The organism is Blautia faecicola (genome assembly GCF_004123145.1).
Classification (GTDB): Bacteria; Bacillota; Clostridia; order Lachnospirales; family Lachnospiraceae; genus Oliverpabstia; species Oliverpabstia faecicola.
Window position 1 is genome coordinate 1 of record NZ_SDKC01000002.1, and the last position, 57671, is coordinate 57671.

Sequence of the window (57671 nt, forward strand, 5' to 3'; positions counted from 1 at the left end):
GTGGGCGGTTTGGCTATAGTAATTGCGTGGAATAAATACATTCTTTTCCGTCCATGTCTTGTAACTAGCAGGATATCTAAAAACCTTATGTGCCTTTTAGCACCTGCTGGAGATAAAAGTAGTGGACGTACCCTAAAAAAGCTAATTGATGAAACACTTGATTTCATTAATTTTTTTATTTTTCGAATTTTTTGCAAATTTCTTTCAAATTTTTTTTTTTTTTCACTTAGCTTATATATGAATCACAAAACCCCGTTTTGTATGGCATACTTATTGTGTAACAAAAGAAAACCAACTGAATTTTTAAATTGGGAGGACAATATTTTGAAGAATGTATCCAAATTAGCAATCGCAACTGTCGTTGCGGGAACAACCATGGCAGCAGGTGCCAATGTTACCGTCCATGCAGAAGAATTAGTCGTACCGGCAGCAGAAACAGATGCTGTAGCACAGGCACAAGAACCGGTGACAAAAGAAGAAGCCAAAGACCAGCTGGATTCCGCAGTTAAGACGGAACAGAACGCAGCTCAGAAAACAGATGCTGCCAAAGACCAGTATGACTCCGCAAAAGCAGACCAGGACCAGAAACAGGATGCTGTAAATAAGGCGGAACAGGATAAAAATAATGCGCAGAACAATGCCCAGAATGCTTTCGACCAGGCAAAGAACGATGCCCAGAATGCTGTAAATAAAGCAGAACAGGACAAAAACCAGGCTGCACAGGATAAAGTAAATGCCGATAATAATGTTTCTTCCGCTGAAAAGGATCTGGCTGATAAGGAAAAAGCCGAAGAAGAAGCAAAAAAAGATGCTGATAATATCACAACTGACGAGACGGATGAAAGCGTCCAGGATAAAAAAGACGAATTTGATAAAGCAGAATCTGAAAAGAACGATGCTGCTACAGAAGATAACAAGGCACAGGATAAAGTAGACAACGCTCAAAATGGTGTGACCGGTGCCCAGCAGAACAAAGCGGATGCCGATAAAGCCGAGGAAAATGCCAAAACAGATGTAGACAATGCAAAAGCCGACGCCGACAATGCCCAGAATAAAGCTGATGCGGCAAAGAAAGAATATGAAGATGCCGTCAGTGAAGCAAATAAGGATTCTGCTTACAACACCGCTAAAAAGGAAGCGGATGCAGCAGCAGAAGCTGTTAAGAACCAGCAGGTTATTGTAGATCGTGCAAATGCTGATATGCTTTCAAAAAAAGATGCCCTGGATGCTGCCCAGAAAGCATTGGCTCAGGCAAGAGTTGATAAAGCACAGGCAGATGTAGATGCACAGCAGAAGATCGTTGATGAAGCACAGGCGGCATACGATGCTGCGGACAGATCCCTGCAGGAAGCTACCCTTGCATTGAACGACAAGATCGCCGAAAGAGATACTGCAAAGGCAAAAGCGGATGCAGCATATGAAGCTTTCATGAAAGCAAAGACCGAAAAAGACTCCATTGAGTCTGCTATCAAAGATAAATCTACCGAAGAAATGGGAGCTGAAATCGAGCAGAACAAAACCCAGCAGGAGATGAACCAGGCAAAAGATGATCTGCACGCTGCAGAACAGGCACAGGAAGAGGCAAAGGCGGAAAAAGATAAAGCGGATGCCAACACACAACAGAAAAAAAATGAACTGGACGCCGCAAAAAAAGAACTGGATGATTTTAAAGCTACTGTATCTGCAGCCGGTTCCAAAGGTTTCTTTGAAAGCCTCGGATTCACAAAAGATATCTTCTCACAGGGTGAGGCAGCAGGATCTACCCAGATGGGAAATGCAAAGGATGCCACAAACCTTGATAACATGCTGAAATCCCTGGATTTCATCGACAAATGCAATGAGATCCGTAGAAACGAGGGTCTTAATGAGATGAAAGTTTCCCTGACTCTGATGGCCTACGCTCAGTATAACGCCAACGGATCTGCCTATACCTTTGATCACTTAAGATACTGGGGATGCAGTGAGAACCTGGTATGGGGAACTACAAATCCGGATGTTGCTTTTGAATCCTGGTATACAGACGAGAAAAAACTGTACGAACAGGACAAAAATAATGCCTGGCAATGTCTGCATTACTTATCCATCGTTAATCCGAACAATGTGATCACCGGTATCGGTCTTAGCAGATACAATGCTGAATGTGTCAGCCAGACTTTCCTTACCAAAGAAGAAGCTGGCGTTACCTATTATACAACAGCAGAACTTCGAGAACTGATCTTACGTTATTTAAGCGGAGGAGATTTAAAAGATGCTTACGAAAAAGCACAGGAGATCTACGAACAGGCTGCCGCTTCTTCCGATGCAGCTGGTATGGCCTACAGCAATGCTGTTTTGAATACACTGAAGCTCCAGGCCGCATATGATCAGAAAGTAAAAGCAAATGAGAATGCCGTACAGAAAGTAGAAAACCTTCGTAACGAACTGAAAGATCTTACAAAGCAGAAAAAGCAGGCTGAGGATGCCATGGAAAGCAATCAGGAGATCTTGACTCTTGAAAGAAATAATCAGAAGCTTGCAGAAGATGCCATCGAAAAACTCGAAAATACGGTTTCTTCTGCAACCGCTGCAGCTGATAGTACAAAGGCAACTCTTGATTCTCAGACAAAAACCTTGGATTCTTTGAAAGCAGAACTGAAAAAATTACAGGATGCCCAGAAGGACAACACGGCTGAAAAAGCAAGAAGAGCCGTAGGAACAAGCACTCCTGCAGATGCCGCGCAGAAACTGGAAGAAGCTATCGCTGAGGCATTAAAGGCTGGTGATGCATATGATGAAGCTGTAAAACTGCTGGCAAAAGAACAGGCTACATTGAATGCTCTGACTCAGGTAGCAGACGAAAAACAGGCCATTGTTGACCAGCTGAACGAACAGATCGCACAGCTGCGTAAGGATATGGAAGAGAAGAAATCTGATGCTGAAATGAAGAAAGCCATCCTTTCTGAAAAGGAACAGGCACTTGCCGATGCACAGGCGGAAGCTATCAAAAAAGCACAGGCACTTGCCGATGCACAGGCTGCCCTGGAATCTGCGAAAGAACAGAAGGCAAAAACTGCTGAAATTCTGAATGAAAAGACAAAAAAAGCAGACCAGGCACAAGCAGTATACGATGCTGCTAAGGCTTCTCTGGATGCTTATAATGCAGCGCAGGATGCTTTAAGGACTGCACAGGCTGATACAGTAGTGGCTAGAAACGCACTGAAAGTAGCAAGAGAACTTGCTGATGAAAAGGCGCAGGCGGTTACAGATACAAAAAAAGCACACGAAAAGGCATTAGAACGGCTGAAAAGAGCCAATACTCTTTCACTGGAGTCTGCAATGAAGGCTGAAATCACGGATGAAGAATACAAGTACCTCAATGCTTATGTGACAAAGATTGAGACTACCAAACAGGCTTATGCAAAAGCCATGGAAGAACTGGATGCTGCAAAAGCTGTTACTGCAAAAGCAAAAGCATCTTATGATAAAGAGGCTGTCAAACATGCGGAAACCATTGCTGATCTTACGATTGCAAAAGCAAACTACCAGAAATTTGTAGATGCTGAGAAGAAAGCGGAAACTGAGAAAGCAAAAGCTGATAAGACAACTGCTGTCGCCACTCCAACTGCTACTGGATCTTCCGTCAACGCAACAAGTACTGCTGCTGCTACATCGACCATTACAAACGTAGCCTCCAACGCTGTTAAGACCGGTGATCCGTCCCAGGCAGGACTTATGATGAGTCTTCTGGCAGGTTCCTTTGGTACATTAGGTGTGTTGAGAAGAAGACGTAAAAACAACCAGAAGAAATAACAGATATTATCTGTTTTTCTCATACATTCTTCAAAAGGGGGGCTTTGAAGCTCCCCTTTTTCCACAAAAATCAAAGGCTGGAAGCTGTCACCTATTGGTGTGCAGATCAGTTAGTACTTATATTTTTCACCAAACTGAGTAAGGAATCTCTTTCCTCTAAATTCAGATAAAGGTAGGAGAAGAATTATGGGAATCTTAACGTCAGTGGTGGTCGGAGAGAAATCGGTATCCCCATTGACACAAGTTCTAACACAGTCGGTTATTTTCCGGCATGTCGGACTCCGCAAAATACCGACCGTGGATTGAAACGAGACACACTGTGCCCCGCAAAGTGTTAGAGTATCCGTGATACAATGAATCACCCCCGCCCATGCGGTGCGTTACTCCTATGGACGGGGTACTCTGCTTAGTTTCATAGAGTTTGTACGAACAAAAAACCGCATTGGAGGATTAAAATGACAGAAAAAAACACTCTGAATATATGGGCCATCATGAAAAAGACCACTTATAAAAAATTAAAGGAAGGAAACAAGGTATACTGTTCGATCGAAGACACCCCTTGGGGAAAGACAGAGGCATCGGTTGCCGGTTATCAGTTCGTCAGCAAATACATGACCCGTCACGCCAGACAGTTCGCTCCCATGCCATCGACAGTTCCATTTCTTGCATGGGTAAGTTTTATGGGTGAATCCACACATCCGGATAAAGAGAGTGATTTCTTCCGGAGAGAAAATGATGATATGGTATATGTTCCATTGACAGTTCCAAGACAGAAAGTTCTTCTCAGTGACGCAACCGCATGGGTTTCCATTATGTACGGTGATTACTTTGCCATGTCCAGTGATCCGGATACAATTGATGCTGAGATCAATGGTTTCTCTAATATAGATGAAACACGTAAAAAGGAACGAATTCAGTCTTCATGGAATGCAGCCTTCCAGATAAAACCATGGGATTTTCAGATAAAACCATGGGATTTTACAGCCGGTTGTCTCTGGGAAATTTGTCCTGAAATGCTTCGAACAGAAATAAGTGCCTCATCCGAGTAAATACTGGACACTAGAGATGCTTTTTAGGTAATTGCGAAACAAGTTTGCAATCCCGGCTAAAAATGCGGTAAGAATCCTGCGATGCAGGATTCTTAAGATGAAAAGTAGGTGTTGTGATTATAATAGGTCTCCTTGTGGTTTGCACATATTTATAAAATATTTATAAAAGAAAAATTAGTTAGTTAAACTGAAATTTTTATTGGATGTGAAAAAGAATGACAAGAGAAGAAAAAATTAAAATTGCTAAATGGTATATAAGAGAATGGTGTTTTCTAGGAGAAAATCAGACTATTGCGAAAAATACCAACGATTTAGAAGTATTGGAAAACATCATAAAAACTGATAAGTCGGGTTTCGCTTGTGATAGGTGTATTCATGGTCAAACAGAATTGTGCAATAGGATATGTGGTTATAATAATCAATTTTTAAAGTTTCATTTCCAATATGTATATTGGAAAAATATCCTTGTCAAAAGAAATGAATGGGATAAAATATAAAACAAAAAAATCAGGATTTAGCGGAGGTAAAGAGTATGATTATAGACGATTTTGATTGGGATAAGTTATATGAAAAAGCAGATGTTTTTATGAGAAACAGTAATGTAAGAACTTTCAATGTGCAAAAAGGAGAAAGAACATTATATGCAAATGAACCCATTGTTACTGTAGATTTTCCGAAAAGAAATAATACAGTTGCTATCTTGAGCTTAGATAACACATATGGATGTGTAAAACGAAGAGGTTTTAAGAAAGATGGAATATTGTATTGTGTGTACGGTCTTTATATCAATAAGCTGACAAACTGAAAAATTTAACACAAACAATAGAAGTAAATAGATCACGTTTTTAGTGAGGTGGTGTTATGTTTGAAATCAGATGCAAAGTTGATGATGTTGGAAATGAGTATCTTCCCAATTTTGAGGATACAGAATTGTGGGATAGAAATATGGATTTAACCAGAACAAAACGACAAGAACAACTTGTATTGCTTTACAATGCTATTCAGAAGATGGAAAACTACTGGTATTTTAACACGCCCACGGCATTTGGAAACTCAGAGCAATCAATGAATATCGGATTTGTAAAAGGTATGATCGCTGGATTAGGTTGGAATTATTTTGAAGTAAATAATGAAATAATCGTTAAAAGTGGAAAAAGGATTGTTTTGAAAATACAGAAGCCAAAGAAGTCCAAGACATATTTCGAAACAAGCAGGGAAAATGCAGACCTTATGAGGAATTTGGGTCTGTAAGACAAACTTAGGATTTGTGAGGTGATTACATGTTTGATTTAACAAAAGAACAAGTTTTGCAGACTCTAAAGAATTATGAAAAGATAATGGATAGAGTAGCAGATATAGTTGAAGAAATCGGTTTCATTGATACAGAATTTGATACATTTGAAGAAGATAAAACCCATTTTGGAGAAGATACAGTATATGTAACAGCTTATGACAGTCATTATGATTTATATGACGCAGTAAGTGGTTCGTTTCCCTTAGATTTTTTGTTTGAGGGTAATGAACAACATAAAGACTGGTACAAAAATAAAATAGAAAAAGAAAAACAAGAACTACTGCAAGCAGAGAAACAAATGCAAAAGGAGCGAGAATTATCAGAATTACAAAGGTTAAAAGAAAAGTATGAGTAATTCGACAAACTGAAATTTGCGGAGGAAAAAATAATGCTAGTTGAATTAGAAAAAGATGATATCATAAATCTTATTAAAAATACAAGCCCGCCATATGCACTTATAAATGAATTTGAAGAAAAGAAATATGGTTCTTTATGCGGCGGTTTTGCTGAAAAGTGGAAATGGAATTGTAGCAAATTATTAGAATTAAGTGAAACAGATTTGTATGCAATTTATCAAAAACTCAAGAAACTGAATAAGGGAGGTGATCTCCTTTAAGGTGGATTGGTTAGTAGTTTCTAGACAACTCTATTTTAACATAAACCTAGAGGAGATATTTTGTTTTAACAACAAAAAAACGCTGTATTTATGCGGCGTTTGGCGTTTCGCAAACGCCTAGAGATGTTTTTATTAGAAAGGAGAAACGCATTTCCCTGTCACTCAATACTTTCCATATCTGAAGTGGGGATCTGCGTAATCAAAAGATGATACTTTTTAAGACACACAGCGAACATGAACTGAGAAGGATCAGAAAAACATTAAATGAAATAGAAAAACTGCGTCCAGCCATGCTAAAACTGACCGATAAACAGTTGCAGGATAAAACGAAAGAATTTAAAAAGCGGTTAACTAAAGAAACACTGGAAGATCTCCTTCCGGAAGCTTTTGCAGTGATCCGGGAAGCCGACCGCCGCGTACTGGGTATGGAACCTTTTCCGGTACAGCTCATGGGCGGCATCATAATGAGCCAGGGAAGAGTTGCTGAAATGTGCACTGGAGAGGGAAAAACCCTTGTATGTACGCTTCCCTGTTATCTGCATGCTCTGGAAGGAAAAGGAGTCCATGTTGTCACCGTCAATGATTATCTTTCCCAAAGGGACTGTGAACTGATGCGACCTGCCTATGAATTTATGGGACTCACCTGTGGAAGCATTGTCCAAGATACCGATCCAGCACAGAGAAAAGAAGAATATTCCAAGGATATTACCTATATAACAAATAACGAACTGGGATTTGATTACCTGCGTGATAATATGGCAAAACGCAAAACACTTCTTGTCCAAAGAGGACTTCATTTCTGTATTATTGACGAGGTGGATTCCGTTCTGATTGATGAAGCAAGAACTCCGCTGATTATTTCTGGAAATAAACAGATGTCTCCCGGAAAATACCTGGCTTTTGACAAAGCTGCGAAGCAGTTGGAAGTCGGAAAAACACAAGAAATGTCCAAGATTGACTACATTGCAGGTGAAGCTGCAAAAGAGACAGGTGACTTTATCCTGGAAGAGAAGGATAATAATTTATTTTTAACGGAGCAGGGAACGAAAAAGGCAGAAAAATTCTTTGGCATCAAGAATCTGTCCGATCCGGAAAATATCAGCATTCAGCATGGCATGGATATGGCTCTTCGCGCAAACTATCTGATGCATAAAGATAAAGATTACGTGGTACGTGATGATGAGGTATGGATTGTAGACAGTTTTACCGGACGTATCATGCCTGGAAGAAGATTCTCTGACGGACTCCATCAGGCCCTGGAAGCAAAGGAAAATGTTACCATCCATCCGGAAAACCGTACTTTAGCTACTATCAGTTTTCAGAATTTTTTTAATAAATACGAAAAAAAGTGTGGAATGACAGGTACTGCGATCACGGAAGAGCAGGAATTCCGCGATATCTACTACATGGACGTTGTAACAGTGCCTACGAACCGTCCCATATTAAGAAGGGATCTTCGGGACAGAGTATATAAGACAAAAGCTGAAAAATACGCTGCGATCATCAAGGCGGTATCCAGAGCACACCAAAAAGGACAACCTGTGCTGGTAGGCACAACAACCATAGATGTTTCTGAAACGTTATCTATGTTGCTATCCAAGCACGGACTACAGCACAATGTTCTGAATGCGAAAAACCCGGAACAGGAAGCTGCGATTGTCGCTGAAGCAGGCCATGTAGGGGCGATCACCATTGCTACCAATATGGCTGGAAGGGGAACAGATATTAAATTGGATGAAAAGGCAAGAGAGGCAGGTGGTCTCTTTGTGATCGGTACAGAACGTCACGAATCACGACGAATCGACAATCAGCTCCGTGGACGCGCCGGTAGACAGGGAGATCCTGGAAAATCCAGGTTTTTTATCTCTCTGGAAGATGATCTGATGCGTCTGTTTGGTTCGGAACGGTACATCTCTATTTTTGAAAAGGTCGGAATCAAAGACGGAATGCCTATCGAACATAAAATGCTCTCTAAGGCAGTGGAAAAAGCACAGAAAAAAGTGGAAGAAAACCATTTTGCCTCCAGAAAACAGTTGCTTGAATACGATCAAGTGAATAATGACCAGCGGGAAATCATATACAAAGAGCGGGCCATGGTGTTGAAAGGGCAGGATGTACATGAAGAGATTACCGGCATGATCCGTACCGTAATCGATAGAAAAATACAGGAGGCAAAAAAGGATGGTGCACTTTCCGTGGTTGAATTGAACCGGATACTGCTTCCGATCATTCCTGTTCCGTCCTTGTCAAAGAAAGATGTCCAGAAACGTGGATTCGAAAAAAAACTCTTCCAGGAAGCCATTGGCCTTTATGAGCAGAAGGAGAAACTGTTGGAACAAATGTATCCAGGACAGCATATCATGCGCGAAGTGGAACGCAATATTTTATTGAGGATCGTGGATGCGAACTGGATGGAACAGATCGATGCAATGGAGCAATTGCGTCAAGGAATCCACATGGTCAGCTATGGTCAAAAAGATCCCAAAGTAGAATACCGTGTTCGTGGGTTTCAGATGTTTGATCTGATGAACAAAAACATCCAGGAAGAGACAGTGAAACTTTTATATCAGGTAGATCCAGTCACCTCATAAATAACACATGTTTTAAGTTGCCAATGGGAGATGTAAAACCATGATCAGAGAAGCATTCAAGGATGAAGATCGTCGAAAAAACGAAAACCAAATAACTCTAAAGACTGCATTGACACCGGCTAATTGGAAAAAATATAAAAAAGAAGCACGGAAAGAACGTAATTATCAAGAAAGAAAAGAGCAGAAAAAGTTTCAGACCCAGAATAGGGAAAAACTTCATTTAGCAGTGGAACATGATCAATACGCACCCGATGAAACGATCCCACTCTTTATAAAAAATGCTTTTCCCCTAGATAAAGAAGTGTTCAAAATAGCTGGTTCAAGAAAAAATCCGCTGATCACATACCACTGCAAACGGTGCAATGAAGATTTTTCTGTATATTGGAATAACTATCTAAAAAGATCTGGTCACAACTGTGCCTCCCTGATATCTTCTGGAGAAGCTGTCGTCGCCAGCTACCTGAAGTCCCAAGATATTCGATTTTTAACGCAAAGACATACGCTTGAATGTATCAATCCAGATACGGGTCATGTAATGCCATATGACTTTGAAATTACAGATAAAAAGATACTCATAGAGGTGCAGGGCGAACAACACCGGACTTTTATCGAGAGATTCCATGTTGATCAGGAAGGATTTGAATATCAGCTGAAAAAGGATGTGTATAAGAAAGAATTTGCCATTCGTAATGGCTATAAGCTTGTTGAGATTTGGTACGAAGATATTGAGAATGGAAAATTCAAGGACATCATTAACGCTGCGATTGATGAGAAACCGTGTACGTCATTGATTAGATGAGCATATGCAAACGGTAATGGAGAACACGAAATCCGATTTGTCTGCATTGCAGTCAATTACCCCGACCCATAAAGGGTACGGGGTAATTGACTGACAAGTGGTCTTCTGCCTCGATATATGATAAAGGCAAATAGTTGGGGAGAAATCCTTAGTAGTAATGGACTGCCAAGGGACAAGAGTTGCAGATTTTTATAATTTACGCGTAAAAAATCACAAAATCTATTGCATTTTTTTGCACTTTTGAATATACTATATGTAACAGAGTTGCCCGAAGTCTTTTGGACATTGGGGACCAGGCTGAGACTTGTGCTCAGCTTTTTTACGTTAAGGAGAGATTTTATGGATTTGAAAAAGCCATTGACCTTCGATGAACAGTTGGATAAGTTAATTGCACACAGGATGGTTATTTCGGATAGAGAAAAAGCAAAAGATATTTTGAAGAAAGTAAATTATTACCGATTTACAGGCTATGCTTTACAATTTAGGAAAGATCCTTCCGGCAGCGATTACATAGAAGGGACTACATTTGAAACGGTGTATCATCTTTATAAAGTTGATGAAATATTACGTGACACATTCCGTCGGTATATTGAAAAAGCAGAGGTATATTATAGGACACAGATAGCTTATGGATTTTCAATTGCAAAATGTACAGATGCACCTTATGACCAGCATTACGATGAAAATAATTTTTATAATAAAAAAGGTTACAAAGAAGTGATGGAAACCTTTAGCAGGGAGCAAAATTATTATAAAGACAGTCTGATTGTAAAGCATCACAAAACAAAGTATTCCAGTAAAATGCCATTGTGGGTTATTGTAGAATTGATGTCTTTTTCTAATATGTCTAAGTTATATAGTTCTATGTATTATTCGGAAAAAGATACAATAGCCGGTATGGTTGGAGTGGGTAAGGATACATTGGAAAATCATTTACACTGCCTGTCTGTATTACGAAATAAATGTGCACATGCTGCCAGGATGTATAATACGGATTTTAATCCTCCGGCAAAGTTTACAACATCTTTTTTGAGAAAACATCCGGAGATAAAAAATAATTCATTATTTGCGTATACACTGGTTTTACTAAAAAGGCTTCCAGATGAAGAAAGTAAGAAATCTTTGATTCAGACGGTGGAAACAGTTATAAACGAGTACAGCAGTGATATTGATATGAATTTGATTGGTTTCCCGGAAAATTACATGGAAATTATGAGGAATAATTTATGAGATACTAATATACAGCCACTTTTCGTTGGTAATATTTTACTACGAAGGGTGGCTGTTTTCTGGTTCGGAGCGTGGAGATGTTTCGTGAAAAAGTATCCAAAATGCCGGATATCTTTATCCCATCAAAAGGAATAGAGATATCCGGCATTATCCGTTTTCTTAAGTTAATGGCATTGTGAGAGCGTTTCAAGTTTTGTGTAAACAGAAAAACTGATATAAGATATGTCATTAGTTATCGAGGACAGAACCTGTTTTTCAGGGTTCTGTCCTTGTTTGTATTATAATGCAGTTTTAAGGCATGTCAAGCAGGACTGGCTGTGCCAGCCCTGCCTAGCATGCATTCTGCTTATAACCTTTCCAATCTTTCTTCGAAGAAAATTTCCAGCTGAGAATGGATCTGTCCCCAATCCTGACGGTGTCCCGTCCATTTCTTGGTGATATCTATCATGGCCAGATACAGCATTTTCAAGAGACTGTCATCGGATGGAAATACCGTCTTGGATTTGGTGACTTTCCGGAGCTGGCGGTTAAATCCTTCAATCGTGTTCGTGGTATAGATCAGACGTCTGACAGCTTCCGGATACTTAAAATACGTTGAAAGATTTGCCCAGTTATCTTTCCATGACTTTGCAATCTTAGGGTATTTCCCGCTCCATTTTTCGTCAAAGCTGTCCAGTTCTGCCAATGCAACTTCTTCTGTAGGAGCTGCATATACACGCTTCAGATCTGCCATAAGTGGTTTGATCTCTTTGTAAGAAACAAATTTCGTGGTGTTCCTGATCTGATGGATGATGCACTGCTGGATCTCGGTCTGGGGAAATACTGCTTCAATTGCCTGTGGAAAACCGGTCAGTCCATCCACACACGCAATCAATATATCTTCTACGCCCCGGTTTTTCAGACCATTCAGGATGGAGAGCCAGAACTTGGCACTTTCATTTTGACCCACATACATCCCGAGGACATCCTTACGTCCTTCCATATCGATCCCAATCGCAATGTAAACAGCACGTTTTACAATCCGCCCCTCATTACGGGCATGGAAATGGATCGCATCCATAAATACAACAGCATACACACTTTCTAATGGCCTTTCCTGCCATTCTTTTACTATTGGCAGGATCTTATCAGTAATCCGGCTGACAGTACTGTCGGAGATCTCAAGATCGTATAATTCACGCATGTGGCTTTCTATATCGGCAGTAGTCATTCCTTTTGCGTACATGGAAATGATCTTTTCTTCCATGTCCTGCGTAATCGAATTCTGATACTTCTTTACAACCTGTGGTTCGAAGTCACCTTTTCGATCCCTTGGAATATCAATCTCCATATCTCCGTAACTGGTATGTAACGTTTTCTGGGAATATCCATTCCTGGAATTATCGGTTTCTTTATTTCGATAATCATACTTGGAATATCCCAGTTCTTCATCCAGTTCCTGATCAAGGGCACCTTCCAAAATGATAGACATCATATCCCGCATAATGGAATTAACATCTGTTCCATCTTTTACTTTTACATTGTTTTCTTTCAGGTAGTTTCCCATGAGTTCTCTAAGTGCTGCTTTTTGTGGTGAATCCTTTTTTCTTGCCATAAAATAAACCTCCAAACTGAGTAATTCTATCTTACATCAGTTTGGAGGTTTACACAAACTTTGGGATACTCCCGGCATTCAATATTGAGGCTTTTTAGACTTGGTAATGCCTGATAATTGGCCGCACACTCGTCCTTTAATCAAGAAAATAATGTATCATGCTTTGTCTTTACCAGCACCTTGAACACTTTCCGAGATGCATATCGATTGCATCCTGTTCAGTAACTTGTGTTGCTTTGGAAGGATCCATTCGGCCACAGTTATTCTTACTATGGTATTTGGAACCTGTTGCTGAAATCCATACCTTACTTTCAGACTCCTTTTCCGATGTTGAGGTTGTTTTTTCATCATCGGACGTCTTTGTTTCTTGTGATTGTACTTCTGTATATTGTGTACCAGACTCATTCACGAAAAAAGTTGCGTTTTCCTTTGCAACAACACTTGCATCTTCCCAGGAATCACCGGTTTGATAATCAATACCTATTCCTGGTTGGATATTATAGATATAATAACAAAATTTGATACCTGCTCCCTGGTCTTCTACAGAATAAGCTTCCATCAAAACTCCACGGGCAACTAGTTCCGTATTTGTGAATACCGGTGTTACACGATATAAAACATGATTTCCGGTAGCCTCTACGTAGTTGTCAACAGCATTCTCAAATGGAAGCATGCCAACAACATTCAGATAGCGTGTACCTGTGATCAGATTTTTGGGGTTCGCATTCTCGCCTGCCAACTGAAAGCCTATCAAATGGCATCTATTATATAGATAATTTCCATCAATGATACCGTTATATTTAACAGTATGCCAGCCAGATGGTTTTACCATTCCGATCTTTCCACGTGGCTCTGTCGGCTGCAGTTCTTTGCAGATATTCGCATATGCAACACCACATCTTCCCAATGTATCCAGCTCACTATATTCTTCAAATGCATCTGTTCTTTGCTTATCTTCATCCGAAAAATACGGTTGGTTATCATTAATGGCTATATACGCATATCCTTCGTAGTCCGGTATATTTTCCCTTGTGGTGATCACAGAAGAATCTTGCGCTTCCGTATTATTTTCAGAAGATTCCTGTAGCTGACCATCTTGCGACTCGATTTCCGATTGGTCCGGCTCATCTGTATCTTCTTCAACTTTTGGTTCTTCTGTGACCTCAGCTTCCTGACTAACTACAACAGCTTCATCCGTGCTTTGATTTGTTTCCGTTTGCAGGTTCTCATTACATCCGGTTAACGAGAACACTAAGAATAGCGACAGTAAAATACTATACCAACGGTTGTGTCTTCTTGAGTTCATTTTATAAATATCCTTTCGTTTATTTTTGCTCTTCATGGACAGACCTTGTGTGATCTTCATATTGCAGCTTCAGCTGTTCGATAATGGCAGTTAATCTGGCATTTTCTTTATCAGCCTGTCGCAACTGTATATCCATTTCTTTTTCTTTTTTATTTACAGCCTTTTCCAATGCAAGTTCTGCTGCCCCTGCATCTTTTAATGCCTGCTGCTCCAGTTTCACAATCTGATGGGAGAGGGCAGTATTCGCCACCGTCAGATCTTTTGTTTCTGCCTTAGACACGGTGAATTCAGCAGACAGCTTTTCATATGCTTTTTTCGCTTCTTTTAAAGCCTGTTCCGCTTCCCTTAAGGAATCCGTCATTTTCCGGATATCTTCTTTGTTTTTTTCAATTAGATCCCGGTGGTCTTCCTGAAGACTGGTATACTGGGCTTTAAGTTCATGATATCCTTTTAGTTCCTCTTCCATGGACGTCATTTGGCGCAGGAGGAGATTATTATTGGATTCTTTTTCTTTTGCGATAATCCGTGCATCGTCTCTTTCCCTTATAGCCTGAGCTCTTTCTTGACAGGCACGGAACAGTTCTTCTTCAGATTTTTTCCGTTCTTCCTCCATAGCATGCCTGTCGTTTTCCATTTTCTCTCTTGTTTCTTCCGTCCATGCCTTAGCGGTTTCCAAAGCTGTCTTCTTTTCATCTAGGGCACTATCTAATTGTTTCTTCAATTCTGCCAGTCGGTTGTCCTGACCTGCTACAATGCCGTTGATCTGCTTGATCAATGTTGTGATCGTAGCATCCACGGATCTTAATGTTTCTTCTAGCTCCGGATGTGTTCCCTTTATATATTCTGCCTCCGCAATGTTCAGAATCCTTAAGAGGGTATCTTCTTTTTTTTCTCCGTCTCTTGCGTAGGTAGACATCACTTTATTTGCCTTGTCTATCGTCTCCGGACTGGCAGCAACTGCGAAATTAGCCATTTCATCACCTTTCCTTTCACATTTTCTCTGTGCATCTGTACTTATTATAGCATACTAAATTAATATTAACCAATTAATATTAATCAATTAATATTATTTATTTCATACTTTTCTGCAAGGGTAGAACCAGATCCGGCAGCAGATTTTCCGTCCTTGGACATAAAAAGCACTGAATAGAACGACAGAACAGTTACTATACGATTGATTAATGGGAAAACAGGAAAATTTGTGATTATTCACGCGTGAATAGGCATCTGAAAACATGATAGAAAAGGATTGAAATAAGATATTATTTTAGCAGATCAAGCACAGCAATGGAAGGAATATTATGGATGCTTTATGGAATACACAGGACAATTTAAAACAGCTCCTGAGTAACAAATATGCATTTGCAAAGGAAGTGGATGAATTTAACTGTGATTTGGATTTGCAGACATCTGAACTGACATATAAAACGATTCAAAACCTTTATTTTTCTCCTTCTGTAAAAAGACAGGTCAGTACACTAGATGTGATTATTTCTCTAAGTTCTTGACAAGAGAGTGCAGAACAATTAAAATATAATTGTTCGTAAAGTTACTGCTTTGCGAACAAAAGGAGGGAGAAATGGAAATATGAGTACTTATATACGACCTGAGGACAAAAAGTTACCTAAATACGACGATATTTGCCAGGAACTTGAGGGATACCTAAAGTATCTCATAGTTGTTTGCGGACGTTCGCTAAAAACGGCCAATATGTATTATGTGAATCTGCGTGGATACCTCAGGTATCTCATTATGAAATCAGATAATCTTCCAGAAGAAAAATATGATGAAATTCAAATTAAAAATATTGATCCGGAATTGATCCGGAATGCTTCAAGGGAATTGATATCTGATTATATATTTTTTACCGCAGCACGCGGAAATTCCGTCAAAACTCGTAAGGACAAATTAACCGCCCTGCGGTCTTTTTACGATTTTTTAGTGACTGAAAAATCATACCCTGAAAACCCTGCTCTCTATATAAAGTTGCCAAAGCTGCCAAAACGTGAACCGAAATACTTGAATCTTGCGGATGCGCAACAACTTCTCTTTGCGTCTGCAGAGCAAGAAAATCCGGAGCGTGATTATTGTATCACTATTCTATTTCTAACAACCGGTTTACGACTTTCCGAATTGTGCAGCCTTAACATTGACTCATTTGATCGTACCTGCGACACCTTTACTATCGTCGGAAAAGGTGATAAAGAACGAACCGGTTATCTCAACACGACCAGTAAAACTGCTATTGATGAATGGTTGGATATTCGTGCCGGATATACTCTTGATCGTGATGAGAAAGCACTGTTTGTGTCGAAACGTACAAAAAAAAGGCTTACCGGCCGTGCTGTTGAGAAAATAATAGAAAAAGAGCTAGATACTGCAGGACTTGCAGGGAAAGGCTATTCTGCGCACAAATTACGACACAGTGCTGCAACTTTCATGTACAGCAATGGTGCCGGATTAATGGAATTAAAAGAAATTCTGGGACATTCACATACTACCACCACAGAAATATACACACACCTTAATCAAGAACGGCTACATGACGTTTCTAAATCCATTGATGGATTATTTTGATATTTTATCACCACTCCTGCTACTATCTCACTTCTTTTTTGTGTTTATTCTGGTGCTTTCTCCTATATGAAGTTTCAGAAGAACTCATTATACTCTCTCAAGTACTTACACTCGTAACAAAAAAATACCCACTCCAGAAATTCCTTCTGTAGTAGGTATTTTTTTCTAAAAATCAAACTGCGTCCGCATGAGCATAAGCAGCATCTTCATAAAAATCATCTTGGTTTGAAATAAACTCAAGGATATCTGAAGACAGTGCTGGTAAGTTGGATTCGCCCTTCTCTTGCACAAATGGTGTACAACTCCGCATCCTGGATGAGGTCCTAAATGCTTCTCCAGTATCCTCCATAAAAAATAATCACTCTTATTATTCATTACCATTCCTCTAATTTCTATCATAGGATGTCAAAGGACACCCTATGATGTTGGTGTTAATGGTTTTTCATTTCGATAAGGGTAAGCAGTCTCTCCTTGTCCATGCCAGTCAGGAGTGGATTGGTTCGAATATATTTATCTAATGAATCATATTCATTAACCAACTGCTCTTTTGAAAGGCCTAAGATATATTCTTTGACATCCTTTACTTCAAAAAATTCATACTTCATTTATATTCCTCCCATTTACTGTGTCTTAACCCACGGTCTACAATTGTACGGTGTCCGACATGTCAAGAAACGACCGTTTGGGGATCCATAGCAGCAGGAATGCAACTTTTTTCCCAACAGTCACCGCAGTTAAAACTCTTGTGATTTTTCATCTCCTATTTTCACTCGTTATTTGAGGATGGAGATTCGTTATTTAATCTGTTGAACCAGTCCTTAGAATTTAACAATATCGGTCCAGCTCTGATTCGTGTCATTTTCGATTCCTCCTTAAATTAACTCCTGGTTTTCAATTAGCATTTAAAGTATGCCTCACACTTAGAACATACGGAATTTTTTAAAGTTTACACTTCGAAGACATCATAAGCCTGGTAGTATTCATAGCCGCCAGTTATTTTCTTTTCTCCAGTGACTACAATTACTCTGTTGCCTGTCTGATCAGCTAATTGAATATTGCCATTATTTCAATAAATAATGTTCCACTTTTCCATTTTTACGCCATCCAATAACCATACGATTCCAGGTATACTCTTGTTTTTGGCTCTTATAACAGTATGGTAAAAAGGCGAAAAAACAAAAAGAGAAGTCCGAAGACTTCCCTTATATTCATTGAAAAAAGGACCCTTTCGGATCCTTTCTTTCAAATTACACATTCATACCCTGCAATGCATGTTCGTACAAGAAATGCTTTAACTTTTCACTGGCACCGGTATCATAATACTCTAACAACAGTGAATTAAATTGTTCCATATATTTATCTTTAATTGTCAGAATTCCTGCACCAGCAGAAACTAATATCTTATTTGCAAGTAGCAAGCTGGTGCGCTTATTTCCATCCCAAAAGAACTGTCCTCTTGTCCCCCATACAAATGCCTCTAATGCTTTATCTGTGGCTGAAACATTTGGAGCGAACAAAATGTTTTCTAAATCTTCTTTTGTCTTTTTTTTATCTGGAATCGGAGGCTCATACTCTGTTCCAGAAATTCCAACACTGCCAGTACGAAGTTTTCCCCATTCTAGTGCCTCATTTCTTGCAATATATTCATTCAGCGTGCACCAATATTCAAATGTTACTTTCTCATTAATGGTACTTAACAAGAATTTCCATGCATCACGCATATTTAAAATAGCCTGAATATCATCCAACTGTACATTCGGGACATTTACACCATGTAAAACTGTTTGAGTCTGAGGAAATGTAACAGCCCTATTTTCCATCTTCATCCCACAATATACATTTTCGTCCCATTTCTTCTTTGCCAAAAACAAACTCTGTTCAGGTGTCAAATGAAATTTATCATCGAACTTCAACATTACATCCATACCTCTTTTCGTCTTGTTTCTACATTATATCATTGTTCTATTATGTTGTCTATGATACTAAGCAGAGTATCCCGTCCATAGAAGCTACTGCATCGCATGGAGAGGTGATTCATGGCGATATACACTGCTAATGAAAAAAGGATACGATAAAACGTATCCTTTTTTTACTTTTGATTTATTAATTAAACGGATATTCGTCATACAATCCATTCAGAAATGCTTCATCGGACATACCTGAAGGATCTGTATTCGAGGCCCCCGTAGCCGGTGTGGAATGAGTTGTCTCAGCTTCTTTCTTTTTGCTTTCAGCAAATTCAAAGCGTTCTACTTCAAATTCCGTCGTGTACACGGTCTGCCCTTCACGGTTTTTATAGCTACCCGTTCTTAAACTTGATGAAATCTCAAGTTTAATCCCTTGTTTGCAATATTTTTCTATAGTTTCTGCATTGCGTCCAAAGGCCACAAATCGTGGAAAATCCGCAGTTTGTTCACCATTTTTAAAAGTTCTTTGTACTGCAAGAGTAAATCTTGCAACACATATCGGCTTCTCACTGGTTGAATAACGGATTTCTGGGTCTCGTACTAACCGTCCTGTAAAATTACAACTGTTCATATATGATTCCTCCTACTATAATAATGATCAAACTCTTTCAGCTTTTCCGAAGGTATGATTTTTTGTATCAAAGTAATAGACATCATCGGTAAGACGTTCTGCGGGGGATACCTGAGTCGCATTGACTTCTGTGACCATCATCCTTAATTCATCTGCACTGATTTTTCCATTATCCGGAAGAACCAGCATTTCATGAATTGATGAAGGGAGAATAAAGTAGTCATGTCCAAGAACTTCACCCAGGTTATCCATCATCTTCGGATAGAAGAGAGCGCCGGCACCTCCGATTCTCTGCTGATTAGTCACTACAAAAAAGGATGACATCTGAGCAGATTTTCTAATAGATTCCTGCAGCATTTCTCTTTCTTCCGACGTCATCATGAACAGATCCTTTTCGACCATTTCCTCCATCATTGCACCCAAAGAAAATACTTCCGGTGCCATAATATGTGGAGAACTTTTCATAGCATCTTCGTGAAGCTGTTCTGCTGTAATGCCGTACTGTTTGAGTAAGTCATTATTGATGAGCATGGAACCCAATCCTTTCTCATCCATGCTGACGTCTACATGATAAGTAATTGCAAGATCTTCCTTTAACTGATGTGGAACATTCACAAGCATATCTTTATTTCTCTCTGCCGATGATACACGGATAAACAGATTATCCTTTGCAATGTCATAATCCATGATGGATTTGAGATTCACCTGGATTGATGCCTCCATAATGACATCTGCAATTCTTCTGTATATGCTTTCCATAGTTGCTCCCGGCTGATTCTGATAGGCTTTGTAGAACTGATTCATATTGATAATCGGTGCGATTGTTTCGTCTTCCCTTTTCACCATAAGACCCTTATAGGTAGTATTTAATTTCCGATAATCCATAACGAATACCTCAGCATTCCTGTAAGATCCTGGCAAAAAGTGTTTGATATTGTCCTTTACCTCGTTTACAAATTCTAAAAACATTATTGATTCCTCCTTTGAATATTTACTCCATGTTTTCGATTAACATCTAAAGTATGCCTCATACTCAGAACATACAAAATTTTTTTAAACTTCAAAAACATCATAAGCCTGGTAGTATTCATAGCCACCAGTTACTTTTCTCTCGCCAGTGACAACAATTACTCTGTTGCCTGCCTGACCAGCTAATTGAATATTGTCATTATTCCAATAAACAATGTTCCTCTTTTCTTCTTTCCCATTTTTACGCCAGCCAATAGTCATACGATTCCACGTATAACCTTGTTTTTGTCCACTTGTAACAGCAAGGATTGTACCCGCCATCACATGTTGCTCTTTTTGATCATTGTGCTGATCGAAATCAAAGCTTCCATTAAAACGAATGGTGTAGGCTTTTAAGTGGAAATCACGAGTGGGTGTTTCACCGCCTTCCAGCAGCATCTCAATCATAAAATCATCTGTCGTAGATGCCAGGACAGATGTTCCTATAGTAAGTCGCATTCTCTGAATTACATCGAACTTACTCTCCAAAAAACATCTCGTCTTTTCTTCCTGCCCGCTTACCGGATAAAAAAATTTGTTTTCCAGAACGACAACATTATCCTGGATATCTGTTATCGTTCCAGAGACGACCAGTACTCCTGGTCGTCTCATAACGAACATAGATTTTTTCATTCGCTCTCCTCCTCTGGCATAAGGATCAGCTCTTCGTTGTCCTCATCATTGCCGCTCAATGTTATGAACGGTGCTCTACCCGTTGCCTTTGCGACAGGCTGGAGAAGGGATTTTGGCAAGCCCTCCAAACGATCCGCCAGTCCCATGATTAGAATCGCTACGTCGTATTCTGAGTATATAGCGGCCTGATCAATTTCAGCATTCAGCTGCTCAAGCAGCTGGGCGAATCGTGTTTTTCCTATGATTTTTCTAATTCCAAGTTTAATGAGAGAGTCCCTTAATGCTTTCTCGACCAAATGGCCATTACCAATGAGCTGACCCATTTTCCGCGCCAACTCCTCTGGCAATTTACGAAAGTTGACCATGATCTCGCGATCACAATCAGTCAGTATCTCTTCGCTTGTTATCGTTCCTATATGTTTTCGCGCGTACTCGTCTACAATCACATATCGATTACAACCTTTCAAACGATACGTTCCTCGAATAATAAAGCTGCTTTTTCCTGTGTCAGATGACATTAACACAATACCCGGTACAACCGTATCTTTTAATCCGGAAATATCAGAAAACTCCTCTCCAACTTCGGGAAATTCGATATGGATACTCGTGAAATCGTGGTCCACATACCATCTGTTGATTTCGCTCGAACCAAATTTCCCATCTTTCAAAAGAGCCTTAATGGCTCTTATGATCGTTCGCTGTGGAATCGGAATATATTTTTCCGATAGAAAAGCAAAGATCTTTCGGTCATACCTACCTTCCTCATTCAACATTTTTCGAGTGACAACCGTCACTCTTGGGTTGGTTTTTGTCAATGCCTCGCACATAGCTTGCGTGAGGAATATTGATTTTTTTGAAGATTGTTCTCCACAAATTCCAGACCTTGTCATTAAGCTACTGAGAGCTCCACCGGAGATGTAAGTGACATATCCGTTTAAATACGTCACATAACCTGCTGTGTCAAAGCTTTCTTCACATAACTGTTCATTTACATTTTGTTTGGATATGTACCCAATTGATGGTACTGGGTACATATTTGTTTCCGAAACTTTGAAGTTCAGCAAGCCCTGTTCGAAAGATAAAAGTTCTTTTTGAGTGATTAATAAAACCTTATATGCCTCCTTCATGAAGGAGGCATTAAGATAATATGCGAATCCGATGTTACCACCAGATATTCGTAAAAACTCGGTGCTGTCATCAATCTGCTTTAGAATATTTTCGAAATCTTCGAGTTCTTTTCCCTCAACAAAAAATTTGTCTGAAAGTGTTAATTTTCCCATGTATTGATTCCTCCTTTTTGTGCTCTTAATCCATCGATCACCGCTTCGAAGATACCTTCTTTTCCATCAGGGACATCATATGCATATAGTGCGTAAATGACATCCTCTACGCTGGATATCTCTTTTCCGTTTATGATCTGTTGCAAAAGCACTTGTGTTTGATCCTTTGATAGGATTTGATACTTCTGCAATTTAGATAATGATTTCATTACCTTTACTGCCAGACTTCGTCCTGTTATTTTTGCTTCCTCCTTTTGATTGACCTCCAGTTTTTCAATTAACAATTAAAGTTTGCCTCTCGGACAACTCACAAGAAAAAAAGCATAAAAAAAGAGAACGTCTTTAATTGACGTCCTCTCTCTTTTATTTGAAGGTAAATTATCTGTTTTTATCGAACGCAGTCCATGCTTCCTGGTACGTTTTGAAATAACCAACCTGGATACTTTCCGCTTCTACATAGATATCGAAATCCTTTAATAGATCATCCGGTATATCTTCGGAAATAGTCACCTTGGTGAATAAATCTGGTGTCTTAGCTTCTTCCGGAAGAACTTTTGTATAGTAGTAATATCCGTCGTCATATTTCCAATCCGTAGTGTTCCAGTCGATTGTGCTATACTTTTCAATATCACCATCGCTGAAGCGAACTTTCACTCGAACATAGGCCTCATTTCCCTTATTGGTGACAGATACCACCTTCTTTAAAGGGGTCGGTGGATCTATCTCGTTATTGGGAAATTCTTCTGTGATTTCAACTTTGTTCTTTGCAATCTGAAAACGATTCGCTTGCTGCTCTGCGTCTGTATAGTATGCAAGCACCCCCGTGATTCCAGCGACCAAAAGGAGTGCAATCGTTGTGATTACAATAATTCCACGTTTTTTCATGATTTTTCCTCCTTTTATTTTTTCACTTTAATCGAGTTGGTTTTCATCGTCTTGTCAGTGAAATACTGCCATTCGAATTTCTTATTAACGTAAGTTGCTGTATAGGTATCATTTGCAGGTGTCATGTTAAAAGTGACCTTTTCACCGGAAACTGTGCCACCTTCCGCTGTTACTTTTCCAATCTTGTAACGGGATGCCTTTTCTTCTGTTACTACATAGTCTCCCATTTTAAGATCTTTAAATTCACAGCTTACAGATACATATTCCGCTGAAGATACATCTGCTTGTGTGATCTCTACCATCTGATAATAGGTGTGCTTTGCTCCTTCATAATCCGTACCTGTACATTTAAATGTGAATACCGGATTACCATTCGCAAAATTAATATCAGCGGCTTTGATCTTCTTTGTAACGATGATTTTCTTCAGTTCTGGAAGATTTCTCACAGTATCTGCATTGACAACTGCTCCATCCTTAGAAATGGTTACTTCAAAGGAATCCAGGATGTAGCCTTTATTTTCCTCACATGGCTGCTCCTCTACAAGATAGGTATCAAACAGCAATGCTCCCTTTGACTTGGATGCTTTACCTTCTCCAAACCATACGCCATTCTTGTCAACATTCGGATTGCTGTTGTCTCTTACAGCAGTACGGATCAAACCGTCTGCATCCGAATAGATAATATGGCTTTCACCGGTTGTCTTACTTGTTAACTTGAATGGTATATTTCCCATTGGTCGATTCCGTTCGTTTATTTTTGCAAACTGAACATCTCCTCGACTCGGTACTTCTTTAGCAGCATTCTCACCAGTAGGAAGTCCTTTGATGACTGTTGATCCATTGATTACGTAAGTATTTGCGACATACAGAGTAGAACTAAGATTATATCCAACCGGAGCTTTGCTTTCCTGAATGGTCAGTGTTCCAACTGGTAAAATAACATGTCCACTACTATCTTTCAGTAATGTTCCACTTACCAAATGGGAATCATCCAGTTTGATCTGTCCTTTTTCGTCTGTCTTAAATACCCAGGTATACTTAGGAGTCTTCGCATCCTTGCTTGGATCATGGTCAGAAATAACATCGTAATACTTTACAGTATATTCAGCATTCTTTAAAGAACCAGCTCCCTGAGCAGTTGCTGTTAATGTTTCCGCATCAACTTTTTCAAGAAAAACCTTATCTTCTGTAACGAAGGTGCCAGGTTCTTCAATGGAAGTGATGTCAACACTTAATGTATTAGAGTTGAAATTAGCGGCATCTACCGTTGTGGAAATATAGTAACCATCCGGAGCTTTTGTCTCCTTAACAGTATATTTTCCAAGTGGCAGACCTGACTTGCTTCCTTTACCATTTGCATCTGTTACAATCGTACCTACACTCTTTCCGGCAGCATTATAAATGGTATATTCTGCTCCCTTCAGTGTATAGCTCTCAAACCCGGAGTATGTATCAGTTTTCGCTTTTTTCTGGAGATTGATGGTCCCGGTTTTAGGAGGTTCATTGATCGTCACAGATGAGACGGAATTTTTATGGTTTACGGTAACATCTGCGGCTTTGTTATAACCTTTGGAGGCAGTTCTTTCTTTGATCGTGTAAGAACCATAACTCAGCGTTTTTGATGTCGCATTTCCGTTTGCATCTGTTGTAAGCGTATCAACAACTGTATTTCCGCTGTAGATATCAAACACTGCTCCCTGCAGGGAATATTCGCCATTTCCGTTGGTCACAGAAGTGTTTGCGGATCTTTTATTGATCTGGATCTTTCCACCTGCCTGTTCAATAGTAAGGGTTTTGTTTTGGGTGAATGTTCCCTCTTGATCAAACCAGTTCAGCATACAAACTTTCTGATAGTTACTTGCTGGCGGATCGTAAATCGCGCATCCCCATCTTTTTGGAATCGTCAGTGTTACGGAAACATTGATTGTTTTTCCAGTCGTTTGATAGGATGCATAAGTAGATTTTGGAATTCGGATTTGGAAATCAGCATAAGTTCGTTTATCTAACTTGTAAACTTCAGCGCCAGGAGCACTTATATCATAGCTGGTAATCTGTTCACGGAAATCAAAACCGTCATTGGTTGCACTGTACGTTTTAAAACTGCAAGAGTATGTAGCGTTGGAGTACATATATCCATCGCTACCCTCATACCATCCCGGATTATTATTGCCACTCAGAGAAAAAGTAGCACCATGGGTCATGTCAATCCAGCCTTCACTGTCAAAAAGGCCGCCATACATGTTTCCATTATTGGCATCATTAACCATCTTTGTAAGACGATCTACAGTTATGGATTTGGCTCCTGAAGTATTAGAACTATTATTGATCCAATTGTTAACTGTTGCCAGGGAAACTTCACCATTCAGGATATGAATGGCCCACTGCGTAACAAAATAGTCCAGCTTCCAGTTTCCGGTAGAATACGCAGACCATCGACAACATTGACCATAGTAAACAGAACCCCAATAGAAAGCATATTCTACTTTTCTATTCGTCCAGCCGCCCTTATAGGAAAATGACCCTTTTCCATCGGGACAATCTTTTGAGTAATTCAGGCAGTATACGTTTCGCCACTGACCACGTGAATCCACATTCTCATTATCACCTACAACGTACTTTAATCCAATTCGAAGAACACCGCCAAAATCATCAAAACGTTCATTTTTTATGACATATGGACCATAGTCATCAAAGGAATATGTACTGATCTCAGAGGTATTAGGATCCAGGTATCCCCAGATTTCAGCATTGTCTGAATCAGGAACATCTTCTTCACCTTCCGGGTAAAAAGCTTCGTCGTCAAATTGTTCACCTTTTACAGCCTCATTTTCTGTGACGTCTGCATTGTTTTCGGTGTTATCTTCCTTTACGGCTTGCTCTTTAGCAGTGTCTTTTGTCGCTTCCTTTTTCGCTTCAGATCCATTAGGGGATTCTGTAGGTGTTGGTTCCGGTGTTGGTGTTGCTTTTTCCACCGTTGTTCCCTCATCCTTTTTATCTTCAGTTGCTTTCGAATCTGAATTCTTGTCGGCAACAATTGAAACAGCAATATTAGTAGGCTGATCAACGATTACCGTATTAGAATATTCACTTTTTGAAACAGGAACTTTTTTCGAAGCTCCATCCTCATAAGATATAGTTACATAGTCGATCGTATATCCGCTTTCTGCCGAAACCTGGTAAGTAACACTATCTCCAACAGCTACAGTGATTGACTTCCCAGTGACATCCTCTCTATTTACGGTCACTGTTCCATGTTCTACCTCAAGAATTTTTAAAACTGCATTTTCTGTTTCCTTCGCGTATACTGGAAAGGTATATATCGGAATAGATGTGCAAAGCATTAAAAGAGATAGAATCAGTGAAATACAGCGATTACTAAACTTCTTCATTCTTTTTCCTCTCTTTCATCAAAACAAAAATTAGACCTGCTGAGAAAATGACTCCTGCTGCTGCAATTAAAAACGGAAGTCCTGAATCACCGGTTTTTACAATGCCAGTTCCTGTATAAGAACCCGTATTTTTCGCATCGTCCGGTAATACAGCAGTAAAGATCCATTTTGTTTCTGTTTTGCTCATTGCATATGGATTATTCAGCCAAGAAGGAACAGTTAAAGTATATGTCAGTTTCTTTGTTTCTCCGTTTTTCAGAGTTCCAAGTAGTACTTTATTTTTTACTTCGCCGTCCATGGATCCATCGTAAAGAACGGTATCATCACACTTGATCTGAAGATTCAATTCTTTTAAGAGCTTATCCTGTGCAATGGTTTCAGTTCTAAAATAAATGGATACGGATTTAGCATATTTATTGGCTACCGTAACTGTATCAGAAACAACATCTCCTGGCATCAAATCTCCCCAGTTAGAAAAGAAATCGTCTCCTACTTTTACCAAGCCTTCTGCACCACCCTCGTAAGATACTGAAAATAAATCATTTTTAGTATTTGGGATCACATACTCATCTGTAACGCTCTTTTCAATCAAAGTTCCAAACCACGGATCATCTGAATCAAAATCCGGAGTGAAATTCTTCACCTGTACAGCATCAGCTGTAAAGTGTAATTCCATCTTTTTGTCAGATAAGGATTCATCCCATGTGGATGGAATCTTGACATCTTTCATGAATTCCGTTGTATCTCCCCGTTCAACGGGTTTTGTATAGTAGTAATACTCACCTCGTTTAATCCAGTTATCAGAAATACCAAGAAGAGAATCATCCAACTGATCGATTGTGGAATCTTCGAAGGTAACTTTCATGCGGATCCATGCATCATTGGCCAGATTGGAGACTTCTACAATTTCATCTACCGTCTGACCGGGTACGACAACCTGCTCATCGTCAAAGGACACCTTTTCACCCTGATCGTTAAGGCTGGATTTTGTTAATTCAATATTAACATTTCCGATTCCCACATGGTTGATCACGGATACCTCGGACCGAGCATATACCGGAACCGTACCCATTCCTACAATTACAGCAGAGAGGAAGGCAGCCATTTTTGTAACTAGTTTTCTATTAGGCATAACCATTTTTCCTTTCTTTATCTGCTTTAAAAGGCAGATGATGTCCATTGTCTGCCTTTTAAAGCTAAATTGTAATGACATATTATGCCATTATCCATTGACTTGCATTTGAAGATATCTTAATGCTTCCAGCATCAGTCACTTTAGTACAAATTATAAGTCATTACCATGCAGATCTTTGCTATTGTTGATATTTGCATCTTTTTCATCACCAGCATAATCATGTTCTGTGGTAGCTGCTTTGGATTCATCGTAAGATGTGCTCTGTTTTACGAAGATATCATAGATTGTCTTCATGTTATCTACTGTCAGATCGTCAGTCAGATCAGCACCGGTTTTGTCCAGGACTTCTTCCGCCTGGATTGCATATGCTTCTACTTTGATATCGTTTGCAACATTATCCAGAATTTCATCTTCAATTACATTCTTCATCTGAATCTTATCAAACAAAGTGGAGGTTGTTTCGCCTGGTGTTACTTTTGTTTTGTAACCAAATACATAAGTACGAACACCATCTTTTGCAGCTGTTGCTCCAGTGTCAGCGGTTTCTTCTGCTACGATTTCCTGCCATTTTGTATCGAAGTTGTTTTCTTCTTTGCTCTGTGCATCACGAGCGTTTTTGAAGTAGATGATTTCCTGGCTCTTACGTCCCTCTGGATCTACAGTTCCATCATCGGATACTTTTGTAACAAATTTAGTAGGAACAGTTACTTTCATAAATACTACCGCATTGTTAGATCCGGTGTTCTCGACCTGTGGATTTTTGGCTACTTCCTGGTTTGGAACTAATTTTTCTGCTACATCCGGAACTTTGTTGTTGTTATCGTCTGTTGTGTCCCATTTCGGCTCTTCCAGATCGATTTTTACTTTACCCACTGTAAATGTGTTGGATGTCTGTTCGGAGTCAGTTAAATAAGCCATTGTTCCTCCGATTGTCATAGCTGCAACCAGACCACAGATTGCTCCTGTAGCGACCATTTTGTTTCTTTTCATACTTGTTTCCTCGCATATCATAGCAGTTTGGATATGCTCTCCTTTCTTTTATGTTTTATATACAATCCTCTTTTGAGGAACTGCTACCAAAAGTGTGTTCTAAGATTATTCCGATTAAATTTAGTGCGATCACCCATCCGATGATCAGAACGATTCCTTTTTTTCCAAGCTTACCAATAAGATATCCCAGATTAGGGACTTGGAACTTATAGGTACCAATAATTTGATCCTGTGTTACGATATGAGCATCGGTTGCATCATTCGCATCACCTTTGAAAACGTACCCTTCCGATGTAACTGCTTTGACTCTGTGCGTTACCATCTGTCCATTTACTAATTGATAAGTAACGATATCTCCTACTTCGATAGAAGTATCTTTAAAATCTATGTACGCAACCGCACCGGTATGGATCACTGGTTCCATGGAACCAGATTCCACAATATATGGATTCATACCGAATGCTTTTGGAAGAACCATGCTGATTGCCAAAAGTGCAATCACACACGTAAGTATCTCTACTATCCGGTTATACCATTTTATGCCTCGCATCTACGCGTCACTCCCTTCTTGTGATCCATAAGATTCACCTGCTGTATCGTACAGTTTTCCAAAAACTCTTTTGTCGTATAACATCCAAGAATCTGATAAGCGAGTCCTTTTTCTTCATCACTTAACGGAACACCGTGACACAGTTTCTTCGGCATAGAAATAGTGATCGTGACATCTTCAAATATATTTTGAAAAACAACTTGTACCATATACCCACTTTCATACCCTTTCCAAGATTCTATTCTTCTGATTCAATACCGGCATCAATATCCTCTTGAGAATAAACATCATCTGGCACATTGTTACTATCCAATGAACTTGCCGCATTGTCGGAATCGTAACCAAATAAGGAAGTTAAAACATTCTCTGATGCTTTCTCACGCTCTTTTTGAATTTTCGCTTCGTATTCTTCTTGCGTGTAGTAATTAGCAACATACTCTGTTTCAAATGGAACAATCTCTAATGCTCTGTCGGCCCAATCGTAATTCTCATGACATTCATCGCATGTATCATGTCTATTCACTTTTCTTGCTTGCAAGCATCCGTCGATAAATACTTCGGAACCGATATGTAAATGGGTGCGATCCTGAATCGCATTTTCACCATATGATTTTACCCACGGATAATCTGATCTTCTTTCCGGTGGATCGGATCGAATCCGGTACTTGCGATTTAAGGCTATCTGATATTGTGTTAAGATAAGCCCTTCCTTCAGTGATTTTTTTTTAGGATCAGTACAAAGTGTCCCTAGTACAAATACCTGGTTAGAAATCTCCCTGTTTTCTGTAAGATGCTCCATGCACTCTTCTTGAGATGAAAAGTGAACCCTTTTCTTTGCAAAAATTGGATTGATGTATACCATCGCACCGTCCCGTATATTTTTCGCACCACACTTACTGTTTGTACAGTTTGAGACCTTTGCCATGGGAGTGGCTGCTATTGTTCCTTTTATCTCAACGAAATCATATTCCTCCCATTTCGACATCTCCATCACTATTTTGGGATCCCTGCTCATAATAGCGGGGTTATCCAGTTTTAGATGCTCCTTATGATCACCTGCGTTCCTTTGTGCTCTGGCTACGGTTACAAAGGCTAAAACAAACGGTTCCCCGTTTTTAAGTGTACTTGTCTGGACAAAAGTTACGAATCCATATAAAAAAGCAAGATTATGCCGCGCCATCTTCCTGTCTCCTTTGGTTAGTTTTAAACTGCTTCATAAATAGAATAGGAAAACTGAGGGGGATTCCTATTTATTTTGCATACGAGTCCCTATTTATGAAGCAGTTATAGATGCTTATAATTGCTATGCCGCACCTCTTACATGCAAAAGTATGCCATTGCGATTTATAATTTCAGAAAAAAAACACATTTTTTTATAAAAACTTCCGTGTAATATTGCACAAAATTCTAAAATAAAAAAAGGCACTGTTTTGTGCCTTTTTATCCTTGCTCTCTTTGTGCTTCCTCTTTGCTTCGATCACACGCTCGCAGATATATCTCTTTTACTTTCTTATATCTGTCAACCAGCGCATCTTTTACTGGTGTCCTACTATCACCTAATATCTGATAAAGAATTCTTATACGCTTTGCTTCAGATAGTGCTTTCTCCCTTATCAGCTGATAGTAGAACTCCTTACTTCTACTATAAATCTGTTCCATTTTGATAGGAAGGATATCTTCCCTGTAATTTGGCTGAACAAATCCCAAAAGTTCCAACTCTGTTCTCAAGAACGGAGGCTCCTCTACTTGTTTTCTGCTATCTTCCTCTTCTATCATGTAGTATTCATGGCCACCAAGAACATCGCCAATGATCTTGCAGCTCTCCGCTATTGATATTGGCGATGCCAATATGTTCTCGTAGTATTTTCTTACCATTGTTACTACATCTCCTGCATCTCCACAAGAAAAGCAATGGTAATACTCTTTCGTTAGTGAACAATGATTGATCTGTGTTTCGGAATGAATTCCCGATACACATTCGCAAAACTGTCCGTTTACTTTCATGCCGATCGATGCTGCTACAATTCGGCAATCGGCATCTCTCTTAATTCTTTCTATATCGTACCTCATAACTTCTATAAATCCCTCCTCTTTCCTTAAACTATAAATAAGTATGCCTGTCATATGCGATACAAAAAAAACAATCTCATAAGATGAGATTGCTTTTTTATCAACGGAGAGATTTTTGGAGAAAATTACTGCAGTTATGGATGAAGTAAGAATCCCTGGCTTCAGCTTTGAGCAGTGTCAATAAGACGATTATGTATGTCGATGAGCCAGACGAAAAGAACTTAATTAATCATACAGAGGCCTTGATAAAAGCCATCATTTGTCTCATCTACTCTAGTTCTGTCTTTTTTTTCAGAAGCAGCTCTTTGATTCTGTTTTAATACTTCTTCGTACGAAAAGAAAAATCCCTCAAGTTCTGGTTCGGTTAATCTTTCAATAGATTCCGTTATTATGGCCGCCTCTTGTTCTATTATCCGTTTATTCGGATATAATACTAACTCTTTCGGGAAAAACTCCACGTAACGGGACGATTTTCTCAAATAGTTCCGTTCCATAGTATTTTTAGCTGCCTTTTTAGCTGTCTGAATCTCTGTATCTGTAATACCAGGAAATGTTCGGGAAACCATTTCTTTTAAAATCACATCACTTGGAAGCGTATCTTTATCCGTTTCTTTCTGGTATTGCATACAACACAAGATAACACATCGTTGTACCGGAGGTAATAAATTAATAACTTTCCTAATCCGTTCAACCCTTTCTTTCTTTTCGTATTCTTCTTCTGGATTTCCAAAAGTACTTTTTACTTTATTCAGAAGATTTTCATCTTCATTAGATGATACAAGTACTGGCTGCCATTTGATAGCATTGATCATAGACTGTTTATTCAAGGATTTACGCTTAAAAACACGAACTGCGATTTCATATAGAATATCTGGCGTAGGATTATCATTTTCCAGATGGGTTGCAGCATATTCCTTGCATTTATTTATAATTTTCATAAGATCATTGTTTGATCGACTTGAAAGCTGTTTGTCATTTGTACACTGGATTCCTAACGCCTTACGCAACCGCGGTTCCAGGTATGTTGTCAGTTTTCCACGAGTGGAGTCATATTCCTGAAGCCCGGTTTGTACAACTTCATATGCTGTGCTCAGATAATCTTCACGATGATCGTCATCCCATTTTTTGTAACGCATAATCCGGCTTCTTATATAATAGCGCAACGCAACCATTACAATCATAACAGCATTTTGTTGCAGTTCCGGTTCGTCATGCTGAAAAATATCTGTGATCATTGCTGTAGCATCATCATCCAATGATTTTAAGACATCTGAGTCTTCATATGCATATGTGTTGGCTGCTTTTGAAGTTAAACTTGTTTTTTCTTCCTGATTATACATGAAATTGTCTTCTTCATTGAATTCGGAATCTTCCTCAGCATAGAATGCGTCTTCTTCTCTTTCTTCCTCATCTGTTACAGCATATGCAAAATCGTTATCATTTTCAAAACCAGCGTTATCACTATATAAAAGACATGCATCTTTTCCATACCCTTTAAGCCATTCCGCTGCAAACAGGTAAAAATCTTTATATGGCCGTTCTGTGATCTTCTCGATTTTTTTGATTATTTCTTTTCTTTCTTCACTTGTGTATTTCTTTTTCTGCTGTTCCATAAAATCCCTCATTTCTTATGTAACAAAAACTTCTCTTGATCCCTGATAATCGTATGCATTATCATCAGACATCCGTTACTTCCTGTTTAAAGCTTTATTCTTAACTGTTTTTCTGTTTTATCCTCCAGTCGTGAGACTGAATATAACCGAATGCCTCCTCTTCCGTATAAGTCAGAACATCTGCGATACAACAATTACGTTGTAATGGATTTGTTCGGATATTCGGAACCTGTTCCTGCAATTCATTCCATAATGCCACTCTTAACTTCGAATATATCTCTTCCGGTCCATGATTTCCGTTGATTAATAATGTGATTTTCAGCGAACACTCTTTAAACTGTATTTTTTTTGTGACTGGATTAAGCACACCATATGAATAATCAAGAAGCTGAGCGTCATTTTCTATAACCGTCCGTGTAAGAGTTTTCAGCACCGTAGGGTTAGATTTATCCGAAAAAAATTTCAGATGATTACGGGTGCTAAAAATAATACAACAGGACATATGCCATCTCGTCTTCATAGATACCTCCCTTTGTTTATATTACTATATCATTAATTATTGTAAAAATCAACCATTTTTTACAATAGATTATTACAATGTTGTTTTTTTCATCCGGATAAGATGATATTCTTAATATCATGAGTATAACATACACATACACACGAATTACACACATTTATATGTAATTATTGAAAAAATGTGAAAAAATTGCACTTTTTTTAAACAACACCTTTATCGGAATAGATGCTAAAATTCCAGGTTTTCAAACCGAAGAATGGACTTGCACATTCTCGCGCCTGTGGCGGTCGCTTGCGACATCTACCTTATACGCCGTAGTGTGCATCCTCGTGGAGAGTTTTTTAATTTGCATGAAAGCAATTTCCTGTAAATAAAAAAAGAGAATAGTACCGTAATACTGTTCTCTTAACAAATCGCAAAAATATAACGTCCTGAAAAACCACCGCTTCAGCCGCGGGAGGATGCCAAAGCCATCATTCATGGCTAAAGCAAGTGTTTCTACACACTGAATAACTTAGAGTAATGTACTAATTTTTTCGTTTTTTCTATTACTACCGATGTCACAAAGGACGTCAATACTAACATTAATAATATCAATATCCAATGTTTGCATCCATATATCAAACTTACGAAATAGTAGGAATAAATCTGATTGTGTACAAGGAACATGTTACCTGAATGTCTCCCAAGGATCCGCATACTATTAGAAACGACAGGTATTTTTATCAACAAATCCCCAGTCAGTGCTGCCAGGCACACGACAATGATCCCGTCGATGATTCCATAGTAATTATAGTTTGTTCTCAATGATACACCAATCAGTAAACATACAATTTCAATGATACATTTCAAGATTTTTCCATACTTTATTTTGTGAAAATCTGCATCTAATTTTTCGAAAAAAGCTCCCTCACAACAACCAGCACCAATTAAAATTGAAAAAATGTAGAATGTGTTGGCATTGGATGCACTAAACAGAAACAGAATGCCCATTACTGCTGCTATTGCCGGAAAGACCCCCACTTTTTTATATAAGATCTCAATCAGGGGGACACTGACAATAATCAAGAGTGCCAGCGTAATGTACCACCAGGTCGGATTCAAGGTAGGAGTTCCAAACATATAGGATAAACCCAGAAAATCCAGTAAGAAATATACAGCCTGGCTCTTCAGCTCCGGACCATAGGCTTCCGAAATGGTACGACCTAGTGGCTGGCATAAAACAGTAAGCACAAAAACAAACCAATATAAGGAATATAGTTTCATGATACGTTTCTTAATAAAGTCTGTTATTTTTCCCGCATTCGGAGTATGTGTGCTGAATTCCTTCCGGTAGGAAGCCGCAATACCATATCCGCTGATAAATACAAATATTGCAACGCATACTTTACATAAAAGCGCAAAAAAATTTATTCTTTCTTCCGTAAAAGGGGAAAAGGTTATAACATATTCCTGATAATTTTCTGCCTTATAAAACAGGTGATGAAATATCATCATTAAAATACCTATTCCCTTGCAGAATTCAGATTCCTTTTTGCTAAACTTATTCAATACATTTACCTTCTCTTTCCTCTTTCGATGATTAACTGCCACACAGTTGCAACATTAGCCATAGGAGAAACATCACTAGTTAATCATAAGATTATCCATATCCATCTGTAGCTTTGGCATGTCTCCTTTACCTGCAAAAGCTGCTTCTGTTGCAGTGGATCTAGTTTCCTGGCTCGTGGATTTTCTTTCATCTGGCTTCTTGTGTTCATTAAACATTTCATCCAGATCTTCAAAAGCGTTTCCTTCATCATCTCTATCGTCTTTTTTTGATTGAGCTGTCGCAAACTTTGCGATATCTTGATCCACTTCATTGATCAGATTCTGAATTGCATTTTTCTTTTTATTTGTAATTATTGGATATGCCTTTAAAAGATCCATCATGGCTCGTCCGGACTTTGCAACTTGAAGCCGGCCATCTCCTGCTGCCTTAGCAACAAGCAAGGCTTCTTCTTCGGCAAAATGTCTGCTACTTTTTCGCTCCACATCATTTGTGGTCCCCCAATATGCAGATCCAAAGTCGAACAATGGTGCAAAACCCAATATTTCCCCGGTAATAGCACTTCGCAAGAAACCAAAGTTTCCAAAGTGTCTGTCCGTATTGCATATGACATAATCAACTAGGATCATCTTCTCCATGAATGTTTCCGCTTCCTTTATATGGTACAGGTCGCACATGGATAGAAAATGCTCATATTTACTTATGCTATCTTCTTTTGTGCGTTTATTGTAGATTGCTATGGCTGGTACAAATTCCGTATCTTCCGTTACAAAATTCCTGCACTTTGAACAGAAACTCAACCCATCCACTACCAGGCTGTATTCGACAAATGGAAGCATTCCCATTTGTTTTAACATCATAGATGCCATGACTTCACTTAGTGGCTCCTGGTGGTATTTTTTACTACCTTGTTTTATAAGATAGGATTGCATCGTTTCATCTTGTATCCAGCGTTTTCGTAAGACACCATTTGTTGTTCTATCCGGGCTTGGATATTTTAATTCATCTTTTTTTACGTTCCATGGTTCAAAAAAAATTTTTCCTACCTCATTTGAATACTTGTTAGTAAAGAAATTATATTTTTCCCATGTGTCTGAATCCTTGTAACGTACCCAATATTGATCCGATAAAGAAAAGAAATATTTTTCCTTGTCGAAAAATCGAAACTGCATTCGTGCTTCTTTCATTCCTTCTCTTTTATCTGGCAATAACCTGCTTTGAAACCATTGGTTGATTGATTGGGACTTTATGTTATCCTGTAACTGGATGGGCAGCATGTCATGGCTTAAGACATTATAGAAATTCATAATAGATGAATTTTCTATTTCTATTTCCAATATGGGAGTATTTTTATTCATTAATGTGGCTTTTTCTGACATTTGAACATCCCTATCTTTTCTGTTGGTTATACCGGTTTTACTGCTGTATATAATCTTTTATCCGCCCATTTGGCCAGTAACCGATGTTCGATTCCACGAAAGTCGAAGTGAACTTCCGTTTTGTCAAAACTGTCTCCAAGGACGGTCACTTCCCCATTCACCAGAATAGCATAGACAAAATCAGCCATCCCATCAGACCGGTTTTTATCAGAAAGAGGAACTACATGAACAGCTACTTCATCTTCACAGATCATGTTATGGCCGGTTCCGTTAAACATTGTTTCCTTCACATCAATTGTGACTCCCAATTTTTTTAATTGTCTTGGCAGTTTGAACTTTGTCTGGAATTTGCCGCCTACAACACTTCCGTCTACGATCACTCCGACGGAACCAAAAGATACTAACACGCCTTTCCTTTCGTCTGACACATAATACTTTTGATTTGCACCATCACTTGCCCAAACGATAATGTCCGATTTTCCTTCCTTCATGGAGAGGGGAGAAATAACCATTTCCAGTGTTACAACGGTACTTGAATTCATCTGGCGCAACTCCATGGCACAATAAGATAACGCAAGTTCGCTCAGATCCATGGACTCTTTGTATCCTGCCATATCATCGCTTTTTGTTTCTTTCCTACCTATAGTTGATACAGGCACGGAGTTGCTGCCTTCCGCTTTTTCTTCTGTCTTCGCTTCCTGTGTTTCCTTCCCTTTTTGTTTCTCTTCTACTTCCGTTATATCTTCAACTGTATCATTATTTTTCTCATCGCTTTCATCATAAACATCATCTATGATCGTTTCATCAAGGTAAGGTTCTGTCTCGGCTTCTTCGAGGTTTAATTCCGTGCTTGCTCTATCTTCTTCCGTGCCAATAGCAATATGTGTTTTCTCCGGCTTAGTACTCTCTTCCGTGCTTGCAGATTCTTTCTCTGTAATCCCTGTGTCCTCTGATACGGCAGCAGTTGGCTCCTCTTCCATGCATGTGTCAGCAGGATCTTCAACATCTTCTAAGTCCGTATCGTCTGCTTCCATTCTTGAATAATCTACAGCTGTGTCGTTGGTTTCATCACATGCTCCCAGTTTGATCAGTGGCTCTTCATAATTCTCTGCATCCAGCGGGTCATTTTCAGCCAGCATGATCTTCAACATTCTTTTTAATTTCTTATTTTCATTAACAAGAACGGCATGTTCTTCCTTAAGCTTCAGAATTGCCTCCGTCTCTACGTATGCTGGTTGCTTTGATATGTTCACTTCCTTACCATTTAACTCCATTATAAAATCGTTTTCCGTTTTTACATACGGATATCCAGAATGAACCAATGCCATTGTACTCATGCTCAGCACTGAAACCGCATAACCGGTATCATCTGTTCTTCTTATTTTTTCTGCCGTTTCAGCAATCTGTAACCATCTTCCTATGTTTCTCATATTTCGCTCCTTTATAAATTCGCTTTTGATAAATTAACATCCGTAAAACCACATGGTTTAGACTCGTTGAACGTTCCGTACCTGTTCGATCAAGGTTTCATCTGCATAAAGCAGTTCGATTTTATCTCGCTTTCTGGAGTCAATAATCTCAGGTTCGCAAACACAATCTTTTTCTTTTTGGTTTTCCACTTCTTCTATATTTCTATATCGTTCATGGAAATATCGTCCAACGTCCCATTTGCTTTTTGTTTTCTTGCTAAGGATTTTTTCATATAATATGTCTGTTCCTCTGGCTATCTGTTCCTCGCGGATTTTTGTATACGACCACAATTTCGTTTCGACACGAACAGGCCATTCGTAACCACATGACATACAATAACCATTATTCACTGGTACCTCAAAAGAAAATCGCACCAGTTCACCATTCTTAAGGGATGCCTCTTTTGTATAACCTTCACCCGTCAACGGAGAGCGAATATATCTTCCTGTCTTTCTGCTTCCGCATTTAGGGCAAGGAGGAACAAAATAGTAAATATGTTTCCACATTGGAACTCTCACCGCTAATACCGTTACTGAAAACTTATAAAAAGTTATAAACTTCTATGTTTCATTCCTATTTCAACGAGCATGCTTTTGATGATATAAATATCAATCTACTCACAAGTTCTTGTACTCTCCATAGGCGTAAATTCCGGACTAACGTATCCGTACATATTTGCATTAACGTTTCAGTGTCAGCTTGCAAATTTTTCTCCATAAGTCTTGAGATTTATAGATGCCTGGAAATCTCTGTCAATCATATTCCCACACGCACATCTATAAACTCTGTCAGATAACTTCAAATCTTTTTTGATGTTTCCACAACAGCTGCAAAGCTTTGATGATGGATAAAACCGATCAGCCACAATAAGCTGGATCCCTTTATCACTGCACTTATATTCAAGCTGTTTTCTAAACCCAAAAAACCCCTGTGCCTGGACTGCTTTGGATAAATGTCTGTTTTTCATCATTCCGCTGACATTCAGATCTTCCATACATATAAATCTTGGTTTTCGATTTACGATCTCCGATATGGTTTGATTTAAATAATTTTTACGGATGTTTGTTAATCTGTGATTTCGTTTTAATAAAAGTTTTTCCTTTTTGATTACATTATTTGTTTTACAGTAACTTTCCCCTTTCTTATTTTTCTCGTAAGAACGAGAGATACTACGCTGTAATCTGCGTTTCTGTTTTTCTAGTTTCTTTACTTTAAAACAACAACCTTTTCAACCTGATTTTGAGATATTCGCCTGATCAATTCCTGAAGTCCTTTTTTCTTATAATTAATCCCGGAACCGATATCACTTATTATCTCAAATGGCTGTCCTTTTGCCAGAAGATATGTCTTGACATGATCAATCTGTCGTTCCAGATCATCTTTCTGTTTATGGCTGGAAACGCGACAATATCCAATTGTAATGCGTTTTTCAGGCTTTACATTGATTACCTGGTTGAGTTGCTCATCAGAATACATTCTATGAATCCGGACTTTCTATTCTTGTATCAGCTTAGCTCTACTAATAAGTATGCCAATTGTTCAGGCGGTTTTCGTTTCATATATAAACAAACTGGAATTTTTGAACGAAAAAACTGAGCAGCTAACCCAGTTTTCGAAAGATCTGTTTTGCAGCTCTTCCAAAATGTCTGGTAGAAAAACAAAACAGTACTGCACTTCGGATGATAAAAAGCAGATATACCCAACGGTAATCTGAAAAGTACGGGAAAAACACGGACAATACCGGAGGGAAACAGATTCCCAATACACAGATGCAGCAGGCCGTCACATCATACACCCAACTTCCCATTCCGAGAATTTTTCGTACTTGTTTCCAATCCGGAAGATATTTGGAAATATATGGGAGCATGGCATCCTGCCAGCATTCCCTGACCAGGAAACTGAGCAGGAAAATACCGGCAAATATACTGAATACCCCTATGGAAGTGGTATCCAGCGTAGCAAGAAGAAAAAAACGTTCCAGAAATAACAGAAAAACAAAAGATAGTAAATAAAACTTATCTATAAAAGCCCTCGTTCTCCTCCAGCCTGGCTATCATTTGTTTTCTCTTACGGTTGCCAATACAAAGGCACGTATCAATAAATCCAATAACACCGAAAAATATAAATACCAACATATGCATCATAGTTTATCCCTCCACTTCCGAGATATGATCCAGTAAACTCTCTACAATAGCCTGTTTATCTGAAAATTCCAACATCTTTCCATCTTTTTGAACGTTGATCTGGAATTCCATATAGTGATCGCTGGAACCATGCACATACAGATAAATACTATTATCTACGGTATCCCCTTCAAAAGCAGGTTCCACACCATCATAGGTAAAATACTCAAATTCTTTATAAGTACCCTCTGTATAATTCCTTTCATCAGCACTAGAGGATTTTGCCAGATCCCAGTCTTCGATGCAGGTAGCAGTTACATAAGTTGTCCCCAGATCGATCGGAAGATAAAATTTCAGATCCCATACAGCGCCATCGATCTGGCTTAATTTCTGTAGGTTATTCATCGTATCATCACTTCCATGTGTTTTCAGGTCTCCATACTCCGTTCCATATAACCAGTACTGATCTTTGTCAATATACCCTTCTGACGGTAATCCGGACAGGGTATAGTATGGAATCATGTCCCTGCTGCCATCGTCTTTATCCCCATAATCACCGAAAGTAAGCGTGGTAACATCCTCTGTATTTCCAAACAGATCAGAAAAACTCTGAATACCCTGATCGGCCGTATTTTCTTCATTTTTTGAAACATCAGCTTCATTTTCAGAAGTATCTACTGTTTCTGGTTTGGGTGTTACCTGGGACTGCTGTGTAGTTCCGCATCCTGCTACCGTCATGGTCAATAAGCTACATAATACGATCATTCTTTTTTTCATTTCAATTTCCTCCTATTGTTCTTTGAAATGATCTTTTCCAGCATATTCTTGATTGTTTCGTTTCGAACAGCTTGTCCATTCTTTTTGCCATCGTACAGCTGTCCATTACCATCCAAAACATATTCCAAAACTTCGTTCCCATCCGCATCGTACAGATGGATCATATATTTTTGTGCCCCGTCCAAAAGATATCCTTGTTCTTCCTGAACAGACCCGTCCTGGTACACCTCATTCCAGATCTCCAGTTCTTCCTGGGTAAAATCATGGTCAAGGCCTTTCACAAAATTGTTTTCTGTGATCTCATATACGGATCCAAATGCAATCGGCTGATTGGTAACTGTCTGTTCCGTTTGTTTTTCCGAGCCTTTTGAATGCATGATCTGCACGACTCCGATGCCTGTAACCACACAGGCAAAAAGTAAAATACTAATGATTCGTTTTCTCACAATTCTCCTCCTCATATCTTTTTTTTGCTATATCTATCCCAAACGTTCTTGTTAATTGTGCATACCACATTCGACCCAATACTTCTCCTAAATTTCTATCTGAGTAATATGTAAAACTGTAGGGTTCTTAAGCAAGTAGTATCTTACTGGCGCATTTCTTGTTTGAGAGAAGAATGTAAGTGGCTGTAGAGAGAAATACTCGGTTTTTGCGAGTGTTTTTTCGGCATTTTGCCAGATGTTTTTTACAAGAACATAATATCCTGAAAGCCCACGGCTTCAGCCGTGGGAGGATGTCAAAGTCGCGTACTATTTATGAAATTATCCGCCGGATAATTGTTTTATGTTGCTCTATTTTTCTTGACTTTTTCGATATTTTGATCAATTTGTTTCGTCAAATCCGGGGTTATAATCAATCGATTTCCTGCGGGATTTAGGAAAAAACCATGTTCTCCACAAATTTTTCGAAAATCCCGGAAAGACAGTAATACTGGCTTCCATTCACCTCTTGATGTATTCCACAAATTAAATTCCTCCAGGTTAGAAAACGCGAGAAATAAAAGGGATGATGTTTCGACCATATGCCTTACCGCACCATATGAGATGCGGACACTCTCGGATTCCTCTTTTATCTTTACGGGTATGATAAACTGGCAAGAAGCCAACCTCCATAGATAAGCAACATCTCCATACTGTTTTAATAATGCTACAGTTTTGACCATTGCATGATTATAAAAACGATGGGGTAGATTTCTTTTCTCATCCAACAAAAAGTTTTCCTTTTTTTCACCAACGCCAAGCACTACTGAAGATGCTCCTGCCGCATAGCATAATGCATAAAACTCAGCAATTTTATAAAATTTTGGATCACTGACCCTTACATTTTCATATTGCTTTGCCATCTCTGTTGCCTCTTTCGGATCAAGAAACAGCAGACATTCTCCATTTTGAGTGAGAAATGGTTGATTAGTTTTTGTACTTTCAAGAATAAATAGTTTGTTTTTAAAAATTTCTTCTTTCATGGCACCACATATAACCTGTCTGATGTTGGATCGTAATGAATCGTTATGATCTTCGCCACATTGTCCGGCATGGCGTATGCAATCACTCCATCGCCTTCATAAGCATCGTCAGTCACTTCCATGATCTCAATCTGTTTTGCACGCACATTACTTTCGATATCCCCACAGACATTATTTAATTTATAATCTAATTGTTGTTTTACTTTTTCCAGTGGTGTAAGGTCGACGCCTTCCTTACACAACACTTCTGCATTCATATAACCGCTTGATTCAGATTCAGCCAAAAGAGTCTCATCATCCACCTGGTTCGTTGAAAATAATCTAGCAAAAACAAACTTTTCGCTATAGTCACTGATATACTCCTCGGTAATTACACCATCCTTTCTATGGAACATGTGATTTCTGGATCCTTTGATTCCCATATGAATGGACTCCTGATTTTCATCCAGAAAGAATACCAGATCGCCCACTAGAGTCTCGTTCCATTCGACTGATTGCAATGAGTCAAAGTATTCCTTTAAATTTTCTCCTGGAACAGGCGCATCAACCTTACTGCTTTGGATACAATCTTTTACAAAATCGGTATCCGAAGCATAGGATGTGCCTTCTTTTTCCATAGCTGTGAGAAAAAGACTCATAAATGCATTAAAATCACCCGTTTCATCTGAGAAAATATCTCCCCTCTCCTCATTATCCAGATTCGAATTATCCTGCTGTTCTTCTAATGATTTTGCCTCATCTTCACTTAGAACAGGATCCGGAGTAAATACCTGCATGGTGCCGTATTCTTCAGGTTCTTCTTTTTTATTCTTTAAAACAAGTGTGACCGCTACAGCTACGAATATCGTTGCAAACACAAGAAGTACAAAACACTTTTTAAATTTTTTGCTCATAAAACCGTTAATTCCTCCATCAATGATTTGTCCAGGTAAAATGCATTGGATCGTTATAATATCCTTTCCAATCGCCACCCCAATAAAATCCGTGGCTCTTCCATATGGAAACGATCTTCTGATTGATATAGTAAGGACTGGATGGATTCACACCTCCAGTGTAGGTCGCTCCGTTTGCTGCTGCATTGATATCAAAGGCGACACCATAGCTATGATGTGACAAATGACCGGTTCCTGACGCCATATATCGCCATTCATAACTTCCTGCAAAAATAACCGGGAATTTTAACGCCGCCATTTCATTAAAGCATGCCTGGACATTCCCTGCGATTGCTTTATGGCTCTGGATCGATATGTATCGGACATTTCCTGCTGTATCACAAACAGGAACGGAAATTGTTGTCAGATATTGTGCCATCTGTGTTTGCGTCGTGGGTGTTCCACCAGGGAAAAGTTGCGCCAGACGGGCACTTCCGTCTCCCAGCGGAGTAACTACAGTTCCTCCAGCACCACCACTCATCATAGCATTTAAATATTCCTGAGCAAATTGCACACGTTTATCCAGCATAGATCCGTACTCTCCCTTTTTTGCTGGCATATAATAAGGCTTTTCACTGCAAGCACAAAAGGCTCCGGTTGCTATATCAATGTCCGTTTCTGTTTTCCAGGCTTCAAAGGAAAGATTATACTTTGTGGGATAAGCATGCGCACCGGTATATCTGGCAAACGTCCAGTTTGATGGAATATAAACTTCCCATGCGTACTGAAGCTGCGTATTAAGATCATACACATTCATCCCCTTAGATGCAGCCCAGTTGATGATCTTTGTTCTCTGTCCCCCTGTCCATTGCATGATTCCCATGGCATGTCCATTATCATAAGTCGGATCCATCGTCGACATTTCCTGTTTAAGGTTTCCAAGTATAGCCGCACACTGAACTGCTCCAAGTCCCTGGCTCTGGAAATACTGACAGATAATCGCAGCATTACCGTTTAATGCCGCACTGTTTGCTGTGTTCGTTGTACTTCCTCCGGCACCGGCTAATAAAAGCATAATAAATACCCCTACAATCACGATTCCGCTTCCCAACAACAAGAGTGCACCGCTCAAACTTCCAAACACTGCAATCAACATTTTTTCCAGGTTGTCACTAGCCGTATCTTTGATCTTTTGCGTTGCTTTCTTCTTTGCCTGTTTAGAACTTTTCCATCTATCTGCTACTGATTCCTTGTTTTTTTTAAGAGCCTGTTTCCGATCCGTCTTTTTTAGACTTTTCTCCTCTCCCGCCCTTCTAAGATTGTCTGATTTTTTTTCCTTCTTATGTTCTTCCTGAGCCTTTTGTTTCTTAGTGTCCCGTTTGTTTTTTAAGATAAGATCTATTCCTACTTGCTTTGCTTTTTGGAAGTTCTGTTCCTGGTTCCATACATCTTCTTCTTCCGCATCCAGTTCCTTACCAGCATATTGATACTCTTTTTTTAGTGCAGCTGAAACAAGTTTTGCTCCATTTACCACTCGGAGAGTACCTCTTCCTACAGAAACTCCTTTTTTTCCTGCCAATTTTCCATTGACTTTCACTTTTGCATTCTTTTTTTCCGTTCTTATCTTTTGCCTGGCTAACAGATCACCAAAGCTTTCACTATTAGAAAGAGAAACAACAATGTTTTTTGCACCTGGTATCCGTTGATTTTTTGAGTCTGTTTTCATACCTGTGTCTGGCTTTCCGAGCTTTCCTGTTCCTTTTACCACACGCACGGAACGAGTCCTCTCACCTGCCGGTGTAAAAACCGTTGCCAGAGTCCTATTTTCTTGGACAGACCGGGCATGTTTATTCTCAATCCTTTTATCAAAACTCTCCGTCCCTGTTCTCACATGCTTACGTGATATCGATACACTTTTTACAGATGGTGTGTCGCGGTATCCTACTGAAACTCTTTTTGCTGGATATTGTCGCTCCTGTGTTCCTCTTACCGTGCGTGAAGACTGCTGTATACGATCCGCAGTAGTTCTAACACTCTTACTTGGCATGGATTCTTTTTGTGTGTCCGTTCGTACCGTTACAGAGTGTACCGTTGGAGTTACGGCAACTGCCCGTGGTTGATTTTCAGTTGGTATCGAGGTACGCACCCGGACACTCGGCAAAGCTTCTTTATCTGAACCAGTACGCAATGTTGATGTTTCTGTTCGCACCCGGACTGCATGTACTGTTGGAGTTACTGTAGCAGTATGCGGACGTATCCCATTATCTGTGAGGTAACTTCTGGCATTTACAGCTATATGTACGGAAGAACCAGCTGGCCGTTCCGGTACGGTATCGACCACGACATGCTCAGAACCGGCATGCAATCTGGTGGACGGATACATTGAATTAACCGGTACATGTGGCGTTCCGGATGAAGGGAAATATCCATGATTTACTATCGTTGGAATCTGCGCACGAGCAGATACCATGGATGGATAGGGACTTCCACTTTCTATGCGGGAAGAATTATCACCCGATACATGCGCCGATTGGGAGGATCTGGTTGTGGAATGATTTTCCTGTATTCTTTTCGTGCTTATTTCAGAGTCAGCGAAGGCTTTCGTGTTTTTTTCTCTTTTCGATCCACGGATACTACCTTCTGTTCTTACTGCCATTTTCTTCCTCTCTTTCTGAACTTAGTTAAAACATCCGGGCAGCACTGAAATCTTGATGCACTGACCAGGCTGTACCTGTCCGTAAGTACCCTTATCGATATACAAAAGGCATTTATAGCCGGTAGAAGTATCTTCTCCTTCTATCGGATAAAATTTTCTCGATTCTGGTCCCGTCGTTGGTGATGTTTCATAATAAATTTCTACTTCCCTTTTCTTTATTATCCTTGCCTCAACAAAAAACTTACTTCTCTCCCGTTTTCCGTTCAGCCAGTGCAGGGACTCTGACAAAAGAACCCCTGCAAGAACAAGAAGAATGCCAATATCAGCGATATATGAGAGTGGATCAATCTTTGAACAAGCTAACACCAAAAAGAATAGGAACGTAGCGAAAAGCAGAAGTCTTCGCATGTTGTTATTCTTATTGTATTGTTTTATACGATCCAGGCATTCTTTATCGGAGTATTCCCGGATGCAGAGATTTTCTTTGTCATTTTGTGTAAAGTATACTTTTCCTTCAATCATTCTCATTTTGTCCACTCTCTTTCAAATGCATTTTAGTTTTCTGCCGTCGTGTTGATCAGCTGATAGATCATAGAATCCCGCGGATAAACGTTATCAAACGGCAGACATGTCTTTCCGTTATAAATAAGACCACATCCAGGTTCGGCATTATTCACATAATCCAGCTGCGCATCTGACATCTGCAAAAGTTCTCCTAACGTATCCCTGTCAAATTTTGCCAAAGACATCATCATAATAAAAGAAGAGTTATTAATGATATTTCTGGAGTCCACACTTCTTAACAAGTCTTCTGTATTTTGCATGATGCCTGTTGGTACACCTTTCCATTTCCTTGCTCTCTTCCATATTTCCATAAGGAAAGAAGATGCACTCTTGGAACGCAGCAACAGATAGAATTCATCAATATAGAAGTGTGTCCAGACATTTCCTTTGCTTCCATTTTCGATCATCTTGTTCCAGATATCGTTCAAACATACGAAAAGTCCAAGATCTTTCATTCCGCCACCTAGATCCTTGATGTTATATGCAACAATCGGTGCGTTTGTTTCTACATTAGAACGATGTGAAAATGTAGATAAGGATCCGGATGCATAGATCTCGATCACATCTGCAATGTTCTTTGCTTCCGGTTCTGGCTGATTTTGCAGCTCTTTATACAGATTCATAAGAGTTGGTGCTGCACTCTTGTCACAGGTGACAGGATTTCCAGAGGCACGAAGTTGTTCCATATGCTGCAGGTATCCGATGTAGATATTTTTTACACATCGGTCAATAATGGATTTTTCTTTTGGCTCAATCGTCCTTTCTCTTCCGTACATAATTTCAATCATACTAATGATATAATTTGCTTTCATGGTCAGGGAATCGTTATCTCCTGCATAATTGATATCCATATCCAGCGGATTTACAAATTTCTTTGAATTCGTAGAAAGATCAATTACCTCTCCACCAAGTGCCTTAACCATTGGCGAATATTCATTTTCCGGATCGATGATAAAGATCTGATTATTTTTTCCTCTCAAGAGAACATTGTAGATCTCGGATTTCGCAGCCATACTTTTACCGGATCCAGACTCTCCAAAGATTAATCCATTGTAATTTCTTCCACTTAAACGGTTGTACATAATAACGCTTTTTGTGATTCGGTTCTGTCCATAATAGACACCGTTCTTCTGGAAGAGTTCCTGGGAACTGTATGGCAGAAAGATGGAGCTGGACTCTGTTGTTAACATACGGTCTACATATAACTTATTGATACATAATGGCAACGTAGAGTTAAAACCAACTTCCTGCTGATAAAGCAAGGGACGAATTGGTGCATTATATTTTCTTGAGATACTCTTTACCAGTCTGGTAGCCTCTTCAAGCTGTTGTAAAGATTCACCAAAAACTACAACTGTAAAAGTCACATAATACAATCGCTGATCACGCGTTACCATATCTTCCATCAAGGTGGTCGTCTGTTCCTGAGATCGGTACAATTCCGGAGAAATAAGCTGTGTAGAATATCCCTCCTGACCTGCCTTCTTTTGTGCTTCAGATATCCTTGCATTTAAGGAAAGCATATGATCCCTTACCTTTTTTAACGCAGCTGCCTGTTCAATTGGATTATAATTCACAGAGATCATCAGACTATGCGGAATATCCGTAAGGTCATTCATAAAATCGGTAGAAAGCCATGTAGGCACACGCTGCAGATATAGTGTCCTTGCAAAGGTTTCTCCTATTGTAAAATGATTTCCCTTAAAGCTCATACCGCATGGTGCAACTGCCTCTTTTGATGTTCCTCCCGTGTTATACATCTCCTGCAGATCAAATGTCGGATTTCCATCTTTATCCACCGAATTCTCAAAAACAGTTGATCCGTCCTGATTATAAATACTTTGCAGATTGCGAAGCCTTTCTTCTAAAGACATGGGAACTGTCCGGCTTCCAGGAAGGATTCGACGAAGGGAAGCATCGATCTCGTTGTCAATACTATCCAAAACCTGCATCGCGTGTGATACGTGATCATCTTTTACAGACACTACACACATTTTTTCCTGGGAAAGGTTGTTTCTTCCTTTAGCTACCCTGTCTAAAAGAATCGTATTCAACTCTTGCCGGTATTTGTTCAGGCCATCCTTTTGCGGTTCAAAACGGATTGTGTTTAAGAAAGTACGCCGGTCCGTAGGCTTGTTCCGGATAAAGATCTGAAATTGCGCATTTTCCGGAAAGGAATTCAAAAACATTCCATAGGTACGGAATATTGCAAGCTGCTGTTCTTCCGGAGCAATTTTAAAATTGACGTCTTCTAACAGATAAGCCCGTGTGAAAGTGCCAGGTTCTGTTTCAATCACTCCATTGTCATATACCTGTTCATATGGAATGCTTTCCAGAACAGTTTTTGGAAGTTTGTTTTTTTTAACAAATCCAGAGAATTTTTTTAATAAACTATCTGATATATTTAAAGTACTCATTCCTATTCTCCTATTATCGATGTGCTGGATACTGTTCGGATGTTATGATCTTTTTCTTTTTTTCCTTTGTTTCGTCCTTTAAGTATTCTGCACTATCGATTCGTTCATACTTTCTTTGCCGAGGGGAAAGAAGCATGGAACGTACTACCTGGATCACAAAAGTTTCCATCCGCATTCCATACACGGATACCCACCCGATCAGGATCATCGGAAGCATCAAAAAAACTGCGATCATACACTGATTTGCAAAGTCTGTTGGAATCAACAAAGCAATTGGAGCTGCATATGCGATCCCGATACTTAAAACAATAATCTGTCTAGTTGTTACCAGACCAAATAATTTAGGTTCATAGTCCCTAATATCTTTTGTCATTTCTACTTCTACCATTTATCTTCTCCTTAGCCGATTCCAACTACATGACTTGATATACTGGAGGTCGCTGTATATAGTTTTGCACATGTGATATAAGTCACAAAGATGCAGACAATTTTTAGCATACCTTCCAAAAATCCATCCGCAGTTGTACCCATAATCGCATTTACAATGACATTTCCCGTTGCCGCAATCAAATAACACATGGTGATCCTGATATAAAGAGCAACAAATTTTTTCATATATCCGATACCTGGGCTTCTTGCACCATTTCCGCAAACATCCGCAATCGCTAATGGAAAGAAAGCTTTTCTTACATACAACTCGATCAAAATAGTCAAAAGTACAACTCGCGCAGCCATTAACGGCAGTTCGAAAAGGATCAAAACAACCGTCATACCCACCATTTTTAAAACAGCCATTATACTGATCTTTACATTTTCCAATGCCGCATTGATATAATCTATCATCTGAAACACTGTATATGAGGACAAATCATTCATATCATTTTTCCCCCATCCAAAGGTAGAATCTACCCAGTTTCGGATATCATCCAGGTTTTCTGATGTGTTGATCATATTTCCTACACGATTCATTATGTACTGGCCAAGCTGCTCCAACACTCGTACGATCACGTCCCAGTTCATAACTACCATCAATCCAATCCCGACCGTTACAAAACACTTGGCCCACATATCCAGACTTCCATCTCCTCGCTGCAGTTCGGCAAACATGAGAAACATAGAATACAAAACTACAATAAACATGGCCAATCCTTTTAATGCTGATGCAACATTTGTATATAGATGAGAAGAGTCTATACCTGATTTGATCGTATACAGGCTCCTGTTTACGATATTAGCGTTAGAAGGTAACGATTTCCCAAAAAGTGCATTAATGGAGTTAAACATACCATCCGTTAATTCATCCGTCACTGTTTGTTTATAGTCATCATATGTTTTATGTAGATCAGACCATTGCGACTTGTCATTTGGATTTGTAAGTTCCTTTGCCATGGTAAACGGTATTGCGAACCAGACGGCACATACTATAAGTATTGCAATCAGTCCTGTATAGACCACGCGTTTTCGTTTCTTAAAGGACATCTCACAGGCTTGAATATTTGCTGCTTTTTCCATAAATCATAGCTGTGTGACAGCTGCCTCCTTTCCTTTTGCTTAAAAAAGGGTGCCATATGGTACTGGCACCCCTTCTGTGTGTGATTTGAATGAGTTAACCTAACCAGCTAGCAAAGTCAATACCAAGGAATTTCGTTCCACCTAAAATTCCAAGGACTACTGCGGTTGCCATCATCATCGCTGCTTTCTGCTGGGCAGGACCATCTTCATTTGCATGGCTGACTGCGAATTTAAGGATACCGATCAGACCAAAGATAACACCAACAACCAGCGCAATCTTAGACGCAATCTGTACAATCCCGTTAATCATGGCAGCTCCATTATCTGCAAAAGCAAATGGTGCAACTGTATACATGCAGGTAAATACGCAGACCATTGCCATACATAACATACATGTTCGTTTTCTTGTTTCATAATTTGTAATCATTACATCTTTTTTGTTCATTCTATGAACTCCTTTCCTATTACGTATTCTTACAAGCGGATTAATGCTCCGATACTTCAAGTATGCCATAGCATTAAAGATTTTCGGATTTTTTCAAACTGGAGTAACGGATGTGTACATTAATTCGTCCGGCCCCCAAACTTTATCATTCGCATCTAGCGTTTTTTCAACACTTCCTGCTGCTTCTTCTGCTGTCTGAAGGGGCAATGTCTGATCCATTCCATCACCGTTCCCCTGAACATCTTGTGGTTTCCCAACCAATGGTTCTCCATTGACATCCATATTATTGCGATACTCTTCTGCTTTCTGCTGCTCTGCCTCATTTTTCGCTTCATACACCGCTTTATCCGGTTCTTTTTTATTCCCATGTTTTTCAGTGATAATCTCCTCGTTCAGTTTGTGTTCTGAAAGCAGGTCAGCCGCCTTCTGAGAATTGAAAATATAAGCACCACGTTCCTTATTTAATTTTTTTACCAGGGAACGTCTGGGATGCTTATCTGAAGCAAATTTTTTTCCCTTCAAGGCATTCAGCGACTTCGGTATTACAATGCACTCATCTTCAGGCATAGTTCTTAACTGCGATGGTGTATAAAGCTCTACACCCGTTCTGTTAAATGACTGGCCTCCACCTCCTTTAGAGTAATTCACATTCATGACAACTCGGGTTTCTTTACCTAACAGCTTGCTGATCCACTCTGTCGTGACTGTATCCGCACCACCACCAAGATAAACCGTATTATCACAGTTGCCCGTGATCGTCTCCCAGTCGTCTTTATACAGGTTTTTCATCTGGCTCAAAGACTGAACGATAATATTAACAGAGATCTCATATTTACGGATGGTTGCTACTTTTTCTGAAAACTGTGGAATTTTTCCTGTGTTGGCGAACTCATCGAGAAGCATCCTTACATGGATAGGAAGTCTTTGCCCGCTATTCGACTGTTCACTGTTACTGATCACTTTTCCTGCCCGTAACTTTTGCAGTGCTTTTTCTGCTTCCTCTTTCGTTCCCCGGTATCCTACTAGTTCATTTCTGTTCGTTCGTATCTCCCACCACTCATAATCCACATTTTTCCTTATGATGCCGTCTTTTGCTCTTTCAAAGAACGCTTCGGCTTCTTTCCGAACCCTTTTTACCTCCTCCGGGCTTCCTGCACGAAACGTTTTCCATATCTGTTTATCTTCATCCATGATACATTGGGAAAACTCAGCTGTATTTTCACTGTAGCGATACAACCGTTGAAACAGCTGAGAATACATCATGGATGAAAGGAACTGGAAAGTAGTATCTCCAGTCGGGATGATAACAAATAATGCGGTTTTTTCATCTCCGACAGAATCCAGATCCAGATCATCGGTATTAGTAAGAGCTGCTACCGGAGCAAGGTCAAACGCCTGCAGACGGACCGCACAGGAGATCAGGATACTTTTTAACGTCTTTCCAGCTCCCATCTTAAAAGTGCGATATTGCTTTGCAGCAAAAGAATCTGTATATCGTTCTTCAATATCTTCAAACATTCGATCCAGCTGGCTCTTTGCGTTTGAATCATTTTCATCTACTTCTGCTGCTCTCAGCAACCGCATTACATTTGTAAAACATTGGCATTCTTTTTTTGTATAATGAAAAAGAAATGCAATCAGCGCAACCAGCAGAGCAGTTTCAGATTTTTCCCAGAACGGATCACCACCTTTTTGATCCGGCGGTGTTGTGTTCTTGATCAGCGTATTCACCAGGATCTCTATGTCCTGGTCATTTTCTATGTATTGGAATGGATTATAATGATTTCCCCTGTCCATATGATCCAGGTTAAAACATTTCACGTTATATCCCATGTACTCCAAATAATGTCCATACTGCTTATACAAACCTCCCGAAGGATCCGTAACAACAAACGAGGAGTTTGCCTGCATGATATTCGGACCCACATAGTTATAGGACTTACCTACACCAGACCCACCTACAACAAAGACATTTAGATTTCGTCTGGTAGCCTCATTATCCATAGCCAGTAGCATATCTTGGGACAATATTACATTTGTAGGACCATTACTGGTCGGTTTTCCAATTGGATCCGTGAATTTTTTATTGTAATCGTCCATGGATTTCATCCACGCTGCATCACCCTGTACTTTATCAACGTTATAATGCGCTTTTCCCTTCTGTGTCACGTAGAACATAAAAATCAAAAGCCCACAAAGCAGGGTATATAGCAATATCTTTGAGAAAATATCATTTGGTAAAGGGAAGATAGTAAACGGTCTGGTAAACAGATCATCGAAAGACAGGTTCAATGCGTCTATGAATTCCAATTTGGGATTTTCTTCCATAACCAATGCCAAATGGATATACCATAGGATAACAAATAGATAACTGATAAACCCTACCACACTGGAAATCAATATTGTTTCTTTTTTCTTTTTGTTCACAATGATCCACCTCTATTCTTTTTCTAAAGTGGATTTAGTACGTCCACGGTTCTTCTTTTCTTCCCGCTTTCTTGCTACTTCCATGCCCCGCTCTTTTTCTATTTTCTTCTCTACATCCGCAATTCGTTCTATGGAGGCTGATATGGTCACAGCTTCAATATCTCGTATCGCCAACAAAGACTGTTCATACATCTCTCCGTCCATCTGGTATTTTTTTAAAATATCCTGAAGTATCTTTCCATCAGACGGTTCGTATCCTTTCGGAATCCGTCCCAGAATAAAAGCCTTTAACAGCTCTTTCAAAGCTTCTATATAATGCAAGAATTTTTCATTTTGTCGTCCATCCATGTTCATGATCTGATCATTCTGGATTTTTCTCGTGACCATCTGATCCAACTGTTTGGACAGAAGTTTTTCTCCCCTTGCATAAGCGCGATACTGAGAACTTGGCGATACATCTAGAACATCCATATCTTCCCCTGTCTGACGTTGAAAATGATGGATCACTTCTGTACTGTTATAAGTAACTATAGGAAATGGGATTCGGCTACTGTACGATATCAGAAGTTGTTTATAATCTGGCTGTGTAGTATCCGCCTGCTCATATGGTATAAATTGAATCTCATCCCCTCTCCTGACAGCTCTCCCATACGTAAAACCATTTGCAGTGATTGTTATATATTGACTTCCGTACCCGACGATCCACAAAGGAGTTTTGTTCAGATTTGTTTTTCCATCATAAAATCCCTTTGCTAATCGATCCTGCATTGCAATCTTTAATTCTGCATATGCCTCATTTTTTATCCTATTCGGTCCAGTACTGGCTAGAATCGTCTCTAGATAAACAGTACAAAGATCTGGTGCACTTCGAATATTTCTTTTGACTGCATCTTTTGCAAGCAAAGTGATCATCATAGTTCCATCTTCCATCTGATCCAGCCCTATTTCCGCATGTTCAAAGTATTTGGCAAATCGATCCTTCATAAGCTGTGCCTGACCTGGTGTTAGTCCATACACTGCAATACAGCTTTTGTCTTGTTCCTTCGAAATTGCTACCTTTTTTATGATGTCTTCACCTGTTAGCACTCGGCAGAATTTTCCTTTTACCTGCAACATTTCTTTGCAGACCTGCATAGCTTGCTCTTCATCTTGCTTTCTTACTATAAAACCTGTTTTTCCATCGTTCGTTGCAGTCGGTGCATAAGGAATTTCGTATTCATATAATTCATCAGCAATATCCATAAATAAATCTTCCCTACAGGTAAAAGAAGCCATCGTGCCACCTGCTGCAATATGTTTTCCCATTGTTATCGCCAATGGAGAAGCCTGTTTTCCTTGTAAATAATCTGCAAGTTTTGTTAAAAACTGTTTTGTTTCTTTGTTTTTAGGCGCCATTCCAAACACCGTGTCAAACAATTCACTTGATGTTAAAAAAGCCATATCTCACCTCTTTAAAACCCAATCTATATTTCCGTTTTAAGTATGCCATTCGACCTCTGAAAAAAGAAAAAATAGATTTTTAAAAAAAGTTTGAGGTAATAACAAAAAATCAATAGATTTCTTAGACACTCTGGCATACTTTAAATAGAACGCTATAGTGTTGCCATGAAATCGACTTCAAAATAAGAACTAAGTACTGCTTATACAGATACTTTTTGAGGTTTGATATGTGAAGTGTGTGACACTGTATAGTTTTTACAACAGATATCAGAAAGGTTCGAGAGATGTGTAATACTGTAGGGATATTAACCCAATTTGTCTGTTGTTCCAATCTATCATTTGATGAAAAATTTGAAAAACATTTTGAGCAGATGTTCTTCAAAGGTACTGACCTCTTGCTCCTTTATTCAAAAAGAGACAGACAACAATTGTCCGTCTCTTTTTCTTGCAACATTTTCATTTTGGAAGACGCTACCTGTGGTACGCAGATTGGTTAGATTGCCTTCAAGACCCATTCTTCCCGCATCGCTACTTTTTGAAAGCAATGTAGTAATGAATCTGAGAATGCTCCGCATTCGCCATTGATGATCATCTGAACAGCTTCTTCATGTGTCATTTTTCTTTTATACGGGCGGACACTGATCAAAGCGTCATATGCATCTGCAAGGCCTACCACCTGTGCACATAAGGGAATTTCATCTCCTATCAGGCCGTCCGGATACCCCGAACCGTCATATCGTTCATGATGATGTCTGCAAATTTCATAGCTAAATTCATTCAATACCTCTGTTGTAAAACCTTTAGGAAATCTTCTAGTCATTTCTGCTCCTGTCAGAGGATGATGTTTTACTACATCCATTTCCTCCGTTGATAGCTTTCCTTTTTTATTTAAAATTTCCATTGGAACACTTATTTTCCCAATATCATGGATAGGAGCTAAATGTGACACTGCTTCGATTTCTTCATCAGCAATACCATATTCCGGATAATCTTTCTGGAGCTGTTGGTATATCTGCTTTGTGAAAAAGATCATATTATCTTGCTGAACACTTTCCACTAGGTTGTTATGATCAAGTACGGTCGATAATAACGACACCATATTCCAGTAATGGTCCGTCAGATCTTTTTCCCTTTTTTTTAATTCTTTTTTCATATTTACCATCATATGATAAATTTTTTTAAGATTATGTAAAGTAACAATCGCAGTATCGTCATTGACATCCACATACTTCTTTGCTTTCATCCATATGTACGATTTTTCCTTTTTATCATTTAGCCTGCGATATATGATGTCTTTTTCAGCACAACCATTGACAAGATTTTCTGTCAGTCCATCACTCAATAAAAAGTGCAGTACTTTGTCCTTATCATCTGCATGGACGTATTCTTCTACGTACATTTTCATAAATTCGTCGTAGCTTTCAGCCTTTTTTACTTCTTCATATACAGCATGTTTATGTGAATAAACACATTCATAACTTTTTTCTTTGAGACCTAGTTTTAAAACCACATAAAATTCTCCAAAACGATCTTCATTTCTCTCAAGTGGATCAGTCGCTGTTATTTGTTGCATAATTTACCTCGTAAACTCAACCCATGAGGGGTTTTGTATTGAATTCATGTTTATTTCCTTCTCTCATAAAGTAATGTCTCCACTGTACGGTATTTCCGCACAATGGAAACATTAAATTATTTATTTTCTTTTTCTTTTGAAACCAATAAATACAAAATACAATCCGACAATAATTACTGCTCCCCCTATAATAGAACCTATAAATAATGGTCTGTTATAGAAAAACTGCGCAAACTTATCCGTTGTAACAAGGATACTGATTGGTTCAGACTCTGTTTCATTACCGGCTGCATCATAAGTTTTTACAAGAATATCCTGGAAAGAATCTGCCTCTTTTATGGTAAGGGTATAAAATCCATCTATGTCCTCAAGTTGCTGCATATCCAAGTTTTCTACCACTTTTCCATTGATATAAATATCTGCATGCTCTACCTGATAGTTGTCTGTAAACTTGATCGTTGCATCTTTCTTTGTCATGTTGTACCGGGCTTTGTTTTCGATACCAGTGATGATCGCACTTGGTGGTGTCTTGTCTACTACCAGTCGGATTGGTGATTCCTTCAACTTATTATCCTGTGTATTTCCGGCTGCATCTGTTGAAGTGATCACGATCTCATAGATACCTTCTTTTTCAAAGGTAGCAGCTTTGATGGTATAGGTATAAACCTTCCATCCATGATCACTGCTTTCTGTTACCTGATAATCCGTTCCCTCTCTTAAAGTAGTGGTCTTTCCTTCAAATCCCATTGTAATCTCTTTATGAATAAGGGAATCCACGTTCGTCTCATATACCATCAAATCCTTTCCATTCTTCAGATAATAAGTATCCAGGATCTGTTTTGTTGAGGAATTAAACGTAAAATTGGATCCAAACCGGTTGATGGAGAACGTAATGCTCTTTTCGGTTTTATTTCCGGCCAGATCTGTAAATGCTGCCGTCAGCGTATACACATCATCTTCGGAACGTTCTTTATCGAAGTCCTTCATAAAAAGTCTTCCGCCGTTAGAAAGTGCTTCATATGTTCCTAAAACCGTTTTTCTCTCATGTCTTGCACCTTCCAGAGTGATCACCAGATTCTCTCTTGGTCCGGCATTTATATCTGTATAGGAGATATTCGGGTGTACTTCTGAATTGTAAGCGGTTTTATCTTCGATTCCTCCAAAACTAAGCTCCGGAGCTGTCGTATCAATGGTAAACAAGCCAACCTCTTCTGTTTCTGACATATTTCCTGCAAGGTCTTTCGTCATACAGGTAAAACTGTAATCTCCATCTTTCTGGAACTGAATGGTTGTCTTGTGCACATCCTGCTGCTCGCTCCATCCACTGATAGAAGGTGCCTGGATGTCCTTTCCTTCTGCCTCGGCTTTTATGGAAAGCTGAAAAGAGTCCTTATCAAAGTTCCGATCCATGACAGTGATCGTTGCAGTACGCGTAGTATTGTAATAACGTCCATTTACAGGGCTTCCTTTATCAAAGGATACCTGCACAACCGGCCTAGTCTGATCGATCGTGAACTGATCGGTCCGTCCTAGAGTGACCGCGTTT

Annotated in this window: 50 protein-coding genes and 3 pseudogenes (1 of these 53 running past the window's edge); 12 read left to right on the forward strand and 41 right to left on the reverse strand. The window is 39.3% G+C overall.

The window, feature by feature from the left end:
* On the reverse strand, positions 1-197 hold a 197-nt coding region (locus ETP43_RS17385; RefSeq protein ID WP_207668932.1), incomplete at its 3' end, for a hypothetical protein.
* Positions 198-324: 127 nt separating this feature from the next.
* Between ETP43_RS17385 and ETP43_RS16240 the strand changes: the two genes are divergently transcribed.
* The 10 genes from ETP43_RS16240 (at position 325) to ETP43_RS16285 (ending at position 11368) form a co-directional block, all read left to right on the forward strand.
* Positions 325-3789 (forward strand): CAP domain-containing protein, encoded by a 3465-nt coding sequence (locus tag ETP43_RS16240; RefSeq protein WP_164979780.1) that lies wholly within the window; start codon positions 325-327, stop codon positions 3787-3789.
* 455 nt (positions 3790-4244) lie between these two features.
* On the forward strand, positions 4245-4838 hold the full coding sequence (locus tag ETP43_RS16245; RefSeq protein ID WP_129259649.1) for a DUF3841 domain-containing protein: 594 nt from the start codon (positions 4245-4247) through the stop codon (positions 4836-4838).
* Positions 4839-5053: 215 nt separating this feature from the next.
* The gene (locus ETP43_RS16250; protein ID WP_129259650.1) at positions 5054-5335 is read left to right on the forward strand and encodes a hypothetical protein; all 282 of its coding nucleotides are present in this window, start codon (positions 5054-5056) and stop codon (positions 5333-5335) included.
* A 35-nt stretch (positions 5336-5370) separates the two neighbouring features.
* Complete coding sequence (locus ETP43_RS16255) at positions 5371-5643, forward strand: hypothetical protein (RefSeq protein ID WP_129259651.1); 273 nt, start codon at positions 5371-5373, stop codon at positions 5641-5643.
* Positions 5644-5699: 56 nt separating this feature from the next.
* Entirely contained in the window at positions 5700-6089 is a 390-nt protein-coding gene (locus ETP43_RS16260) for a hypothetical protein (protein WP_129259652.1), read from the forward strand.
* Between the two features lie 29 nt (positions 6090-6118).
* Entirely contained in the window at positions 6119-6487 is a 369-nt protein-coding gene (locus ETP43_RS16265; protein WP_129259653.1) for a hypothetical protein, read from the forward strand.
* Between the two features lie 33 nt (positions 6488-6520).
* Complete coding sequence (locus ETP43_RS16270) at positions 6521-6748, forward strand: hypothetical protein (protein WP_129259654.1); 228 nt, start codon at positions 6521-6523, stop codon at positions 6746-6748.
* A 206-nt stretch (positions 6749-6954) separates the two neighbouring features.
* The gene (gene secA / locus ETP43_RS16275; protein ID WP_129259655.1) at positions 6955-9339 is read left to right on the forward strand and encodes a preprotein translocase subunit SecA; all 2385 of its coding nucleotides are present in this window, start codon (positions 6955-6957) and stop codon (positions 9337-9339) included.
* A 40-nt stretch (positions 9340-9379) separates the two neighbouring features.
* Positions 9380-10138, forward strand: a complete 759-nt coding sequence (locus ETP43_RS16280; RefSeq protein ID WP_129259656.1) for a hypothetical protein — start codon at positions 9380-9382, stop codon at positions 10136-10138.
* 339 nt (positions 10139-10477) lie between these two features.
* Positions 10478-11368, forward strand: coding sequence for an Abi family protein (locus ETP43_RS16285; RefSeq protein ID WP_129259657.1), 891 nt, complete (start codon positions 10478-10480; stop codon positions 11366-11368).
* A gap of 346 nt (positions 11369-11714) precedes the next feature.
* Here the strand turns inward: ETP43_RS16285 and ETP43_RS16290 are convergent, their stop codons facing one another.
* From ETP43_RS16290 to ETP43_RS16300, 3 genes are all read right to left on the reverse strand, one after another.
* On the reverse strand, positions 11715-12962 hold the full coding sequence (locus ETP43_RS16290; protein WP_055282856.1) for an IS256 family transposase: 1248 nt from the start codon (positions 12960-12962) through the stop codon (positions 11715-11717).
* A gap of 169 nt (positions 12963-13131) precedes the next feature.
* Positions 13132-14328 carry a DNA/RNA non-specific endonuclease gene (locus ETP43_RS16295; protein ID WP_243114360.1) on the reverse strand — a complete coding sequence of 399 codons (1197 nt, stop codon included), beginning with the start codon at positions 14326-14328 and terminating at the stop codon, positions 13132-13134.
* Positions 14288-15241 (reverse strand): coiled-coil domain-containing protein, encoded by a 954-nt coding sequence (locus ETP43_RS16300; RefSeq protein ID WP_129259658.1) that lies wholly within the window; start codon positions 15239-15241, stop codon positions 14288-14290. Before ETP43_RS16300 ends, ETP43_RS16295 begins: the two co-directional genes overlap by 41 nt.
* 328 nt (positions 15242-15569) lie before the next feature.
* Here ETP43_RS16300 and ETP43_RS16305 point away from each other — a divergent pair, with 328 nt between their 5' ends.
* Complete coding sequence (locus ETP43_RS16305) at positions 15570-15776, forward strand: hypothetical protein (RefSeq protein WP_129259659.1); 207 nt, start codon at positions 15570-15572, stop codon at positions 15774-15776.
* 79 nt (positions 15777-15855) lie between these two features.
* A complete protein-coding gene (locus tag ETP43_RS16310; protein ID WP_129259660.1) occupies positions 15856-16845 on the forward strand; it encodes a tyrosine-type recombinase/integrase in 990 nt (329 codons plus the stop codon).
* A gap of 431 nt (positions 16846-17276) precedes the next feature.
* Here the strand turns inward: ETP43_RS16310 and ETP43_RS17205 are convergent, their stop codons facing one another.
* From ETP43_RS17205 to ETP43_RS16490, 37 genes and pseudogenes are all read right to left on the reverse strand, one after another.
* Positions 17277-17450 carry a hypothetical protein gene (locus tag ETP43_RS17205; protein ID WP_164979782.1) on the reverse strand — a complete coding sequence of 58 codons (174 nt, stop codon included), beginning with the start codon at positions 17448-17450 and terminating at the stop codon, positions 17277-17279.
* A 642-nt stretch (positions 17451-18092) separates the two neighbouring features.
* Positions 18093-18761 (reverse strand): Fic family protein, encoded by a 669-nt coding sequence (locus tag ETP43_RS16315; protein ID WP_129259760.1) that lies wholly within the window; start codon positions 18759-18761, stop codon positions 18093-18095.
* A 187-nt stretch (positions 18762-18948) separates the two neighbouring features.
* Positions 18949-19383 (reverse strand): single-stranded DNA-binding protein, encoded by a 435-nt coding sequence (locus ETP43_RS16320; RefSeq protein ID WP_129259661.1) that lies wholly within the window; start codon positions 19381-19383, stop codon positions 18949-18951.
* Between the two features lie 27 nt (positions 19384-19410).
* Positions 19411-20352, reverse strand: coding sequence for a DUF5688 family protein (locus ETP43_RS16325; RefSeq protein WP_129259662.1), 942 nt, complete (start codon positions 20350-20352; stop codon positions 19411-19413).
* Between the two features lie 84 nt (positions 20353-20436).
* Positions 20437-21024: a hypothetical protein gene (locus tag ETP43_RS16330; protein ID WP_129259663.1), complete on the reverse strand. Its 588-nt coding sequence runs from the start codon at positions 21022-21024 to the stop codon at positions 20437-20439.
* Complete coding sequence (locus tag ETP43_RS16335; RefSeq protein ID WP_129259664.1) at positions 21021-22304, reverse strand: hypothetical protein; 1284 nt, start codon at positions 22302-22304, stop codon at positions 21021-21023. The genes ETP43_RS16330 and ETP43_RS16335 overlap by 4 nt, the downstream gene beginning before the upstream one ends.
* A complete protein-coding gene (locus ETP43_RS16340; protein ID WP_129259665.1) occupies positions 22292-22588 on the reverse strand; it encodes a hypothetical protein in 297 nt (98 codons plus the stop codon). Before ETP43_RS16340 ends, ETP43_RS16335 begins: the two co-directional genes overlap by 13 nt.
* Positions 22589-22682: 94 nt before the next feature.
* Entirely contained in the window at positions 22683-23189 is a 507-nt protein-coding gene (locus tag ETP43_RS16345) for a SipW-dependent-type signal peptide-containing protein (RefSeq protein ID WP_129259666.1), read from the reverse strand.
* 14 nt (positions 23190-23203) lie between these two features.
* Positions 23204-26578 carry an MSCRAMM family protein gene (locus tag ETP43_RS16350; protein WP_129259667.1) on the reverse strand — a complete coding sequence of 1125 codons (3375 nt, stop codon included), beginning with the start codon at positions 26576-26578 and terminating at the stop codon, positions 23204-23206.
* Positions 26565-27710: a hypothetical protein gene (locus ETP43_RS16355; RefSeq protein ID WP_129259668.1), complete on the reverse strand. Its 1146-nt coding sequence runs from the start codon at positions 27708-27710 to the stop codon at positions 26565-26567. The genes ETP43_RS16350 and ETP43_RS16355 overlap by 14 nt, the downstream gene beginning before the upstream one ends.
* 153 nt (positions 27711-27863) lie before the next feature.
* Entirely contained in the window at positions 27864-28703 is an 840-nt protein-coding gene (locus ETP43_RS16360) for a SipW-dependent-type signal peptide-containing protein (RefSeq protein WP_164979783.1), read from the reverse strand.
* 55 nt (positions 28704-28758) lie between these two features.
* Entirely contained in the window at positions 28759-29253 is a 495-nt protein-coding gene (locus ETP43_RS16365; RefSeq protein WP_129259670.1) for a signal peptidase I, read from the reverse strand.
* On the reverse strand, positions 29241-29462 hold the full coding sequence (locus tag ETP43_RS16370) for a hypothetical protein (RefSeq protein ID WP_129259671.1): 222 nt from the start codon (positions 29460-29462) through the stop codon (positions 29241-29243). The genes ETP43_RS16365 and ETP43_RS16370 overlap by 13 nt, the downstream gene beginning before the upstream one ends.
* A 29-nt stretch (positions 29463-29491) precedes the next feature.
* Positions 29492-30433, reverse strand: a complete 942-nt coding sequence (locus tag ETP43_RS16375; protein ID WP_129259672.1) for a single-stranded DNA-binding protein — start codon at positions 30431-30433, stop codon at positions 29492-29494.
* Between the two features lie 260 nt (positions 30434-30693).
* Positions 30694-31377 (reverse strand): CHC2 zinc finger domain-containing protein, encoded by a 684-nt coding sequence (locus tag ETP43_RS16380; RefSeq protein WP_129259673.1) that lies wholly within the window; start codon positions 31375-31377, stop codon positions 30694-30696.
* Positions 31378-31544: 167 nt separating this feature from the next.
* Positions 31545-32936, reverse strand: coding sequence for a hypothetical protein (locus ETP43_RS16385; protein WP_129259674.1), 1392 nt, complete (start codon positions 32934-32936; stop codon positions 31545-31547).
* A gap of 100 nt (positions 32937-33036) precedes the next feature.
* On the reverse strand, positions 33037-33456 hold the full coding sequence (locus tag ETP43_RS17390) for a hypothetical protein (RefSeq protein ID WP_129259675.1): 420 nt from the start codon (positions 33454-33456) through the stop codon (positions 33037-33039).
* 498 nt (positions 33457-33954) lie between these two features.
* On the reverse strand, positions 33955-35007 hold the full coding sequence (locus ETP43_RS16395; protein ID WP_129259676.1) for an acyltransferase family protein: 1053 nt from the start codon (positions 35005-35007) through the stop codon (positions 33955-33957).
* A gap of 75 nt (positions 35008-35082) precedes the next feature.
* On the reverse strand, positions 35083-36384 hold the full coding sequence (locus tag ETP43_RS16400) for a HipA domain-containing protein (RefSeq protein WP_129259677.1): 1302 nt from the start codon (positions 36382-36384) through the stop codon (positions 35083-35085).
* A gap of 26 nt (positions 36385-36410) precedes the next feature.
* Positions 36411-37814, reverse strand: a complete 1404-nt coding sequence (locus ETP43_RS16405; RefSeq protein ID WP_129259678.1) for a hypothetical protein — start codon at positions 37812-37814, stop codon at positions 36411-36413.
* 57 nt (positions 37815-37871) lie between these two features.
* Positions 37872-38360, reverse strand: coding sequence for a hypothetical protein (locus ETP43_RS16410; protein WP_129259679.1), 489 nt, complete (start codon positions 38358-38360; stop codon positions 37872-37874).
* 188 nt (positions 38361-38548) lie between these two features.
* Positions 38549-39067 (reverse strand): annotated as a pseudogene (locus tag ETP43_RS16415) (RNA-guided endonuclease InsQ/TnpB family protein); the annotation flags it as partial.
* Positions 39067-39336 (reverse strand): annotated as a pseudogene (locus ETP43_RS16420) (recombinase family protein); the annotation flags it as partial. The pseudogenes ETP43_RS16420 and ETP43_RS16415, both read right to left, overlap by 1 nt.
* 665 nt (positions 39337-40001) lie before the next feature.
* Complete coding sequence (locus ETP43_RS16425) at positions 40002-40754, reverse strand: hypothetical protein (RefSeq protein ID WP_129259680.1); 753 nt, start codon at positions 40752-40754, stop codon at positions 40002-40004.
* Complete coding sequence (locus ETP43_RS16430; RefSeq protein ID WP_129259681.1) at positions 40751-41200, reverse strand: hypothetical protein; 450 nt, start codon at positions 41198-41200, stop codon at positions 40751-40753. The genes ETP43_RS16425 and ETP43_RS16430 overlap by 4 nt, the downstream gene beginning before the upstream one ends.
* 338 nt (positions 41201-41538) lie before the next feature.
* Positions 41539-42219: an SseB family protein gene (locus tag ETP43_RS16435; protein ID WP_129259682.1), complete on the reverse strand. Its 681-nt coding sequence runs from the start codon at positions 42217-42219 to the stop codon at positions 41539-41541.
* Positions 42216-43190 (reverse strand): hypothetical protein, encoded by a 975-nt coding sequence (locus ETP43_RS16440; protein WP_129259683.1) that lies wholly within the window; start codon positions 43188-43190, stop codon positions 42216-42218. The genes ETP43_RS16435 and ETP43_RS16440 overlap by 4 nt, the downstream gene beginning before the upstream one ends.
* On the reverse strand, positions 43132-44670 hold the full coding sequence (locus tag ETP43_RS17215; RefSeq protein WP_164979790.1) for a phage tail tip lysozyme: 1539 nt from the start codon (positions 44668-44670) through the stop codon (positions 43132-43134). Before ETP43_RS17215 ends, ETP43_RS16440 begins: the two co-directional genes overlap by 59 nt.
* Before the next feature lie 1098 nt (positions 44671-45768).
* Positions 45769-46275, reverse strand: a complete 507-nt coding sequence (locus tag ETP43_RS16450; protein ID WP_129259685.1) for a hypothetical protein — start codon at positions 46273-46275, stop codon at positions 45769-45771.
* Positions 46276-46301: 26 nt separating this feature from the next.
* A complete protein-coding gene (locus ETP43_RS16455; protein WP_129259686.1) occupies positions 46302-48728 on the reverse strand; it encodes a VirB4-like conjugal transfer ATPase, CD1110 family in 2427 nt (808 codons plus the stop codon).
* 13 nt (positions 48729-48741) lie between these two features.
* Positions 48742-49116: a PrgI family protein gene (locus ETP43_RS16460; protein WP_129259687.1), complete on the reverse strand. Its 375-nt coding sequence runs from the start codon at positions 49114-49116 to the stop codon at positions 48742-48744.
* 11 nt (positions 49117-49127) lie between these two features.
* Entirely contained in the window at positions 49128-50240 is a 1113-nt protein-coding gene (locus ETP43_RS16465; RefSeq protein WP_129259688.1) for a hypothetical protein, read from the reverse strand.
* Positions 50241-50334: 94 nt separating this feature from the next.
* A complete protein-coding gene (locus ETP43_RS16470; protein WP_129259689.1) occupies positions 50335-50685 on the reverse strand; it encodes a hypothetical protein in 351 nt (116 codons plus the stop codon).
* Between the two features lie 513 nt (positions 50686-51198).
* A pseudogene (locus ETP43_RS17835) lies at positions 51199-53112 on the reverse strand (VirD4-like conjugal transfer protein, CD1115 family); the annotation flags it as partial.
* A 12-nt stretch (positions 53113-53124) separates the two neighbouring features.
* The gene (locus tag ETP43_RS16480) at positions 53125-54552 is read right to left on the reverse strand and encodes a hypothetical protein (protein ID WP_129259691.1); all 1428 of its coding nucleotides are present in this window, start codon (positions 54550-54552) and stop codon (positions 53125-53127) included.
* A 493-nt stretch (positions 54553-55045) separates the two neighbouring features.
* Positions 55046-56125 carry an HD-GYP domain-containing protein gene (locus ETP43_RS16485; RefSeq protein WP_129259692.1) on the reverse strand — a complete coding sequence of 360 codons (1080 nt, stop codon included), beginning with the start codon at positions 56123-56125 and terminating at the stop codon, positions 55046-55048.
* A 120-nt stretch (positions 56126-56245) separates the two neighbouring features.
* On the reverse strand, positions 56246-57671 hold the final stretch of the coding sequence (locus ETP43_RS16490) for an Ig-like domain repeat protein (RefSeq protein ID WP_129259693.1). Its footprint extends 8351 nt past the window's final position; 1426 of the gene's 9777 nt are visible here — the last part of the coding sequence; its start codon lies off the right edge, out of view — the gene reads right to left on this strand; it ends in the stop codon at positions 56246-56248.

What these genes read in the sequence shown, in the direction of transcription:
- ETP43_RS16370 (WP_129259671.1), bottom strand. Translation starts at nt 29,462, where the DNA reads ATGGTACAAGTTGTTTTTCAAAATATATTTGAAGATGTCACGATCACT.
- ETP43_RS16260 (WP_129259652.1), top strand. Translation starts at nt 5,700, where the DNA reads ATGTTTGAAATCAGATGCAAAGTTGATGATGTTGGAAATGAGTATCTT.
- ETP43_RS16330 (WP_129259663.1), bottom strand. Translation starts at nt 21,024, where the DNA reads ATGAAAAAATCTATGTTCGTTATGAGACGACCAGGAGTACTGGTCGTC.
- ETP43_RS16305 (WP_129259659.1), top strand. Translation starts at nt 15,570, where the DNA reads ATGGATGCTTTATGGAATACACAGGACAATTTAAAACAGCTCCTGAGT.
- secA (WP_129259655.1), top strand. Translation starts at nt 6,955, where the DNA reads ATGATACTTTTTAAGACACACAGCGAACATGAACTGAGAAGGATCAGA.
- ETP43_RS16285 (WP_129259657.1), top strand. Translation starts at nt 10,478, where the DNA reads ATGGATTTGAAAAAGCCATTGACCTTCGATGAACAGTTGGATAAGTTA.
- ETP43_RS16435 (WP_129259682.1), bottom strand. Translation starts at nt 42,219, where the DNA reads ATGAAAGAAGAAATTTTTAAAAACAAACTATTTATTCTTGAAAGTACA.
- ETP43_RS16290 (WP_055282856.1), bottom strand. Translation starts at nt 12,962, where the DNA reads ATGGCAAGAAAAAAGGATTCACCACAAAAAGCAGCACTTAGAGAACTC.
- ETP43_RS16280 (WP_129259656.1), top strand. Translation starts at nt 9,380, where the DNA reads ATGATCAGAGAAGCATTCAAGGATGAAGATCGTCGAAAAAACGAAAAC.
- ETP43_RS16245 (WP_129259649.1), top strand. Translation starts at nt 4,245, where the DNA reads ATGACAGAAAAAAACACTCTGAATATATGGGCCATCATGAAAAAGACC.
- ETP43_RS16335 (WP_129259664.1), bottom strand. Translation starts at nt 22,304, where the DNA reads ATGGGAAAATTAACACTTTCAGACAAATTTTTTGTTGAGGGAAAAGAA.
- ETP43_RS16355 (WP_129259668.1), bottom strand. Translation starts at nt 27,710, where the DNA reads ATGCCTAATAGAAAACTAGTTACAAAAATGGCTGCCTTCCTCTCTGCT.
- ETP43_RS16405 (WP_129259678.1), bottom strand. Translation starts at nt 37,814, where the DNA reads ATGAGAAACATAGGAAGATGGTTACAGATTGCTGAAACGGCAGAAAAA.
- ETP43_RS16485 (WP_129259692.1), bottom strand. Translation starts at nt 56,125, where the DNA reads ATGCAACAAATAACAGCGACTGATCCACTTGAGAGAAATGAAGATCGT.
- ETP43_RS16375 (WP_129259672.1), bottom strand. Translation starts at nt 30,433, where the DNA reads ATGGCGCGGCATAATCTTGCTTTTTTATATGGATTCGTAACTTTTGTC.
- ETP43_RS17390 (WP_129259675.1), bottom strand. Translation starts at nt 33,456, where the DNA reads ATGAAGACGAGATGGCATATGTCCTGTTGTATTATTTTTAGCACCCGT.
- ETP43_RS16410 (WP_129259679.1), bottom strand. Translation starts at nt 38,360, where the DNA reads ATGTGGAAACATATTTACTATTTTGTTCCTCCTTGCCCTAAATGCGGA.
- ETP43_RS16350 (WP_129259667.1), bottom strand. Translation starts at nt 26,578, where the DNA reads ATGAAGAAGTTTAGTAATCGCTGTATTTCACTGATTCTATCTCTTTTA.
- ETP43_RS16425 (WP_129259680.1), bottom strand. Translation starts at nt 40,754, where the DNA reads ATGAAAAAAAGAATGATCGTATTATGTAGCTTATTGACCATGACGGTA.
- ETP43_RS16480 (WP_129259691.1), bottom strand. Translation starts at nt 54,552, where the DNA reads ATGGCTTTTTTAACATCAAGTGAATTGTTTGACACGGTGTTTGGAATG.
- ETP43_RS16365 (WP_129259670.1), bottom strand. Translation starts at nt 29,253, where the DNA reads ATGCGAGGCATAAAATGGTATAACCGGATAGTAGAGATACTTACGTGT.
- ETP43_RS16450 (WP_129259685.1), bottom strand. Translation starts at nt 46,275, where the DNA reads ATGAGAATGATTGAAGGAAAAGTATACTTTACACAAAATGACAAAGAA.
- ETP43_RS16470 (WP_129259689.1), bottom strand. Translation starts at nt 50,685, where the DNA reads ATGAACAAAAAAGATGTAATGATTACAAATTATGAAACAAGAAAACGA.
- ETP43_RS16310 (WP_129259660.1), top strand. Translation starts at nt 15,856, where the DNA reads ATGAGTACTTATATACGACCTGAGGACAAAAAGTTACCTAAATACGAC.
- ETP43_RS16360 (WP_164979783.1), bottom strand. Translation starts at nt 28,703, where the DNA reads ATGAAAAGAAACAAAATGGTCGCTACAGGAGCAATCTGTGGTCTGGTT.
- ETP43_RS16380 (WP_129259673.1), bottom strand. Translation starts at nt 31,377, where the DNA reads ATGACAGGCATACTTATTTATAGTTTAAGGAAAGAGGAGGGATTTATA.
- ETP43_RS16325 (WP_129259662.1), bottom strand. Translation starts at nt 20,352, where the DNA reads ATGTTTTTAGAATTTGTAAACGAGGTAAAGGACAATATCAAACACTTT.
- ETP43_RS16400 (WP_129259677.1), bottom strand. Translation starts at nt 36,384, where the DNA reads ATGTCAGAAAAAGCCACATTAATGAATAAAAATACTCCCATATTGGAA.
- ETP43_RS16460 (WP_129259687.1), bottom strand. Translation starts at nt 49,116, where the DNA reads ATGGTAGAAGTAGAAATGACAAAAGATATTAGGGACTATGAACCTAAA.
- ETP43_RS16465 (WP_129259688.1), bottom strand. Translation starts at nt 50,240, where the DNA reads ATGGAAAAAGCAGCAAATATTCAAGCCTGTGAGATGTCCTTTAAGAAA.
- ETP43_RS16385 (WP_129259674.1), bottom strand. Translation starts at nt 32,936, where the DNA reads ATGGAACAGCAGAAAAAGAAATACACAAGTGAAGAAAGAAAAGAAATA.
- ETP43_RS16455 (WP_129259686.1), bottom strand. Translation starts at nt 48,728, where the DNA reads ATGAGTACTTTAAATATATCAGATAGTTTATTAAAAAAATTCTCTGGA.
- ETP43_RS16250 (WP_129259650.1), top strand. Translation starts at nt 5,054, where the DNA reads ATGACAAGAGAAGAAAAAATTAAAATTGCTAAATGGTATATAAGAGAA.
- ETP43_RS16265 (WP_129259653.1), top strand. Translation starts at nt 6,119, where the DNA reads ATGTTTGATTTAACAAAAGAACAAGTTTTGCAGACTCTAAAGAATTAT.
- ETP43_RS16270 (WP_129259654.1), top strand. Translation starts at nt 6,521, where the DNA reads ATGCTAGTTGAATTAGAAAAAGATGATATCATAAATCTTATTAAAAAT.
- ETP43_RS17205 (WP_164979782.1), bottom strand. Translation starts at nt 17,450, where the DNA reads ATGAAGTATGAATTTTTTGAAGTAAAGGATGTCAAAGAATATATCTTA.
- ETP43_RS16300 (WP_129259658.1), bottom strand. Translation starts at nt 15,241, where the DNA reads ATGGCTAATTTCGCAGTTGCTGCCAGTCCGGAGACGATAGACAAGGCA.
- ETP43_RS16255 (WP_129259651.1), top strand. Translation starts at nt 5,371, where the DNA reads ATGATTATAGACGATTTTGATTGGGATAAGTTATATGAAAAAGCAGAT.
- ETP43_RS16345 (WP_129259666.1), bottom strand. Translation starts at nt 23,189, where the DNA reads ATGAAAAAACGTGGAATTATTGTAATCACAACGATTGCACTCCTTTTG.
- ETP43_RS16295 (WP_243114360.1), bottom strand. Translation starts at nt 14,328, where the DNA reads ATGAAGATCACACAAGGTCTGTCCATGAAGAGCAAAAATAAACGAAAG.
- ETP43_RS16320 (WP_129259661.1), bottom strand. Translation starts at nt 19,383, where the DNA reads ATGAACAGTTGTAATTTTACAGGACGGTTAGTACGAGACCCAGAAATC.
- ETP43_RS16315 (WP_129259760.1), bottom strand. Translation starts at nt 18,761, where the DNA reads ATGTTGAAGTTCGATGATAAATTTCATTTGACACCTGAACAGAGTTTG.